Origin of the sequence: Geodermatophilus maliterrae, from assembly GCF_041018925.1 — a bacterium.
GTDB lineage: Bacteria > Actinomycetota > Actinomycetes > Mycobacteriales > Geodermatophilaceae > Geodermatophilus > Geodermatophilus maliterrae.
This window is the reverse complement of the sequence record NZ_JBFNXQ010000023.1, coordinates 1-53,420: the sequence shown is the minus strand read 5'-3', so window position 1 is coordinate 53,420 and position 53,420 is coordinate 1. Positions and strand designations below refer to the sequence as shown.

Sequence of the window (53,420 nt, the reverse complement as noted above, 5' to 3'; positions counted from 1 at the left end):
CCAGGGAGAGCCGCCGCCTCCGGTCACCCCTTTGGACGCAGCCGTTCCACCGGTCCGCCGGATCCGGGCTCACCCGGGAGCGGCCCCGTGTGTCCACGCCGCGGTCGGCCCCAACGACCTCGTGGCGTTCGCGGGGACGGACGGCGTCATCCGTGTCCTCTCCGCGCGCACCGGTCGCTTCGTCGCCCGGTGCTCCCTCCCGCACGGCGAGCGCCCGAAGCGTGTGGCCTGGGGCCGTGGCCGCGCCACGTCGCCAGCACCCACGACCAGGGGCTGGTCGTGGTGTGGGACCTCGAGAGGGAACTCCCCGTCCGGGTACTGCGCGCCGCCAGGCGCCGAGTCGACGCCGTCGCCTTCAGCCACGACGGCCGCTGGCTGATCACCGCCGGCGAGCGGGAACTCCGCGTCTTCGACGACCGCGGGGCGCAGGTGCGTGCCTTGGCGCTGCCGCCCGTCGAGGCGCGACTCGTCGGGGGGCGGGCGACGGGGACCGTCCACGCCGTGGCGTTCACGCCGGGGGACCGCCACGTCGTCGTCGCCGGTGACGACGGCTTGGTCCGTCAGTTCGACGCCGGCGGCCACCAGGTGCAGGTGTGGGAACACCCGGCCTCGATCCTGGCCCTCGCGGTGTACGCCGACGGGCTGGTGACCGGGTCGGCGGCGGGCAGGGTCAGCTCCTGGAGGTGGGACGGGCGCCCCCTGTGGCGCAGCGACCACGACGGGAGCGTCGCGCACGTCGCCGTCTCCACCGACGGCGGTCTGGTGGCGACCGCCGCTGCCGACTGCACGGTGCGGCTCTGGGACCGGACCGGCACGGCGACCGCCGAGAGCCCTCTCGCCCGGCGCTCCGTCGGTGTCGCGTTCCCGGCCGACGGCACCGGGCTCCTGACCGCCACACAGGTCGGAGCCCTCGAGGTGTGGGAGCCCGCGACCGGTGAGGCGAGGGATGACCGACCTGTCCGGGGACGTCCCGGGGAGTGATCGTCCTCGACCCGGGGTCTGCGAGGGAGCGGTCCCGGGCGAGGTCTGAGACGAGCCACAGCGCTCGAGGGAGGAGGGACACCATGACCCAACAGGGGAGGCCGGCCGATGAGTGGGGTGGGGCGACCGCCTGGCAGCAGCCGTCGTCCCAGGGCCCTTACGGGCCGCCGGGCGGTCCGGGAGGCCGTCCGCCGACGAACGAGCGGGGCACGGTGATCGCCCTCGCCGTGGCCGGCGGAGCGGTGCTCGTCGCCGTCGTCGTCGCCCTGGCGCTCACCGTCGGCGGAGGTGGTGGAGGTGCGCCCGGCTCCACCACGACGGGCGGGGACACCATCCCCGAGGCCACCGTGTCGCCTGTCGGGCTGGGGAACGACCCCGGCCGGGACGACCTCGCCGAAGGCTGCTTCCGCGGCGACATGGGAGCCTGCGACGACCTCTACCTCGCGGCCGGCCTGGGCTCGGTCTACGAGGCCTACGGGGACACCTGCGCCGGACGCCAGCCAGCGGGCACCGGGGTGCTGTGCACGGAGGCGTTCCCCGGCTGAGCAGGGCCGGAGGCGAAGGACGGCCCGGCACCCCCGGGGGAGGTGCCGGGCCGCTCGGCGGCCGCCGCGTCAGGTCGCCGGCGTCAGGACGGCCGGCAGATGCAGCCCCTCGTGATCGCACCCACGAGGGTGGCGCGGCAGAACCGCAGGCCGATCGCGTCGTGGTGGGACACCCCGTGCGGGCACACGTCGCACGACGGGTCGCCCAGCGACGGGCCGTCGGTGAGGGGGGCGGTCGAGGCGGGGGAGGTGGTGGGTGCCATGGGGACGACGGCCTGACTCCGCCGGCGGACGGCGGTGTTGACGAGCGTCGGATCCGGCGCCGCGTGGAGGCGGCGCACGAGGAGGACCGACCACCTCACGCTACGCCGGGCGCCGCGCCGTCCCCTCCGCTCGGCGCCGCCCGAGCCGGCGCGGGCGGTCACGGCCCCTCGGTGGGGTAGCCCTCCTCGTCCATGCGCCGGATCACCCGGGGGTCGAGCCGCCCCTCGCCCACGGCGGCGTCGACCTCCGCGTCCACCACCGCGCCGTGCTCGTGCATCCACCGGTCGGCCCGCTGCTCGGCGGCCACCCCTTCCTGCGTGAGGTGGGCGTCGCCGATCACCTTGCGCCGGACGACGTAGGCCACGACGACCAGCGCCCAGGCGAGCAGGCTGAGCAGGAGCTGCGACCGCGTGCTCTCCCGGACGAACATCGACACGAGGATCGCGACGATGGCGGCCGCCGTGAGCAGGGTCAGGACGGGGTAGAACCACATCTTCACCCGGAGCCGCTCCGGCGGGATCGTCGGCCGCATCCGCAGCTGCGAGAGGCTGATCAGCAGGTAGACGAACAGGATGATCGCGCCGGAGGAGTTGAGCAGGAACAGGAAGACCGTGTCCGGCGAGACGTAGGCGGCGATCACGCAGAGGAACCCGATGACGGACGACGACAGGATCGCCCACGCCGGGACGCCGCGCTTGCTGATCGTCAGCATCCGGCCGGGGGCCTCGTGCCGGGCGGCCAGCACGAACAGCATGCGCGAGGCCGTGTAGAGGCCGGAGTTCAGGCAGGACAGGACCGCGGTCAGCACCACCGCGTTCATGATGTCGGCCGCCGCCGGGATCCCCATCTCCTCCATGGCCGCCACGTACGGCGAACCCCCGAGCTCCGTGGAGTTCCAGGGGAGGATCGTCGCCAGCAGGAAGATGGAGCCCACGAAGAAGATCGAGATCCGGAAGACGACGGAGTTGGTCGCCTTGACGATGCCGCGCTCCGGCTCGTTGGACTCGGCGGCGGCGATGGTGGCGATCTCCGCGCCGACCATCGAGAAGATCACGATGACGATGCCCCCGAACAGCGCGCCGACGCCGTTGGGGAAGAAGCCGCCGTGCGCGGTGAGGTTCGAGAAGTCCAGGTCGCGGTTCGGCCACAGCCCCAGGACGAAGAGCGCGCCGAGGCCGATGAAGACCATGATCGTGACGACCTTGACGCCGGCGAACCAGTACTCGAACTCCCCGTAGGAGGCCACCGAGAACAGGTTGGTCGCCGTCATGAGCACCATCAGGACGAGCGCCATGAGCCACAGCGGGACGTCGGGCAGCCAGCGCTGCAGGATGCCCGCCCCGGCCACGGCCTCGAAGCCGACGACGATGACCCAGAAGTACCAGTACAGCCAGCCGACGCTGAACCCCGCCCAGCCGCCGAGGGACTGCCGCGCGTAGTCCGCGAAGGACCCGGTCGAGGGGTTGGCGACGGCCATCTCGCCGAGCATCCGCATGACCATGACGATCAGGACACCGGTGATGGCGTAGGTGATGAAGGCGGCCGGGCCGACCTCGCCGATGATCGCGCCGGAGCCGACGAACAGGCCGGCACCGATGACGCCCCCGATCGCGATCATCGTCAGATGACGCTGCTTGAGGCCTTTCTGCAGGTCGCCGCCTTCGGCAGCAGGACCGTGGGCCATGTCCGCTCCTCTCGTCCTGGACGTGCGTCCGTGGGAGGGGTCGGCTGGGCCTCAGCGCCGGTCTCGGCTGAGTGGTGAGGATCCTGCTGCGGCGACCGGGGTACCGCCAGCCGGAGCACGTCCCGTCACGCGGAGTTCACACGGACCGTCCCCCGTGGGACCCGCCGGCCGGGCCGGCTACGACCGGCGTCCCGCTCCGGGCATGCCCGACCGGCCGGCACCCGGCGCCGCGCCGTGCTCGAGCAGCGGCCGGGTCCGCCACGGCACCAGCTCCGAGAGCGCGACGACGCTGGTCGAGCGCACCACCGCCGGCGAGCGGTTGAGGTCGACGAGGACCTGCTGCAGCTCCTCGTGCGAGCCGGCGGCCACCCGGCACAGCACGTCGCCCTGACCGGTGGTGGCGTGCGCCTCCAGGACGGCGGGGATGGCCTCGAGGTCGCGCCGCACGTCGTCGATCGCCCCCTGCGCGATCTCCAGCGTCACGAAGGCCTGGACGCCCAAGCCGGCCGCCCCGACGTCGACCTGCGGCCCGTACCCGGTGACGACGCCGCTGTCGGCCAGGCGCTGCAGCCGCGCGGACACGGTGCCCCGGGCCACGCCGGTGACGCGGGACAGCTCGAGGTCCCCGGCACGGGGGTGGTCCTCGAGCGCGGCGAGCAGCGCCACGTCGAGCGCGTCGAGTCCCGTCCTGTCGGTCATCGGTCGTCCCTCTCCACCGGTCCTGGGGTGTGCAGCCTGCCCAGCTCGAGCGCCTGCCGCACCGTCCGGGTGCGCAGCTCGCCCATCCGTGGCGGTACCACTTGCCCAGCCACCGGCTCCGGGTGTGCGCTGCGGGCGGGCACCGCAGGGATCCCCGGAGGAGGAGACGGGCATGAGCCTCGAGCAGGTACTCAACGACGAGGAGCGCCTGGCGCAGCTGGACGTCGACCAGCTCCGGCAGCTGGTCGGGCTGGTCGAGTACGACGCCTCCGGCGATCCCTTCCCGGTCACCGGTTGGGACGCGCTGGTGTGGGTGGTCGGCAACGCCACCCAGACCGCCCACTTCCTCCAGTCGGCGCTCGGGATGGAGCTGGTCGCCTACTCCGGGCCGGAGACCGGCAACCGCGACTCCGTCTCCCACGTCCTGCGGTCGGGGGCGGCCCGCTTCGTCGTCACCGGCGCCTGCGACCCGGCCAGCCCGCTGGCCGACCACCACCGCGAGCACGGGGACGGCGTCGCCGACATCGCGCTGTCCGTGCCCGACGTCGACCGCTGCGTCGCGCACGCCCGGGCCATGGGCGCCACCGTGCTCGAGGAGCCGCACGACCTCACCGACGAGCACGGCACCGTCCGCCTCGCCGCGATCGCCACCTACGGCGACACCCGGCACACCCTCGTCGACCGTTCCCGCTACACCGGCCCCCACCTGCCCGGCTACGTCGCCCGGACGTCGTCCCACCAGCCGCGGCCGGGCCGGCCGCAGCGGCTGTTCCAGGCCATCGACCACGTCGTCGGCAACGTCGAGCTCGGCGCGATGGACCGGTGGGTGGACTTCTACAACCGGGTCATGGGCTTCACGAACATGGCCGAGTTCGTCGGCGAGGACATCGCCACCGACTACTCGGCGCTGATGAGCAAGGTCGTCGCGAACGGCAACCACCGGGTCAAGTTCCCGCTCAACGAGCCCGCGGTCGGGAAGAAGCGGTCGCAGATCGACGAGTTCCTCGACTTCCACCAGGGGCCGGGCGTCCAGCACGTGGCCCTGGCCACCAGCGACGTCATCGGCACGGTCGACGCCATGCGCGCCGAGGGCATCGAGTTCCTGGCCACCCCGGACTCCTACTACTCCGACCCCGAGCTGCGGGCCCGCATCGGCACGGTGCGGGTGCCGATCGAGGAGCTGCAGCGCCGCGGCATCCTGGTCGACCGCGACGAGGACGGCTACCTGCTGCAGATCTTCACCAAGCCGATCGGCGACCGGCCGACCGTCTTCTTCGAGCTCATCGAGCGGCACGGCTCGCTGGGGTTCGGCAAGGGCAACTTCAAGGCGCTGTTCGAGGCGATCGAGCGCGAGCAGGAGCGCCGCGGCAACTCCTGACCGGGCGGTTCAGGGCGCCGGCTCGGGGTGGCGCCGTCGGGCGGGTCGAGCAGGTCCTCAGGTGGACGGGCCCCGGCCCGACCACGTCCAGGCGTAGCGGCCGTCGTCGGCGGCGGTGCCGGCCTCGCCGAGGTCCAGCGGCCGGAAGGTGTCGACCATGACGGCCAGCTCGTCGAAGTAGTCGGCGCCCAGCGAGCGCTCGACCGCGCCGGGCTGCGGCCCGTGGCTGTGCCCGCCGGGGTGCAGGCTGATCGAGCCCTTGCCGATGCCCGAGCCCTTGCGGGCCTCGTAGTCGCCGTCGACGTAGAACATGACCTCGTCGGAGTCGACGTTGGAGTGGTAGTAGGGCACCGGCACCGCCAGCGGGTGGTAGTCGACCTTCCGCGGGACGAAGTTGCAGATCACGAAGCCGCCACCCTCGAACACCTGGTGCACCGGCGGTGGCTGGTGCACCCGGCCGGTGATCGGCTCGTAGTCGGCGACGTTGAACGCGTAGGGGTACAGGCACCCGTCCCAGCCGACGACGTCGAACGGGTGCTCCGGGACGACGTGCACCGTGCCGGTGAGTCCACCCGGGCCGTTGCCGCGGTGCTTGACGTGGACCTCGACGTCGGTGCCCTCGGCCAGCAACGGCTCGGCCGGCCCGCGCAGGTCGCGCTCGCAGTACGGGGCGTGCTCGAGGAACTGCCCGTACTTCGACAGGTACCGCTTGGGCGGGGCGACGTGGCTGTTCGCCTCGATCGCGTAGGTGCGCAGCGGCTCCTCGCCCGTGGGGACCCAGCGGTGCGTCGTGGCGCGGGGGAGGACCACGTAGTCGCCCCGGCCGACCTCGAGCGCGCCGAACACGGTCTCGACCGTCGCCGTCCCGCGCTCGACGTAGACACACTCGTCGCCGACGGCGTTGCGGTAGTACGGCGAGGCCAGCGACGAGACGGCGTAGGAGATGCGCACGTCGGCGTTGCCCAGCACCAGGCGCCGGCCGGTGACGGCGTCGACGCCCTTGTGCTCCTCGCCGGGGAACAGGTCGTGCAGCTTGAGGTGCCGGGGCACCAGCGGCGCGTTCGGCGTGAGCGTCTGATCGGGCAGCTCCCACGGGCGCGCGTCGACGATCGCCGACGGGATCCCCCGGTGGTAGAGCAGCGCGGAGTCCGAGGAGAAGCCCTCCTCGCCCACGAGCTCCTCGGAGTACAGGCCGCCGTCGGGCCGGCGGTGCTGGGTGTGCCGCTTCGGCGGGACGCTGCCCACCTGCCGGTAGAACGCCATGGCTGCCTCCTCGGACGAGGAGGGATCATCCCGCGCCCGGCCCGGTGCGGGCGAGCGGTCACTCCGCGGGTGGCGGCACCGGTTCCTCGATCCAGTCCCAGCTGTGGTGGCCGTACAGCACCTTGTTGCCCGCGGCGTCGTAGACGACGAGGTGGCCGGTGGAGGTAAAGCTGTACCGGGCGTCGTCGTCGTAGCGGATCACTTCGCCGTCCGTGCGGTGCAGGTCGAAGGCCATGTCCGGAGCTTGGCACGACCGGCCGTGCGCAGCCCGCCGTCGGCGGCAGAGGGCCGGCCACCCCGTCGGAGCCGTCGTCAGGTGGTGGGCAGAGGCCGCGGCGTCGTCCGTCGCCGCCGGTCGACGATGAGGAAGTGGTCCCGTGAGGTCCCGTCGCGGGCTCGTCCTGTTCTTCTCGCGCCGCCGTGGCCGACCTGTCCAGCGAGGGCGACGACGGGATCTCCGAGCGCACCCGGCGGCTGCTCGATCGACCGGCCGTGCGGAACCTGCTGCGGGGGTACCGGCTGGCGACCCCGACCGGCCAGGCGGTCGCCCGCTCCCCGGGATCCCACCGCTCACCCGCACGCAGCCGCTCAGCGCCCTTGGTCCCGACGGTCCGACGGGCGGCCGGTCGAGACCACCGGACCTTCCTCGAGTTCGGGCGGTCACACGGCCCGCCGTCCGGGGCGGGTCAGCCCAGCGCGGCCCGCAGCACGTCGGCGTGGTCCAGGTACCACTGGCGGGTCTCCTGGGCCCGCGCCATCGTGCCGCTGGTCCAGTAGCGCGAGAAGGCGGCGTGGCCGTTGGCGACGGCGGTGCCGATGACGTCGTAGCACCACTCGTGGTTGGCCAGGACCGCCGAGGCCATCCGGTCCCGGTCGGCGTCGGTCAGCCCGTAGCCGTCGGCGAACAGCCGGAGGCGGTCCAGCGCCCGGCCGCGCCGCGCGTCGCCGATGTGCCGGTCGGGTCGCAGCGGTGCCCACAGGCGGGCGGCGCAGGCGACGTCCCACACGCGGGAGCCCGGGCTGGCCAGGTCGAAGTCGATGAGGGCGACCGCCCGTCCGTCGCGGAAGACGACGTTGTCCAGGTTGACGTCGTTGTGGCTGACCAGCTCGCCGGTGAAGGCGGGCGGTGCTGACGGCGGCCAGTCGTGCGGCGCGGGGTCGAAGGAGGCCGCCGCCCGGTGGTAGTCGCGCAGCAGTCGCGCCACGCTGAGCAGGGCTTCGTCGGTCAGCGCCCACACCGGGTACGGCGGGGTGACGGCAGAGCCGGGGACGTAGGTGAGGACCTCGCGACCCTGCTCGTCGACCCCGAGGAAGCGCGGCGCCCCGGCGAACCCGGCGCCGGCGAGGTGGTCCAGCAGCGCCCGGGTCGCCGGGCTCGTGGGCCGCAGCGGCCGCCGGACGGTGTCGCCGACCCGCACCACCCGTCCCCGGTTGGCGATGCCCCCCTCGAGCATGACCTCGCGCTCGTCGTTCCCGCGCATCGGCCCCCTTCCGTCTCCGTCCGGTCCCTCACCCCTCGAGGACGGCGTGTGCCAGTGCCGTGTGGGTCACGATGCCACCGACCAGGCCGCTGCGGAGGGCGGCGCGGACGGCGCACGCCTTGGCCGTGCCGTAGGGGATGACGACGACCTCGGGGATCTCGCGCATCTGGTCCGCGCTGATCCCGATCATGCGCTCGGACAGCTCGGCGTGGACCGGCTCGCCGTCGGCGGACAGGAAGACGCCGGAGACGTCGGCGCAGACCCCGAGCCGGTGCAGGGCCGCGCGGTCCTCGTCGGACACGACGTCGTACAGCGTGGACTGGCCGGGCGCCCACTGGCCCACCCCGGCGACCGCCTTGGTCACCAGCGGCAGCTGGGCGAAGGCGCTGGCGACCTCGGGCTGCTGCCGCAGCGCCCGCGCGGTCGCCGCGTCGGGGACGGTGAACGGCGCGTAGAAGACGTGCGCCGCGCCGCCCGACGCCCGGGCCACCCCGCGGACGACGTCCACCGAGGTGTCGGGCCCGCCGGGCAGCGACAGGACCCCGGTGAGCTGGACGACCGGCGTCCCGGGCAGCGGGGGCAGCGCCTCGGCCATCGCGCTCACCGCGCGCGCCCAGGCCAGGCCGAGCACGTCGTCGGGGGTGATGACCTCGGCCAGCAGCTGCGCGGCGGCGCGGCCGAGGTGGCCGCGCAGGGACGCGACGTCGTCGTCCGGGGTGTCGACGACGACGGCGTGCTGCAGGCCGTAGCGGTCGCGCAGCCGCACCGACGACTCGACGTCGATCTCGCCCTCGTGCCGGATCTCGATGCGGACCAGCCCGCTCTCCCGCGCGGCGTCGAGGAGGCGAGCGACCTTGAACCGGCTCAGCCCGAACTCGTCGGCGATCTCGACCTTGGAGCGTCCGTCCAGGTAGAAGCGGCGCGCGACGGACGCGCTCAGCACGATCCCGGCAGGTCCGGTGCGGTCGTCGGCCATGGCCTCTCCTGCTCGTCTGAGCACCCCGTTGCTCACTGTGGCACAGCGTCTTGACGGATCGTCCACCCAGGAAGGAGACTCACGCCACACACAAATGAGTGACAGTGTGCTCATCTGAGCGGCCCTGTCATGTCCTCGGCAGATGTGAGAGGACCGTTCCCTTGCGTAGACACGGACGACCCGCCCGCGCCGCCACGGCGGCCGTGCCCCTGACCCTGGTGCTGACGGTGGGACTGAGCGGGTGCGCCGGCTGGGGCGGCGGTCCCGCCGGCGGCGGCCCGGACACGATCAACGTGCTGATGGTCAACAACCCGCAGATGGTGGACCTGCAGCAGCTCACCGCCGAGCACTTCACCGCGGAGACCGGCATCACGGTCAACTACACGGTGCTGCCGGAGAACGACGTCCGGGACAAGATCAGCCAGGAGTTCTCCAGCCAGGCGGGGCAGTACGACGTCGCCACCCTGAGCAACTTCGAGATCCCCATCTACGCCCGCAGCGAGTGGATCGCCCCGCTGGACGAGTACGTCGAGGCCGACACGGAGTTCGACCAGGACGACGTCCTCGGGCCGCTGACGGCGTCGCTGTCCGGCGACGACGGCCGGCTCTACGGCGAGCCGTTCTACGGCGAGTCGTCGTTCCTGATGTACCGCGCCGACGTGCTGGAGGCCGCGGGCATCGAGATGCCGGCGAACCCGACGTGGCAGGAGGTCGCCGACATCGCGGCCGAGGTCGACGGCGTCGAGCCCGGGATGGCCGGGATCTGCCTGCGCGGCCAGCCCGGGTGGGGGCAGGTCTTCGCGCCGCTGACCACGGTGGTCAACACCTTCGGCGGCACCTGGTTCACCGAGGACTGGGAGCCGCAGGTCGACAGCGAGGAGTTCCGGACGGCCGTGCAGTTCTACGTGGACCTGGTCCGCGAGCACGGCGAGGTCGGGGCACCACAGGCCGGCTTCACCGAGTGCCTCAACAACGTGGTCCAGGGCAACGCGGCCATGTGGTACGACGCCACCTCCGCGGCCGGGTCGCTGGAGGCCGAGGACTCCCCGGTCCGGGGGCTGATGGGCTACGCCCCCGCCCCGGTGGTCGAGACCGACAGCTCGGGGTGGCTGTACGCCTGGTCGTGGAGCATCCAGCAGGCCAGTGCCAAGAAGGACGCGGCGTGGGAGTTCATCTCCTGGGCGTCCAGCAGTGAGTACGAGGAGCTCGTCGGCGAGGAGCTCGGCTGGTCGCGGGTCCCGGCCGGCAAGCGGGCCTCGACGTACGAGAACCCCGACTACCTCGCCGAGGCCTCCGCGTTCGCCGAGCCCACGCTGCAGGCCATCCAGACCGCCGACCCCAACGACGCCGGCGTGCAGCCCCGCCCGGCGCCGGGGATCCAGTTCATCGGGATCCCGGAGTTCCCGGACCTGGCCACCCAGGTGTCGCAGGACGTCAGCTCCGCGATCGCCGGCCAGATGACGGTGGACGACGCCCTGCAACGGGGGCAGCAGGTGGCCGAGGACGTCGCCGAGCGCTACCGCGAGCGGGAGTCCGGATGACCGGCCACCGGATCACCCCGATCCGCAGCACCCAGACCTGCGGCACCCGGACCTGCAGCACCCGGACCTGCGCGCCCGCGGGCACCGGACCGGCCCTCGAAGGGGAGGAGCGGCCATGAGCACGACCATCGAGCGCAGGCGCGACGACGTCGGGACACCGCCGCCGCCGCCTCCGAGCGGCGGGGCGCTGCGGCGCACGTCCGACTGGGCCCGGCGGGCACCGCTCCTGCCGGCGCTGATCTTCACGATCGTGGTGACGCAGCTGCCGTTCGTCGTCACGCTGATCGTGTCGTTCATGGACTGGAACGCCTACTACCCCGACGAGCGGGGGTTCACGGGGTTCAGCAACTACGCGAGCGTGCTGACCGACGTCAACATGCGCCAGGCGATCCTCACCACGGTGATCCTCACCGCGGTCGTCGTCCTGGTCAGCCTGCTGCTGGGGATGGGCATCGCGCTGCTCCTGGACCGCCAGTTCCGCGGCCGGGGCGTGGTGCGCACCATGATGATCACGCCGTTCCTGATCGTGCCGGTGGCCGCGGCACTGCTGTGGAAGCACGCGCTGTTCAACCCCGAGTACGGCCTGCTCAACGGGACGCTCACCGCGATCTGGCGGCTGTTCGGTTCGGACAACGCGCCGCAGCCGGACTGGATCTCCACGGCGCCGCTGATCTCGGTGGAGATCGCCCTGATCTGGCAGTGGACGCCGTTCATGATGCTGATCCTGCTGGCCGGGCTGCAGAGCCGGCCGCTGGACGTCATCGAGGCGGCCCGCATCGACGGCGCCAGCAGCTGGCAGATCTTCCGCTACATGACCTTCCCGCACCTGCGCCGCTACCTGGAGCTGGGCGGGCTGCTGGGGTCGATCTACATCGTGCAGAACTTCGACGCCGTCTTCACGATCACCTCGGGCGGCCTGGGCACGGCGAACCTGCCGTACGTGATCTACCAGACCTTCTACCAGGCCCACGACTACGGCCGGGCGTCCGCTGCGGGCGTCGTCGTCGTCATCGGCACGATCCTCATCGCCACACTGGCGCTGCGGACGGTGTCGACGCTGTTCCAGGAGGAGAACGCGCGATGAGCTCGGTCACCAACGTGGCGCCGGTCGCCGCGACCCGCACGCCCGAGGGCGAGCCCCGCCGGCCGCGCAAGCCGCGGTCCGGTGCCCTGCTGGGGCTGGCCGCCTGGCTGATCGGCTTCCTGTTCGTCGTGCCGGTGCTGTGGATGGTGCTGACGTCGTTCCACAGCGAGGAGGACGCGGCGACCAACCCGCCGTCGCTGCTCGCGCCGCTGACCGTCGCCGGCTACCGGGAGTTCTTCGGCGTCGGGACCGGCGCCAACCCGTGGCCCTCGCTGGCCAACTCGCTGACCGCCAGCGTGGTCTCGACGGTCATCGTGCTGCTGCTGGCCATCCCGGCGGCCTACGCGCTGTCGATCAAGCCGGTGCGCAAGTGGACCGACGTGATGTTCTTCTTCCTGTCCACCCGCATGCTGCCGATCGTGGCCGGGCTGCTGCCCATCTACCTGTTCGCCCAGTGGAGCGGCCTGCTGGACAACATCTGGCTGCTGATCGTCCTGTACACGGCGATGAACCTGCCGATCGCGGTCTGGATGATGCGCTCGTTCCTCGCCGAGGTGCCGGTCGAGATCCTCGAGGCGGCCTCGATGGACGGCGCGGGACTGCTGCTGACGCTGCGCTCGGTGGTGGCGCCCATCGTCCTGCCGGGGATCGCGGCGACCTCGCTGATCTGCTTCATCTTCAGCTGGAACGAGCTGCTGCTGGCCCGGACCCTCACCGGCACCGTCGCGCAGACCGCGCCGGTGTACCTGACCGGGTTCGTCACCAGCCAGGGGCTCTTCCTCGCCCAGGTGTGTGCCGCGGCCTTCGTGGTGTCGCTGCCGGTGCTCATCGCCGGCTTCGCCGCCCAGGACAAGCTGGTGCAGGGCCTCTCGCTCGGCGCGGTCAAGTGACCGCGACCGGGACGGTGCCGGGGACGGCGGACCTCCGCCCGGCGTCGACGATGCGGGTCGCGGTGCTGCGCCGCGCCGGCGACGTCGTCGTCGAGGAGCGCCCGGTGCCGCAGCCGGGGCCGGGCGAGGTCGTCGTCCGGGTCTCCTCGGTCGGGGTGTGCGGTTCGGACACCCACTACTACGAGCACGGCCGCATCGGCCGGTTCGTCGTCGAGGAGCCGCTGGTCCTGGGGCACGAGGCCGCGGGCGAGGTGGCTGCCGTCGGCCCGGGGGTGTCCGCGGTGCGCGTCGGCCAGCGGGTCTCGGTCGAGCCCGGCGTCCCCGACCTGACCTGCCCGCAGTGCCTGGCCGGCCGGTACAACCTCTGCCCGGACGTGCGGTTCTTCGCGACCCCGCCGATCGACGGCGCCTTCGCCGAGTACGTCGTCGTGCACGCCGCCTTCGCCCACCCGGTGCCCGACGGCATCAGCGACGACGCCGCGGCGCTGCTCGAACCGCTCTCGGTCGGGATCTGGGCGTGCCGCAAGGGCGGGGTGACCGCCGGCTCCCGGGTGCTCGTCGTCGGCGCCGGCCCGATCGGCCTGGTCAGCGTGCAGGCGGCCCTGGCGTTCGGGGCCACCGAGGTCGTCGTGTCCGACGTCAACCCCGCCCGGCTCGCCCTCGCCCGGGACCTCGGCGCCACCGACGTGGTCGACGCCCGCACGGCGAGCGTCACCGACCTCGACCCCCCGCCCGGCGTGCTGCTCGAGTGCTCGGGCCACCCGGCGGCCATCGCCCAGGGCATCCGCGCGCTCGACCGGGCCGGCCGCGCCGTCCTCGTCGGCATGGGCGGTGACGAGGTGCCGCTCCCGCTGTCGGTCGTGCAGGAGCGCGAGCTGGAGGTGACCGGCACCTTCCGCTACGCCGGCACCTGGCCGACGGCGATCGCGCTGGTCGCCGCCGGCCGCGTCGACCTCGACCGCCTCGTCACCGGCACCTACGGCCTGGACCGGGCCGAGGACGCCCTCACCGCCGGCCGCCGCGACCCCGACTCGGTGAAGGTCGTCGTCCACCCCCGGTCCTGACGTCCGCCTCAGCAACCACCAAGGAGAGACCCATGGCCTCCGTCACCTACGACTCCGCGAGCCGCATCTACCCCGGCTCCGACCGTCCCGCCGTCGACTCGCTGAACCTGGAGATCGCCGACGGTGAGTTCCTCGTCCTGGTCGGGCCCTCCGGCTGCGGCAAGTCCACGAGCCTGCGGATGCTCGCCGGCCTGGAGGACGTCGACCGCGGGGCCATCCGCATCGGCGACCGCGACGTCACGCACCTGAAGTCGAAGGACCGCGACATCGCGATGGTCTTCCAGAGCTACGCGCTCTACCCGCACATGACCGTCGCGGACAACATGGGCTTCGCCCTGAAGATCGCCGGTCGCGACAAGGACGACATCCGCAAGCGGGTGGCCGAGGCCGCGAAGATCCTCGACCTGGAGGAGTTCCTCGACCGCAAGCCCAAGGCCCTCTCCGGCGGCCAGCGCCAGCGGGTGGCCATGGGCCGGGCCATCGTGCGCGACCCGCAGGTCTTCCTCATGGACGAGCCGCTGTCCAACCTCGACGCCAAGCTGCGCGTGCAGACCCGCACCCAGATCGCCGCCCTGCAGCGCCGCCTGGGGACGACGACCGTCTACGTCACCCACGACCAGGTCGAGGCCATGACGATGGGCGACCGGGTGGCGGTGCTGCGGGCCGGGATCCTGGAGCAGTGCGACACCCCCCTGCGGCTCTACCAGGAGCCGGCCAACGTCTTCGTGGCCGGGTTCATCGGCTCGCCGGGGATGAACCTCGCGCAGTTCCGGCTGGAGAACGGGCACGCGGTGCTCGGCAGCGCGCGCATCCCCGTGCCGACGACGGCGCTGAGCGCCCTGTCCGCGGAGGGCGCCGACTCGGTGGTCGCCGGCTTCCGCCCGGAGTCCGTGGACCTGGTGTCGGCGGCCGAGCCCGGCGCCTTCCCGGTCGACGTCGGCGTGGTCGAGGAGCTGGGCTCGGACGCCTTCCTGCACGGGACGCTGCCGGACCTGCCCCAGGGCTCCTCCGGCGCCTTCAACGAGAACGTCATCGCCCGCGTGGACCCCAACCGGCCGCCGGCGAAGGGTGAGCGGGTGCACCTGCGGATCCAGCCCGGCCGCGAGCACCTCTTCTCGCCGTCGACCGGCCGGCGCCTGTCCGTCTGAGACCCCAGGAGACCGCCGTGCCCGCCCTCACCACCGCGACCCTGCCCTCCCTCGCCGGCTCGCTGCCGGTGCCGACGTACGACCGGTCAGGGGTGCGGGCCGGGATCGTGCACCTGGGGGTGGGGGCGTTCCACCGGTCGCACCAGGCGCTCTACGTCGACCGGCTGCTCGAGCAGGGGACGGCGCAGGAGTGGGGTTTCTGCGGCGTCGGGGTGCTGCCGTCGGACCGCCGCATGGCCGAGGTGATGGCGGCCCAGGACTGCCTGTACACCCTCGTCGTCCGGCACCCGGACGGGAGTGCCGAGGCGCGGGTCGTCGGGTCGATCGTGGAGTACCTCCTCGCGCCCGACGACCCCGAGGCGGTGGTCGAGAAGATGGCCTCGGAGACGACGCGGATCGTGTCGCTGACGGTCACCGAGGGCGGCTACAACATCGCCGCGACCACCGGCGAGTTCGACGCGACCGACCCCGACGTGGTGGCCGACCTCCGGCCCGGGGCCGCGCTGCGGACGTCCTTCGGCCTGGTCACCGAGGCGCTGGTCCGCCGGCGCGACCGGGGGCTCCCGCCGTTCACCGTCGTGTCCTGCGACAACATCCAGCACAACGGCGACGTCGCCCGGGGCAGCTTCGCCGCCTTCGCCACGCTGCGCGACCCCTCGCTGGGGGAGTGGGTGCAGCGGGAGGTGGCCTTCCCGAACTCGATGGTCGACCGGATCACCCCCGCGACCACCGACGAGGACCGGGCCGACGTCGCCGCGCGTTTCGGCGTCGAGGACGGCTGGCCGGTGGTGTGCGAGCCGTTCACCCAGTGGGTGCTCGAGGACCGGTTCCCGCTGGGCCGGCCGCCGCTGGAGGAGGCGGGGGTGCAGGTCGTCGCCGACGTCGACCCCTACGAGCGCATGAAGCTGCGGCTGCTCAACGCCGGCCACCAGGCGCTGGCCTACCTCGGCACGCTCGCCGGGTACCGGCTCGTCCACGACGCGGCGCAGGACCCGCTGTTCCAGCGGCTGCTGCTCGGCTACATGGAGGAGGAGGCCACGCCCACCCTCCTGCCGGTGCCCGGCATCGACCTCGACGCCTACCGCCGGCAGCTGCTCGAGCGCTTCGCCAACCCGGCCATCCGCGACACCCTGGCGCGGCTGGCCTTCGACGGCTCCGAGCGGCTGACCAAGTGGCTGCTCCCGGTGGTGCGGGACAACCTGGCCCGCGACGGTGAGGTCCGGCGGTCGGCCGCGGTGGTGGCGGGCTGGGCGCGCTACTCCGAGGGCGTGGACGAGCAGGGCGCACCGATCGAGATCGCCGACCGCCGGCGGGAGCGGCTCACCGCCAACGCGAGGCGGCAGCGGGAGGAGCCGCTGGCGTTCCTGGCCGACCGCGAGGTCTTCGGCGACCTGGTGGACGACGAGCGGTTCACCGGCCCCTACCTGGAGACGCTGGCGTCGCTGCACGAGCGCGGTGCCCGGGCCACCCTGGAGGCGCTGGTCGGCGACCCCGTGCGCTGACGGCCTGTCGTTCCACTGATCGACGGGTCGGTCAGCGGCTCGTGTCGGTCAGGCTGGCGAAGACGACCACGTTGTCCCCGTAGTCGCCGGTGCGCTCGTCGAAGGAGCCACCGCAGGTGATCAGCCGCAGTCCCGCGTGGTCGATGTCCCCGTGGACCGCGGCGGTCGGGAAGTCGTCCTTCGGGTGCTCCTCGACGCGGTCGACGGTGAAGACGGCGGACGTGCCGTCGGCCCGGTCGACGACGACCTCGTCACCGGGGAGGAGCTCGTCGACGCCCGAGAACGCCGCGGGCTCACCGGCCCGGTCGACGTGGGCGGCCAGCACGGAGGGGCCGAGCTCACCCGGGCTCGGTGACCGGTCGAACCAGCCCGCCGGGTAAGCGCCCTGCGGGACCTCCATCGCGCCGTCGCGCTGGAGGCCGAGGTCCATGAGCGAGGACGTCATGTCCAGGGCCGGGATCGAGACGCGGGTCGGCTCGGAGGCCGGCAGGACGAGCGTCCGCGCGGCGTCGGGGACCGGTCGCACCGGCAGGTCGAGGTCGAGGACGCGCGGCCCCGTGTCGTCGCGGGAGGCCGACGACACCGTGACGGGTGCCGCGGAGATGCGGTGGGTGCCGCCGACGTCCTGCTGTGCCGACAGTCCCATCGTCAGGGTGCCGACCACGAGCAGCGCAGCGGCCGCCCCCGCCCAGGCCTCGGAGGCCTCGGAGCGGGGGACGGCCGCTGCGTGCTGCGGCACGGCCGGACGTCAGGCCCGCGCGGTGCTGGCCGGGGCCGGGGTGGTGGCGGTGCCGGACGACGCGGCGGCGTAGTCGAAGCTCTCGCAGGCCTCGTTGTCGTCGTCGAGGTTGTTCGGGTCGCTCGGGTCGGCCGTGAAGGCGGCCTGGGCGGCAGCCCGGCTGGGGAAGTCGTCACAGTCGAGGTCGGCAGCGGAGGCGGGTGCCGGTCAGGACGACGGAGAAGCCGGCCGCGAGGGCGGCGGTGGCAACGACGCTGCGGATGCGCATGATCACTCTTGGTTACGGGTTGGTCACGCGGAACCGTGACGAAACCAGGCAGTCCCATCGGTCACCTCCTGCCCGCGTGTCGCGACGTGTCCGACCGTGATCCCGTGCGCCGGCCACGGGCGGAGGGCACTCCTGGTCGGGACCTCCGACCCGGTCGGGGACCGCCGGGTTCGGGGCAGCCTGGACCGACCCACCCGGACGCCCAGGAGACGCCCCATGAGCGAGTCCCGACCCGCCAGCGACCGCCGCCCGCCCGAGGTCCTCGCCTTCGCGCCGCCCTACGAGCGGGACGGCGCGAGCGTCATCACCGCGACGGCGGCGCGTTCCCACGCCGCCACCCGCGCCGACGGCGCAGGTCCGGAGGGCCGCGGCCTCGACGCGCGGATGTCGGGGAGCCGTCCGATGGGGGCGTTCGTGGTCCGCGACGGGCGGGTGCGCTGGCACCCCGTCGTCGACGTCACGAGGGTCGTCACCACCGCGGAGCTCGTGGTCGGCGCGGTGCTGGTCGCCCGGCACCTCGCGGCCCGGCCCAGCGGGGCCAGGGCGATGGTGACCATGGGCCCCGGCGGCTGGGTCAGCATGAAGGGCGGCGCCATGGCCGTGCGCCCCGCGAACCGGCTGTGGCGGCGCGACCGGGCGCACCCGGCGGCGCCCGTGGCGCGGACCCGCCGTCCCCTGTGGGCGCGCCTGCTCTCCACGACGGCGCTGGAGGCGGTCCTCGGCTGATCCACCGGGCAGGACGGCCCGGTCGTCGGGACCTCCGGCTCTGCCCGGCAGGGGCCCTGCGCCCCCTAGCCTCGGGCCAGCGACCGGGTCAGGAGCCCGGCTCGGGCCGACGGGAGGACAGATGGCCGTGGACGACCGGGACGGCGTCATCCGGGTGTTCCTGCTGGACGACCACGAGATCGTCCGGCGCGGCGTCGCCGACGTCCTCGGGACCGACCCGGGGATCGCCGTCGTCGGGGAGGCGAAGAACGCCGCGGAGGCCGTCGCGCGCATCCCCGCGCTGCGCCCGGACGTCGCGGTCCTCGACGTGCGGCTGCCCGACGGCGACGGGGTCTCCGTCTGCCGCGAGGTCCGCTCCCTCGTGCCCGAGCTCAAGGTGATCATGCTGACGAGCTACAGCGACGACGACGCGCTGTTCGAGGCGATCGTGGCCGGGGCCTCGGGCTACCTGCTCAAGCAGATCCTCGGCCAGGACCTGGTCAGCGGTGTCCGCACGGTCGCCGCCGGCGGGTCGCTGCTCGACCCGCGGGCCACCACGGCGGTGCTGGAGCGCATGCGGCGGGCGGCCGAGCCCGCCGGGCCGCTGGCCGGGCTCAGCGCGCAGGAGCGCACCGTCCTGCAGCTGATCGGGGAGGGGCTGACCAACCGCCAGATCGGCGAGCGCATGTTCCTGGCCGAGAAGACGATCAAGAACTACGTCTCGCACCTGCTGGCGAAGCTGGGCCTGGAGCGCCGCACGCAGGTCGCGGTCCTCGCCACGGAGCTGCGCAGCGGGTCGCCGGCGTCCCGGCCGAACTGAGCGGGGCGGCCGCCCTCAGCGCAGCGGCGCCCACCAGCGCAGCCGCGTGCCGCCGTCGGGCCGCGGCTCGACCAACGCCCCGCCGCCGCGCCGGGCCGCGCGCTCGTGCAGGTTGCGCAGCCCGCTGCGCGCGGCGCGCGGGTCGATGCCCCGGCCGTCGTCCACGACCTCCAGGACCACCTCGTCACCGACGTCCAGGGTCACCGTCACCGACGACGCGCCCGAGTGCCGGGCGGCGTTGCTCACCGCCTCGCGGGTGACCGCCTCGAGGTCGGCGGCCAGCTCTCCGGTGACCAGGCTGTCCAGCGCCCCCGACATGCGCACCGTCGGGCGCAGGGCGCTGCCGGCGGTCTCGGTGACGACGTCGAGCACCCGCCGGCGCAGGCTCGTCCCGCGCGCGGCCTCGCCGGTGGTGTGCAGGTCGAAGATCGTCGTCCGGATGTCGCGCACCGTCTCGTCGAGCTGGCCGACGACCGCCTCGATCCGCCGCCGCGCCTCGCCGTCGGGGATCCGGGGGAGGACGGACTGCAGGCCCAGTCCCGCGGCGAACACCCGCTGGATGACGTGGTCGTGCAGGTCGCGGGCGATGCGGTCGCGGTCCTCGTAGACGTCGACCCGCCGCGCGAGGCGCTGCTGCGCGGCGAGGTCGAGCGCGACGGCCGCCTGGTCGGCGAAGGACCCGATGAGCGAGGCGAGGGCGGCGTCGAAGGGTGCCGCTCCGGCCCGGCGGGCGGCGATGAGCACGAGGTCCTCGGCGTGCGCGCTGCGCAGCGGGACGGCGGTGCACGGCCCCCAGCCGACGTGGGCGTTGGGCCCCTCGTACGACAGCCCGCTCATGTCCAGGGTGACGACCCCGTCGGTCGCGGCGGCCGCCTCGAGGACCGGGCTCTCCGCGGTGGTGAGCCGCCGGCCGGTGAGGTCGTCGAGCCCGTCCCCGACCTGGACCCGCACCGCGTAGGTGTGGTCGGCCGGGTCGGGGACGGCCATGATCCACGTCCCGTCGGCCTCGGCGAGCGCGGCCACCCGCTCGGCGATCAGCCGCAGCGCCTCGTCCGGCGTCGAGGCGTTCAGCAGGCTCGCCCGCACGTCGGAGACCGCGGTCATCCACCGCCGGCGGGTCTCGCCCTCCTCGTAGAGGCGTGCGTTGTCGATGGCGATGCCGGCGGCACCGGCGAGGGCGGTCAGCACCGCCTCGTCCTCCACGGTGAACTCACCCTGCCGCTTCTCGGTCATGTAGAGGTTGCCGAAGACCTCGCCGCGCACCAGCACGGGGACGCCGAGGAAGGTCCGCATCTCCGGGTGCTGCGGCGGGAAGCCCACCGAGGAGGGGTGCCGGCCCAGGTCGGGGATGCGCAGCGGCCGCGGCTCGGTGATCAGCTGGCCCAGGACGCCCTTGCCCTCGGGCAGCGACCCCATGCGGGCGGCGTGCTCGTCGTCGATCCCGACGTGGATGAAGGCGGCCAGCCCGCCGCCGGAGGCGAGGACGCCGAGCGCCCCGTACCGGGCGTCGACCAGGTCGGCGGCGGCCTCCACGATGCGCCGCAGGGTGGTCTCGAGGTCCAGCCCCGTGGACACGGTCAGGAACGCGTCGAGCAGGTGCTGGACGCGGCCCTGGTTGCGGGCGAGGACGGCGAGCCGTTCCTGCACCTCGTCGAGGAGCTCGGTCAGCCGCATCCCGGCCAGCGGGGACACCACGGCCGCGGGAGCTCCGGATGGCGAAGACGGCATGGTGGGACCTCCGTCGTCGAGCCTGGCACGGGCCCCCGGGAGGCGGAACCCCTCCGTTCCTCCGCCGGGCCGGCCGTCGTGACGGGACCTGGGACCCCGGTCGGCGCCGCCCTTGGTCCGTACCGCCCCGGGACGCCGGCCGCCAGTCTCGGGACAGGCCACCGGCGCCCCGGGGGCGACTGCCCCCGGACCCCGCCGGTGGGGTGGGGAGGACGTCGTGTCCGACAACCGTTCGCCGTATCCCGTGCGGGTCGACGCGTCGCTCGACGCCTCGCTCTCCCGCGGGCTGTGGCTGGTCAAGTGGCTGTTGCTGATCCCGCACTACGTCGTGCTGTTCTTCCTGTGGATCGCCTTCACGGTGGTGGGCGTGGTGGCGTTCTTCGCGATCCTGTTCACCGGGCGCTACCCGCGGGCGCTGTTCGACTTCAACGTCGGCGTCCTGCGCTGGTCCTGGCGGGTCCACCACTACGGCTACGGGGCCCTGGGCACCGATCGCTACCCGCCGTTCACCCTCGCCGACGTGCCGGACCACCCGGCGCACCTCGATGTGACCTATCCCGAGCGGCTGTCCCGGGGCCTGATCTTCGTGAAGTGGCTGCTCGCCCTCCCGCACTACCTCGTCCTGGCCCTGTTCGTCGGCGGGGGCGTGTGGTTCGGCGCCGGCTGGGGGTCCGGGGACGACGCCTGGGACGACGGCTGGGCCTTCGGTGGCCTGGTGGCGCTGCTGGTGCTCGTCGCCGGTGTGGTGCTGCTGTTCACCGGCCGCTACCCGAAGCCGCTCTACGACTTCGTGCTCGGCATGGACCGCTGGGCCCTGCGGGTGGCCGCCTACACGGGGCTGATGACCGACCGCTACCCGCCGTTCCGCCTCGACATGGGCGGCACGGACCCCGGCTCGGTCCCGGCCGGCCCGCTGCCGACCGCGCCGGCCGGCGGGGTGGCCGCACGGCCGGTCACCGCTCCCGCCGCGTCGCCGTCGGGCGGCTGGACGGCGGGACGTGTGGTCGCGGTCGTGGTCGGTGCGCTGCTGCTGCTCGCCTCCACCGGTCCGCTGGCCGCCGGCGGCGCGCTGCTGTGGGCCGACCAGGTCGAGCGCGACGACGCCGGCTTCGTGTGGACCCCGGACGCCACCGTGAGCACGGCGGAGTACGCGCTCGTCAGCGAGGGCGTCGTGCTGGAGGGCGAGGGGCTCGACTGGGTCGTCGACGACCTGCTGGGCACCGCCCTGCTCGAGGTGACGCCCGCGGACCCTGATGACGAGCTGTTCGTCGCGGTCGGGCGCACCGCCGAGGTCGACGAGTACCTGAGCGGCGTGGGCCGCGGGGTGCTCGGCTCGCTCGGCTCGCGCGACGACGCGACGGACGACCTGCGGCCGGTTCCCGTCCCCGGCGGCCCACCGGCCGTGCCCCCGGGCGAGACCGACGTCTGGGCGGCGTCGGCGACCGGGAGCGGGACGCAGGTGCTCGACTGGCGTCCCGCCGAGGGGAACTGGACGGTCGTGGTGATGCGGGCCGACGGCAGCGCGGACGTGTCCGCCGACATCCGGGCGGCGGCCACGGTGCCGGGGCTGACCTGGCTGGCCGTGGGCCTGCTGGTCCTCGGGCTCGTCCTCGCCGGTCTCGGGGTCCTGCTGATCGCGAACGCGGTGCGCCGGGCCGGCCAGTACCCGCCGTCCGGTGGTGTCCCGGCCCAGTGGACCCCGCCTCCGCCGGTGGCCGTCCCGGGCGGCGGGCCCGCCCGCAGCTCCCCGCCGGCACACGCCCGCTGAGGACCCGCGGGCCCCTGACCGTGAGCACGCCGGTCAGGGGCCCGCGCGTGCGCCTCGGGCGGTCGGCCGGGCAGGCCCCGTGTCGATCATCGGGTCGTTGCCGTTCCCCGCGGCGTGTCCGCGCGTGTCGGCGGCAACGAGTCGATGGTCAACTGCTGATGACCAGCTCCAGCCCCTCCTCGGTCTCGGCGGCCAGCGCCCGGCCGACGGCGACCGCGTGGGTCATCCGCAGGCTGCCGGCCAGCCACAGCAGGACGTCGTGCAGCCGCAGCCGGGTGATCGGCCTTCCGAGGAGCGTCGCCGCCGCCGACTCCAGCCGGGTGAACGCCCCGGTGTTGGCGCGCAGCTCGCGGGAGACGACGGCCTCGGGCCCGCTGTCGCCCTCGACGACGTGCCCGGAGAGCTGGCGGCGGGTGACACCGTCGAGCAGCGGCACGAGCGACGGGTGCCGGTGGTGCAGCGCGGCGACGACGTGGCGGGCGCCGGGCCGGTCGCCGAGCCCGCGCAGCAGCGCGCCGACGGTGCCGGGCTCGGCGAGCACGGAGAACTCGTCGTCCGGGAGCTCCCAGAAGGCCCGCCCGGCGGCGCGGTCCTCGAGGGCCTGCGCGAGCGGCCGGACGTCGTCCAGCGCGCTGCGGACCTGGCGCCAGCCGGCCGGGTCGAGCCGGCCGTGCAGGCCCTCGGCGAGCAGGACGTCGCGGTCGGTGGGCGCCGGCCCGGTCTCGCGGCGCTGGCCGTCGAAGCGGTCGAACCCGTAGGCGAGCACCTGGAACCACCGGCCCTGCGGCGCGCTGGGGGAGCGGAAGAAGAGCGGACGGCGTCCGCGCGCGTAGCCGAGGACGGCGGCCAGTGCGGTGGGCAGCGGGATCGGGTCGGGCCCGGCGCTGGGGAGGACGAGGGCGGCGTCGTCCCGTCGTCCCCCTGTCACGGCCTCATTGTCTCCGGCGGACGGGCTGCCGCGGGGACCGATGAGTCGTGGCGGGGCGGACGGTCTTCCCTCGTATGACGATCGACCTGGGCCCGGCCGCGGCCGCGGTGACGACGGTGGTGGCCGGGGTGCGCGACGACCAGCTCTCCGCGCCCACCCCGTGCACGGGCACGCCGGTGGCCGGCATCCTCGACCACCTCGCCGGGCTGACGCTGGCCTTCCGGATGGCCGCGGAGAAGACGCCGATGGACGGCGCCCCGCGGGCCTCGGCCGACCACCTGCCGGCCGACTGGCGCACCCGCATCCCCGGGCAACTGGACGCGCTGGCGGCGGCCTGGCGGGAGCCGTCGGCGTGGGAGGGCACGGCGTCGGCCGGGGGAGTGGAGATGCCGGCCGAGGTCTGCGCGCAGGTGGCGCTCGACGAGGTCGTCGTCCACGGCTGGGACGTCGCCGTCGCCACCGGCCAGCCCTACGCCGTCGACGACGCCTCGGCCGAGGCCGCCCTGGGCTTCGTGGCGTCCTTCGGCGACGACCGGCCGCCGGACCTCTTCGGCCCGCGCGTGCCGGTGCCCGACGACGCCCCGGCGCTCGACCGGCTGCTCGGCGCCACCGGCCGCGACCCGTCCTGGCGGCCGCCCGGCTGAGGGCCGAGGCTCGGTCGGAACACCTACGCCGACCCGAGCTCGCCCGTGCTGGTGTCGATGACGTCGAGGCCCGTCGCCCGCCACGCGCGCAGCAACGCCGCGTCGCCGGCCAGTGCGACAGTCGTCGGTCCGGCCAGGCTCAGTGCCGCGGCGTAGTGGAGGGCGTCGAAGCCGCGCAGGGACTGGTCCCGCGCGAGCTGCGCCGCCCGGCGCACCAGGGTGTCGGTGACCTCGACGACGTCGACCTGCGCCCAGATCACGTCGAGGCCGGCGCGCGCGGCCTGGTGTGCAGGAGCGGTCAGGCGTCCGAGCCGCTCGGCGCGTGCGAGGGCGGCCGCGACCTCCACGTACAGGACGCGACTGGCCACGACCGCGTCAGCGGTGGCCCATACCCGGCGGCACGCCGACGCGCCCGGCTCGTCCTCGACGAGCAGCGGGACAGCGGCCGAGGAGTCGAAGTAGGCGATCACCCACGCTCGTCGATCACGAGCTCGCTGACCGAGCCCGTGGCGCGCACCGGCTCGGGCAGGGAGCGCCGGCGCTCTCCGGCAGGCTGGACGACGCCTTCGGCGATCAGCCGTTCCAGCGCGGTGGGTTGCCCCACCGGGACGATCCGCGCGACCGGCCGCCCATGGTCGGTGACCGTGATCGTCCGGCCGGATCGCACGTCGGCCAGGTAGCGGCTGAGGCCGTCACGCAGTTCGCGGACCCCGACCGACCGCATGCGGCCTCCCTTGTGGCTACCTTCAGTGGTGTCAATGTAGCCATCGCGGGCGGCCCCGTCCACGGGCGTCGTGTGGCTGATGGACTGCCCGTGTCCAGCAGGCGGCCGAGTCAGGAGACGGTGCACGGTGCCACCGGCCGCGACCCGTCCTGGCGGCCGCCCGGCTGAGGGCCGAGGCTGGGGGCGTGCGTCCCCTCGACGGGCGGACCGTGCTGATCACCGGTGCCACCGCCGGCCTCGGTCGGGCGCTGGCCCGCGACCTCGCCGGCCGCGGGATGACCGTGCTGGTGCACGGCCGCGACGAGGCGCGCGGGCGGTCGGTGGTGGACGAGCTGGGCTCGCGGGCGCGGCTGTACCTCGCCGACCTGGCCTCGCTGGCGCAGGTGCGGGCGATGGCCGAGGCGGTCCGGGCCGACGTCGACCGCCTCGACGTGCTGGTGAGCAACGCCGGCATCGGCCGGGACGTGCCCGGCGGCCCGGATCCTGTCGACGGTCGACCTGGCCGAGGAGCTCGCCGGGACCGGGGTGACGGTCAACGCGCTGCACCCGGCGACGTTCATGCCGACGAAGATCGTCGCCACGCCGACGTCGACCACCGCGGAGGGTGTCGAGGCGACGGCGCGGCTGGTGGTCGACCCGGCGCTGGCGGGCCTGAGCGGGCGCTACTTCGACGGGCTGCGCGAGACTCGGGCGCACGAGCAGGCCTACGACGCGGCCGCCCGGGCGCGGCTGCGGGCGGTGTCGGAGGAGCTGACCGCAGCCGGGTGACGGCGTCGTCCGCCACCCGGCGCGGCCGTCGTCAGCTCTGGCCGGCCTTCTCCTTCTCGTACCGCTCGGTCATGGTGGCCACCGCCTGCATCTGCTGGGCGGCGTAGTCCTCGCGCTTGCCCATGGCGTGCTCCTTGGCGTCCAGGGTCGACTGCGCGTGGCTGATCTCCCCGCCCTGGAAGTGCGGCATGACGTGCTGGGCGATGAGCTCCCACGAGCGCTTGGTGGCCTGCGGGTCGGCCCACTCGTGGCCGAGCAGCAGCATGGCGCCGAACCCGCCGGACTGGTCCCACAGCCGCTGCACCTGGGCGCGGGCGTCCTCGACGGTGCCGATGGCGCCGACGCCGGCCTCGTTGATGAAGTCGATCATCTCCTTGGCGTCGCCGCCCTCGACCGCCATCTGCGGGAACGCCGCCGTCTTCTGGAAGTAGCGGAACCAGGTCTCGATGCCGAACTGGACGTCGGCGTACGCCTGCTCCCGGGTCTCGGCGATGTGCATCAGACCGACCAGCCGCCAGTCGCGCCGGGAGACGGTCTGGCCGAAGTGCTGCGCGCGCTCCTCGACGACGCTCCAGTGGTGGGCCAGGGCGTCGAAGCCGTCCTTGCTGAGGGTCGCGCCGATCGACAGCAGCCCGATGCCGTGCCGGCCGGCCATGCGCGGCCCGGTGGGGGAGGCGACGGCGGCGACGGCGACCTCGAAGCACGGCTGGGTGTAGGGCCGCAGGTGCAGCCGGGCGTTGACCAGGTTGTGCGTCTTGGTCTGCTCGGTGACCGTCTCGCCGCGCAGCAGCCGCATGATGATGTCGAGGTCGACCTCGAGCAGCTCGCGGGTGTCGGTGGGGTTGAGCCCCAGCATCATCGAGTCGGTGGGCAGCGAGCCGGGGCCGCAGCCGAGCATCGCCCGCCCGCGGGTGAGGTGGTCGAGCAGCACCATGCGCTCGGCCACCCAGAGCGGGTTGTGGTAGGCGATCGAGGTGACGCCGGTGCCCAGCTTGATGTGCCGTGTGCGCTCGGCGGCCGCGGCGATGAAGATCTCCGGCGAGGCGATGATCTCCGTGCCGGCCGAGTGGTGCTCGCCGATCCAGGCCTCGTCGTAGCCGAGCCGGTCGAGGTGCTCGACGAGCTCGAGGTCGCGCTGCAGGGCGAGCGTCGGGTTCTCCCCGGCGGGGTGGAACGGGGCCAGGAAGGTGCCGAAGCGCAGCCGGTCCATGGGTTCTCCTCGGGTTGGCGGTTCCCGGAACGTAATCCAGGTCACACTCCCGTGGCGATGCCCCCGGGCGAGTCAGCCGACGACGAAGGCGGTGGACGACGGGGCGTCGCTGGTGATGCAGGAGCCGATGACGGTGAGCCGGTCGCCGGCCAGCGCCACCCGGCCGAAGGTGGCCTGGCCGTCGCACAGCCGCACGTCGCCGACCTGCTCGCCGCTGGCCAGGTCGAGCGTGATCACGCCGGACTCGACCTCGAAGCCGGCCACGGGCAGGTGGGCCGCCCGCCCGTCGGGGGTGACGGCGAAGTCGGCCGGGACGCGGTCGGTGCCGGGGACGGCGTGCGAGGCCGTCACCTCGCCGTCCGCCACGGTCACGATGCGGAACGGGTCGTCGCCGGAGCCCGCCGTCAGGGTGGCGACGGCGGTGCCGTCGTCGGCGAGCCGGAGGGCGGACGGGATGCTGGCCGGGCGGTCGGGGGCCAGCTCCACCGGGCCGTCCACCGGCTCGAGCTCCTCGTCCCAGGTGGCCAGGACGGCGACGTCGGCCAGGTCGGGGGCGCGGGCGTCGCTCAGCAGCGCGGTCGGCCCGCCGTCCTGCCGGACGGCGAGGGCGTGGACGGTGAGCCCCTCCTCGAGGTCCGTCTCGGCGAGGACGTCCCCGTTGGCGACGTCGACGGCCGCGAGCGTGCCCGGCTCGGTGGCCGCGTACAGGCGGCGGCCGTCAGGGGAGAGGGCGGCCGTGGTGACGGGCCCCTTGAGGTCGAGCTCGGTGACCGTGGGCGCGGACCCGTCGGCCGGGACGGCGGTGAGCCGGTCCGGGCCGGTGATCAACGCGGTGCCGTCGGGGGTGACGAGCAGCTGGGTGCCGACGTCGTCGATGCGCCGGACGTCGCCGATTCCCTCCGCGCTGAGGAGGGCGAGGTAGCCGACGGCCGGGTCGGCGGTGTCGCCGAGCAGCGCGAGCGCGCCGCCGTCGTCGGTGGGTGCGAGGTCGAGGACGTCGACGCCGCCGGGCGCGACGGCGTCGAGGTCGACGGTGCCGAGGGCCTCGGTGAACGGCCGGGGTGGCGCGGGCTCCTCGGACCCGCTGGTGCAGCTCGTGGCCATCAGCGCGACGAGGGCCAGGACGGCGCGGCGGGCGGGCGGCATGGGGGCTCCGGGAGTCGGTGCCCGAGTGTGCGTATGCGCAGACCGGGGCGGCAACCGCGGGGCTCGCTGACGCCGTCGTCCGGCGCCGTGGTCTGATGCCGTGGCGGGCCGGCGGCAGTGCCGAGTCCCCCTGATCCGGAGGTGCGCTCGTGGCTGACGCTGAGGTCCTGCTCGAGGTCGACGGCGGCGTGGCGGTGGTGACGCTCAACGCGCCCGACCGGCGGAACGCGCTGACGCCGCAGATGGCCGAGGAGCTCATCTCGGTGTTCGACGAGGTGGACGCCCAGCCGGAGGTCGGCGCGCTGGTGGTGCGCGCGGCGGGCAGGTCGTTCTGCGCCGGCGGGGACATCGCGACGCTGACCAACGCCGGCAAGGACCCGGCCGCGCCGGACGCCTACGAGGGTATGAGCCGGATCTACGACTCCTTCTACCGGCTGGGGCAGGTGAAGGTGCCGACGATCGCGGCGGTGCGCGGGTCGGCGGTGGGCGCCGGGATGAACATGCTGCTGGCGGCCGACCTGCGGATCGTGGCGTCCGACGCCCGTCTCATCGCCGGCTTCCTCAAGCGGGGGATGCACCCCGGCGGCGGGCACTTCGTCATCCTGTCGCGGCTGATCGGCCGCGAGGCCGCCGCGGCGATGGCGCTGTTCGGCGAGGAGGTCGACGGGACCAAGGCCGTGGAGCTGGGCCTGGCGTGGGAGGCGGTGGACGACGCCGCCGTCGAGGACCGCGCCCTGGAGCTGGCCCGTCGCGTTGCCGCCGACCCCGAGCTCGCGCGGGTGGCCGTGGGCAACTTCCGCAAGGAGGTCGTCAACGGCGCGGTGAGCTGGGAGGTGGCCACCCAGTTCGAGCGCCCCGCGCAGATGTGGTCCATGCGCCGCTCGGCCGGCTGACGTCCGCACGGTGGCGTGACCCGGACGGTGCGCACGACAGCGCCCGGCCCGGCGGAGGCCGGGACGCTCCCGTACCGAGCCGACGTTCACCGCTGGCCGCAGGCGCGGAAGCCGCCGTCCTCCTCCATGACGAGCACCTCCAGGCGGTGCCTCTCGTCGGCCCGGGCGAGCTGCACGTCGACGACGTAGGACTGCGGCGAGGAGCGCCCGTCGGGACGTGCCTCCCCGACGGTGATGGTCAGGCCGTCGTCGAGCGGCCCGACGACGGCGACCGCCGCCTCCTGCGTCCAGATCCAGTCGGCGAGTGCCCCGAAGCGGAGTCGCTCGCTGTGGCACAGCAGCTCCCAGGACGCTTCCCGGTCGTGGCGCTGGTTGGCGGCCAGGAAGGCCTCGGCAACCTCCTCCGGCGAGTCCGGCCACGAGGTGAGGGCGCGGTGCGTGACGATGCCGGTGACCACCGCGACCACCGCGACCACCGCGAGGACCGTCCCGCCGATCAGCAGGAGTCGGCTGCGTCGCCTGCGCGGACCGCGGACGGCAGGTGGCGGGAGGACGACCGCGCCGGGGTCGGCCGGCCAGCCTCAGGGGCCGGCCACCCACGGATGGGCGTCGCGGCCGTCCGGCGACCAGCCCTGCTGCGGCGTCACCGGAGGTGGCCCCCGGCTCGGCGGACCGTCGCCCGACCGACCCGCACGAAGAAGCCCGGCGACTCCACCAGTGGCTCGATCCGGCCGCCGGCGGCGAGGTGCAGGCTCCACGTGCCGTCGAGCGCATCGTCGAGGACCTCGTGGAGGGCGCCCGCCCACTCCGCGTCGTCCTCGGTCTCGACCGGCTCGCCGGGACGGCGGAGCGCCATGGCCAGGTGGACGTCGTCCCCTCCGAGCTGGGGTCGCCACCTCGGGGTGGACGTCGAGGAGGACGGGGACCGATCGCCGGTCGGGCCGGGCGGGGACGTCCTCGACGGGGACCAGGACGGGGGACTGCCGGCCGTCGGCGCCGAGCCAGGTCAGCCAGAGACTGCGGGCTTCGAAGTGCAGAGGCGTCAGCAGGCCGACCCAGCGTCGGGTCAGCGCGAGGGACGAGCGGATCGGGACGTCGGCGAGAGATGGTGTCGTCACGCGGGACACCGTGACAGCGCGCAGAGGCACGACCGGGGTTTTCCACAGGTCGCGGAGGGCGGAGCCCGACCGAGGGGGCGACCGCGGAGCCGCGCGGGTCAGACGGTGACCTCGTCCGGCAGGGCCGCGATGTCCAACCCCGCCCCTCCTGGGCGATGGAGACGCTGGTGTCCGGGAGTCCGCGACTCAGCAGATGGGCCCGAGCTCGTCGGTGTCTCCGGTCGGGGCACGCAGCTCCTCCCGCGGTGCCGGGTCGGCCTGAGTCCTCGTCAGCCGCGCGGCGAGCACCTCCATCGGCGTCCAGCGCGAGCGCTGCTCGTGGATCGGGCCCAGTTCGGCAACGGGCTCGCCGTCCACCGTGATCTGCACGACCCTGCCGACACTCCTGATGGGAGACGCGGCAGGCCGACGGTGCGGTGGTCGGCTCGCGTTCGCCGTCCGGACCGGGCGAGCGACCACAGAGTGGCCGGGCGGGGCCCGGTACGGGTCAGTCCGCGTCGTCCTCGTCCAGCCCGCGCACCGCCGCGAGGAAGGCGCCGGCGGATGCGTCGACGGCGGCCAGGGCGTCGTCCGTGAGCTCCTGCCGGAGGCCGCGCTCGGCGTGCCCGAAGCGGATCAGGTCGCGGAGCAGGTCCGGTGCGCGGTCGAGGTGCGGCGTCCCGGAGGAGAGGAACAGCAGGTCGGGTCCGAGCACGCGGCGGACGTTGCGCCGGCTCCAGAGGAGCGGGTCCCCGATGCCGTTGGCGCTGCCGGCCGCCAGCACCTCGTCGAGCAGCGGACGCAGCTCGACGTCCGACCACGGTGCACCCCCGGCGAGGAAGCGGTCGGCGATCTCGTCGAGCTCGTCCTCCGACAGGTCCTGCAGCACGTCGCCCCGGCCGCCCCCGGGCAGCAGCGACAGCATCCACTCGACGAGCGGGCGCGACTGGGCCCAGGTCTCGGACCCGAGCCGACCGGGACCGAGGTCGAGTTCCTGCAGGGCCGCGGTGATGCGGGCGCGGGCGTCCGCGGGAGCGATGTCGCGCACGCGGACGTCCGGCTCGTCGTCCTCGACCAGCAGCGGGACCACCGAGGCGAGCGGGGACTGCACGACGTACCCGTCGGTCGCGACGGCGCCGAGGTCGTTGTCGATGCGGACGACGGCGGTGAGGGGGTGGCCGCCGGGCACAGTGACACCGACGAGCAGCTCGTCGGCGTCCCGGAACACCGTGCTGATCTCGACCGCCCGGTCGACCGGCGTGGAACGGTCCAGCTCCGCGAGCCAACGGGGGAGCACGTGCCCGCGTTCGGCGATCTCGCGGCGCACCCGTCGCCGGAGGTCGGGATCGGCGGTCAGCGTGGCGATCGCCAGCAGGGCGGCCGACGTCTCGACCCGGTCGACGCCGGAGAGGCTGCGGACCAGGTCGTCCATCGTGCCGGCGGGGTCGTCGGCGCCGGCGGCGACGCCGAGCACGACGCCGATGCTGCCGAGGAGAGAGCCGGGCGTGGGGGAGTCGACCCCGTCGCGCAGGGCGTCCATCAGCTCCGCCTCGGGTGAGGGTCGTCGCGGCCCCGGACGGCGTGGCCTGGCTCGCTTCCTGCTCTTCGGCATCGCCGGCAGACGCTACTGCCGTCCTCCGACGCGACCAGCCGGTCACTTCCCCGGCCGTGTGGACACCGCCGAGGACTGTCGCCCTCCCGCGATCGCGAGTACTCTGAGTAAGCAAGGAGGAACAGTGAGTACTGCGGTCTGGGCGTTCGTCGGCGTGGTGGTCGGCGGGCTGCTCACGGTCGCGGCCCAGGCCACGGCCGAGTCCCTCAAGGCCCGTGCCGCGGTACGGGCGCGGCAGGACCAGCGGGAGCGCGCGTCGCGCGAGTTCCAGCGCGACACCCTGATCGAGCTGCAGGCCGCGATGGCCGACTACCGGGCGGCGCTGGTCCGGGACAGGAGCCAGATCCTGCCCCTGCGCAGCACGGAGACCCAGCTCTCGGCTGCCCGGTCGAGGTACCAGATGCTCGTGCACCGCGTCTCGTCGCCCCCTGCTCGGGAGGCCGCCCTGCAGTGGGAGGTGGCGGCACTGCCCTGGTTCCAGGGCGACGACGCCGGCACCGCCGCGGCGGAGGCCGAGGCGTGGGAGACGGCGATGCGGATCACGGGTGAGGCCGTCCGCGCCACCGACTGAGTGCCGTCAGGCGGTCTGCAGGCGCTCCGCCACGCCGTGGTCCCGGGCCGCCTCGAGGAGGTACTGCCAGAACTCCCGGCTGACGTGCACCGCGCGGAGCGCCGCGGCGCCGCCGTCGACCAGTACGCGGGTGACGAGCTCGTCGGCGAAGGACGGGGTGCCGGCGACCATGCGCCGGAAGTCGACCACGATGACGGCGCCGGCCATGCGGTGACCGAGGCCCTCGACCAGCGCCCGGGCACGCTCACGTCCGCCGCTCAGCTGCGGGACCTCGATCGGGGGAAGGACAGAAGTCACGATCGCGGACCTCCTCACAGGCTCAGTCGCACGTGCGCGAGCGTACCGGGATAGGACGCGGGGAGATCGGTCAGTTCGGGGTCCGGTCGGCCGCGTCGGAAGGTGCCGCTGGCCTGCCCGCTGACCAGCGTCACGCTGCCGCGGTGCTCGCCCGTGATGCCGATGACCCGGCTGATGCCGCGCCCGCGCCCCGGGCGGTCGATGGAGGACACGTGCACCTGCGCCGCGCGCACGATCGCCGTCCGGTCGTCGGGCACGGGGACCGCCTCGGCGAGCCGCTCGCGCAGGCCGATGCCGCTGTCGCCGACGGCGAACGAGATGTCCCCCCGGTTGTCGTAGCGCTGCAGCGCCACGTAGCCGTGCATCCGGGTGCTGTGCTCCAGGACGTTCCGGGCCATCTCGTCGAGCGCCGCGTACAGCGGCTGGATGAGCTCCGGGTGGTCGTCGACGTAGGTCTGCACGAGAGCGGCGGCGACGGTGTCCAGTCCGGCCTCTCCGTCGAACCGGCGCAGCTCGACGAGCCGGTGGCCCAGCCGGCGCTCCCGGACCTGGGGGAGGTCGTGGACCACGTCGAGCACCCCGAGCTCCTCACCGAGCCGCATCCGGGTGAGGTAGTTGGCGACGTCGCCGCCCTCGGGCTTGGTGAAGAGGATCGGACGGTGCAGCAGCGCCGCCCGCTCGGCGACGACGGCGAGGCTGACCAGGCCCGCCGGGTCGATGAACCGGAGCCGGGTCAGGTCGATCCGGACGGGCCCGGTGCCGCACGCGGGACGCAGGTGTCCGCCGATCTCGTCGTACGTCAACACGCCGTTCGTGGTGACCGCGATGTCGACGCAATCGGCCCTGGTCATCTCCGTTACATCATCGACCAGGTTCCCACAGTTGAGTAACGGCCCGGTCCTCGTGCGTGAGGGAAGGTGCGGACGGTCGCGGGGTGGGCGCTCCGCGTCAGGCCCGGGCGTCCGTGTGCCGGGGGTCGTCGTAGCCGGGCAGCCACCGGCGGACCTCGCCGTCGACGGCCACGGTGGCGCCGAGGGAGCAGAGGACGCCGGTCATCCCGACGGCCACGCGCTGGAGCAGCAGGTGGCGCGGCGGGATGGTCAGCCGGCGCTGGGTGCGGGAGGTGGCGCTGAACGGATCGGAGGCGAGCCGGGTCTGCTCCTGGATCCAGGCCCGGCTGAAGCCGTAGGTGGGGCTGCGCAGCGGTTGCAGGTAGCGGTCGAGCAGCGCCATCAGGGCGTCCGGGGTCACGGCGCTCGGCTGCAGGAGTCCCGCGGAGGCGGCGATGCGGTGCAGGGTCACGGCGTCGCCGTCCCGGCCCGCGGCGAGCAGCGGTCCGAGTCGCGGAGGCCAGCCGTCCGGCATGGCCTCGGTGGCCCCGAAGTCGAGGACGCCGAGCCGGCCGTCGGGCAGCAGCCGGAAGTTGCCGGGATGGGGATCGCCGTGCAGCCGGCGGGCGCGCGCGGGGGCGGAGGCGAACAGCCGGACCAGCAGCAGGCCGGCGCGGTCCCGGTCGCCCTGGCTGCCGTCGGCGATCACCCGGGACAGCGGCGTGCCGTCGATCCACCGGGTCACCAGCACGCGGTCGGCGACGGCGAGCACGTCGGGGACGGCGATGTCCGGATCGTCGCGGTAGGCGTCGGCGAACGCTGTCTGGGTGTCGGCCTCGTGGCCGTAGTCGACCTCCTCGACCAGCCGCGCGCGCAGCTCGGCGAGCAGCTGCCGGGCGTCCAGGCCGGGCACGGCGGCCTGCACGACCGGTGCCACTGTCTGCATCACCCCGAGGTCCGCGACGAGCGCCTCGCCGGCGCCCGGGTACTGGATCTTCACCGCCACGGGCGTGCCGTCGGACCAGGTGGCGCGGTGCACCTGCCCCACACTGGCCGCCGCGACCGGCCGGTCGTCGAAGTCGCGGAGCAGCTGCCGCCAGCTCGTCCCGAGAGCCGTGTCGAGCTGCTGGTGCACCATCGCCGCCGGCATGGCGGGTGCCGCCTCCTGCAGCCGGACGAGCGCCTCGCGGTAGGGGCCGGCCAGCTGCTCGGGCAGGGCGGCCTCCATCGCCGACATCGCCTGGCCGACCTTCATGGCCCCGCCCTTGAGCTGCCCGAGGGTGGCGAACAGCTGCTCGGCGGTGCGCTGCTGCACCTGCGCGGCGACCGCTTCCGCGGGGCGGCCGCCGATCCGCTTGCCGATCCCGACGGCGGTGCGACCGGCGTACGCGGCCGGCAGCGCGGCGAGCCGGGCGGTGCGGGCGAGGCGGCTGCGCGTCGGCCGGCCGTTCCCGGACTGGTCCACCGGCGGACGGTAGCGCCGACCAGGTCGGTCAGTGGACGCCGCGCTCCTGTCCGGCCCAGTAGGGCTCGCGCAGTGTCCGCTTGAGCACCTTGCCGGCGGCGGAGAGCGGCAGCGCGTCGACGACGTCCATCGACCTCGGCGTCTTGTACCCGGCGAGCCGGTCGGCGCAGAAGGCCCGCAGCTCCTCGAGGGTGACGGTGGCGCCGGACGCCGGGACGACGACGGCGTGCACGCGCTCGCCCCAGGTCTCGTCGGGGACGCCGATGACCGCGCACGTGGCCACGGCCGGGTGCTGGGCGAGGACGTTCTCCACCTCGACCGAGTACACGTTCTCACCGCCGGAGATGATCATGTCCTTGAGGCGGTCGGTGAGGTACAGGTAGCCGTCGTCGTCCATCCAGCCGGCGTCGCCGGTGTGCATCCAACCGCCGCGCAGCGCCTCGGCGGTCTCCTCCGGACGGTCCCAGTAGCCGAGCATCACGTTGCCGCCGCGGACGACGACCTCGCCGACCTCGCGGCGGGGCAGCTCGACGTCGTCCGGGCCGACGACGCGGACCTCCGCGTGCGGGGCGGCGCGGCCGACGGAGCGCCGGTGCCTGGGGTCCTCGTGGTCCTCGGGGGTGAGCACGGTGGCCGCCGGGGCGAGCTCGGTCATGCCGTAGGCCTGCATGAACCGCGCGTTGGGCAGGGCCTTCATCGCCCGGCCGAGCAGGGCGTCGGACATCGGGGAGGCGCCGTACAGGACCAGGCGGACGCTGGTCAGGTCGAACTCGTCCACCCGCGGGTGGTCCACCACCAGCTGGATCATCGTGGGTACCAGCAGCACGTCGGTGACGCCGTGCGCCTGGACGGCGGTCAGCACGGCGACCGGGTCGAACACCGGGATCATCACCTGCGTGCCGCCGACGACGGTGGCACCGACCCAGTTGGAGAACGCGGCGAGGTGGAACATCGGCGCCGAGTGCAGGCCGACCAGGCCGGGCGGGAAGTGGACGGCGGCCAGCCCGCCCATGGACGACGTCAGCAGGTTGTCGTGGCTGAGCTTGACGCCCTTGGACCGGCCGGTGGTGCCACCGGTGTAGAAGACGCCGGCGAGCTCGCTGCCACCGCGGCGGACGTCCTCGACCGGCTCGGAGTCCGCGATCAGCTGCTCGAAGGCGAGCATGCCGTCGGGAGTCGGGCCGTCACCCGCGTGGACGACGTGCTGCACCCCGCTGTGAGCTGCCCTGATGCCGTCGACGCACCCAGCGAAGACGTCGTCGACGACGAGGACCCGGGCATCGACCTCGGCGAGGGAGTCGGCGATCTCGGGGACGCTCCACCGGATGTTGACCGGGACGAGGACGCCGCCGGCCCAGAGCGTCGCGCCGAGGAACTCGGAGAAGCGGTCGGAGTTCAGCGACAGGATGGCCGCGCGCTCGCCGTCCCGGATGCCGAGCCGTTGGAGCGCGGCCGCCAGGCGGGCGATCCGGTCGACCGACTCGGCGTGCGTCCGGCTGCGACCGGCGCAGACGGTGGCGATCTCGTCCGGCCGCTGCTGGACGTGGCGGTGCAGACCCTGGGTGACGTACACGGCGACCTCCCGATCCGGTGGGTCCGGATCGTGGTTCCGACGGAGCCCGCGTCGCCAGGGGCGGACGGCCCGGGGCCGCCCACCCTCGTGCCGGCGGTCCCCCTCGGCGGGCGACCGGCCGTGCCCCGCACCGTGCGTAGCAGCTGGTTGCTGCGGACGGAGGATCGCCGGATGCCGCCGATCCCGGCGCACGGCCGCCTTGAACGGCACCGGCTCCGCTGGCAGCCTGCCGGTGCTCGCCGCCACCGCTCCGGCCCCGCCGTGGGTTCCGCGGGACACCGGGCCTCGAGCGGTGCCCGAGCCGAACCGGACAGAGGGGAGGCCGACGTGAAGTACGTGCTCCAGTGGACCACCCGGTCCCGAGGGTCGGGCCAGGAGAACCTGGCGACCATGAAGCGCTCGCTCGAGGTGTTCAGCAAGTGGACGCCGAGCGCGACCATGCTCCAGTTCGTCGGCCGGGTCGACGGGCGAGGTGGTTTCGCCGTCGCCGAGACCGACGACCCGACCGCCCTGGCGAAGGACTGCGCGATCTTCAGCCCGTTCCTCGACTTCGAGGTGTACCCGGTCCTGGACATCGAGCAAGGGGCCGCCGTCCTGCAGGACGCGGTGGACTACAACGAGGCCCGGTGATCTCCCGGTGAGGGACGCCGAGGTCCGTCGTATCCGGCACTGCTGACCGGAGCGCAGTCCCGGGTGCCGTGCGGCGCCCGGGACTGCGCCCGTGTCGCGGCCTCAGCGGACGGCGCCGTCCACACGGAGCTGTGTGCCGACACGGTGTCGAACCGGCCGCCGGGAGCCTGCTGCACCACTGCTCCAGTGAACCGGCCGCCGAGCGCCGGCTCGCTCAGCTCCCGGGCCCATCCCTCGGTGCAGATCCGGTGCTGGCGCTGATCACCGCCGCGGCGGGCGTTCCCGACCGGCTGGTGCGTACCGATCGGCTGCCCGACGGCGAACATGCCGTCGCAGGGGGCGTCACCGGAGGGGGACGGCTCTGCGGCCGCGCTGGTCCGCCGACTCACCCGATGACGAAGGCGGTGGTCGAGGGGCCGCCATCGTCGATGCACGAGCCGGCGACGGTGAGGGTGCTGCCGTCGGCGGAGGGCGCGATCGCGCCGAAGGCGCCGGCTCCGCCGCACAGCGCGACGGTCGCGGTGCGCTCGCCGGTGGCCAGGTCGATCGCCGTCAGCTCGGCCGGGTGGTACGAGGCGGACAGCACCACGTAGGCGACGCGACCGGGAGGGTCGACGGCGAGGTCGAGGGCGGTGTCGTCGGTGCCCTCCAGGTCGGCCACGGTCCGCACCCGGCCGTCGACGACGGTGACCAGCCGACCGGCGTCGAGCGCCTCGTTGACGTACATGGCGGCGACGACGGTGCCGTCGGCGGTCACCCGCAGGGCGGTCGGCGTGCCGCTGCCGTCGGGGTCGAGCTCGACCGGGTCGCCGTGCGGGCGGAGGTCGGGGGTGAGGCGGAGGAGGACGACGCCGTCCTGGTCCACCAGCGCGGTCAGGCCGCCGTCCGGTGCCCGGGCGAGGTGGGTGACCGGGCCAGGTGCGGCGGCGGTGGTCCGGACGGCGCCGGTGCCGGCGTCGACGGCGGCCAGCCGGGTGTCGCGGGCGAGGTAGAGGGTGTCGCCGGCGAGGAGGACGGCGGCCGGGGGTCCGCCGAGGGGGAGCGGGAGGACGGCTCCGCCGACCGGGGTCAGCGCGGTGCCGACGATCAACGGCGTGCCGTCATCGGTGATGACGAGCTCGCTGTCCGGCTCGACGGCGGGGATGGCGGTCGTAGCACCGCTCGGTAGGCGGACCAGCCAGCTCTGGTCGGCGCCGGCTGCGCCGACGAGGGCCACGGGTGGGCCGTCGGGGGCGGTCGCGAGGTCGTAGAAGACGACGTCCGTGCCGACGGCGTCGTCGACGTCCACGGTGTCCAGGACGGTGTCGATCCGGGGACCGGCGGTTCTGTCCCCGCCGGTGCAGGCGGTCACGAGCAGGACCGCCAGTGCTGCCGCGGCGGCGCGGGACATGCCGTGTCCCCGGGCTGAGGATCAGGTACGGCCGTGGGCGGGTTGTCGTCGCTCGAGCTCCGCCATCAGCTCGGCGACGACCTCGGCGGCCGGCCGGATGTCGGTCACCGAGCCGACGCCGGCTCCCGCGTACATGGCCATCGCGTCGAGGTGACCCTCGGCGCCGGCCACAGGTGGGAGGCCGGACCCCCGCCCCACGGGGACCCGGGCGCCGCCCATGATCACCGTCCCGACGACGTCGTCGTCCAGCTCGGCGAGCCGCTCCACCGCGTCGCGCAGCACCCGGGCCCGTGGGCTGGTGGCGCAGAGGGGGCAGTCGGCGAAAGCGTCGGTGATGACGGTGCAGTCGCCGACGGCGTCGACGACGGCCCACTTGTACGCCGGGTGGGCGCCGGACTCGCTGGTCGCTAGGAAGCGCGTGCCGATCCGGGCACCGGCCGCGCCGGCCGCCATGACCTCGGCGAAGGCCAGTCCGTCGCTGATACCTCCGGCCGCGAGGACGGGGACCTCGACCGCGTCGAGCACCTCGTGCAGGAGGGGGAGGAGTGGCTCGGAGCCCCGGACGTGCCCGCCGGCTTCGACCCCCTGGACCGTGACGACGTCGCAGCCGGCGTCCACCGCGGCGCACGCCTCCGCGACCGACCCGACCTGCCAGTTGACGAGTGCCCCGGACCGGTGGGCGAGCTCCACCCGCCGCGGCGAGGGCTCGGACCAGAAGAAGTCGACGAGCCGCACCCGCTCGGCGGCGGCTCCGATCACCTGGTCGTCGACGTCCTCGCTGGTGAAGTTGGCGCACAGCACGCCGGAGGTGCGTCGGCGCATCCCGTCCAGGCGCCGGAGCAGGACCTCCGGAGGGAGGCCGAGCGCGTTGACCGTGCCGACGCCGCCAGCCTCGGCGACCGCCACCACCAGGTCCGGCGGGGAGATCGCCCCCATCGGGGCCTGCTGGATGGGAACGGAGCAGCCGACCAGCTCGGTGAAGGGCGTCTCCATGGCCGGCCTCCCTTCGGCGCGGTGGCCGAACGGTCCCGCCGGCCGCGGGCTCCGTCAAGGCGCTCGACGGGACCGGGGCCGGCCAGGGCCGGGAGTGCGGCCACTCGGCAGTCCCGGCGAGGCGGCTGTGCCTCGGGCGGGCCGCTGTCCTCCGAGGTCTCCGGCGGGCCGTGGGGCCCCGGTGTCCGCAGTGCGGTGGCCCTCGCGTGGTCGCGGTCCTTGCACTCGTCCCTGCGCGGCGGGACGCTCGCCGCCGCATGACGGAGGTGGACATGGACCAGCGGGCGCTCGTGGCGGGTGTGTTCGACCGGGCGGCGGAGACCTACGACCGGGTCGGGGTCGAGATGTTCGGCCCGATCGCGGAGCGGCTCGTCGACGAGTTGCGGCTGCGGCCGGGGGAGCGGGTGCTGGACGTCGGGTGCGGCCGGGGCGCCGTCCTCTTCCGGGCCGCGGAGCGGGTGGGGCCCACCGGTGGCGTGGACGGAGTGGACCTCGCTCCGCGGATGGTCGAGGCCGTCCGGGAGGAGGCGCGAGCGGCCGGGCTCGAGGTCGAGGTGTGGGTCGGCGACGCGCAGGACCCGGCTCCGGGATCGGGCCCCTACGACGTCGTCGCGTCGTCCCTGGTGCTGTTCTTCCTGCCCGACCCGGCCGCCGCCCTGCGCTCCTGGCGCGAGCTCCTGGTGGACGGCGGCCGGCTGGGAGTGACGACCTTCGGCGGCTACAGCGACTCCTGGAAGGCCGTCGACGGTCTGCTGGCGTCGTACCTGCCGCCGGGCGTGCGCGATCCCCGCAGCACCGGCGGGGCCGGACCGTTCGGCTCCGACGAGGGCGTCGAGGAGCTGGTGCGCGGCGCCGGGTTCACCGACGTCCGGACGGCGCACCTGACCGTGCCGGTGCGCTTCGCCGACCAGGACCACTGGCACACCTGGTCCTGGTCGGTCGGCCAGCGGGCGATGTGGGAGGCGGTGCCCGAGGCCGAGCGGGAGGACGTGCGTGCCGAGATCTACCGCCGGCTGCAGCGGTGCCGCGACGCCGAGGGCCGGATCGGGTTCGACCAGGACGTCCGGGTCACCCTGGCCCGGCGCGGGGAGCCGTAGTCGCTCAGCCCATCCCCGGCGGGGGCGGCAGCACGCCGGTCCCGACCAGCCACCCCAGCCAGTCACCGAGGTGCCACGCCTCGGACACCCTGTCCCCGGACCAGTGCAGGACGTGGGCGCCGTCGGAGGACGCGTGCCTGCCGGTGGGTTGCGCTCCGGGCAGGAGCGGCGTCTTCCCGGTGAAGGTCCCCTCGGCCGTCCAGCGGTGCACCGAGGTGGTCCCGTCGACGAGGTCCTCGTGCACCTGGACGTGCGCGTCCGGGAAGGCGGCCCGGAAGCCGGCGATGAAGTCCCGCAGCTCGGCCCGGCCCATGTCGGGGAAGGGAGGAGCGTGGTAGACGAGGTCCTCGGTGAAGACCTCGTCCACGGCCGCCAGGTCGCCCTGCTCCCAGGCGGCGGCGATGCGGGTCATCACCTCGTGCGCCCGCTCCTCGGCGACCGGTCCATGGGTGGTCCGGGTCATGGCACGACTCCTCCCTCGGGCGTCCGTGACGGTCCCGATGCTCCTCGGGCCGCGGCGGCGGACCAGGGTCGTCCGGCCCTCGGGTGAGTGCCGACGGCCGGTAGGAGAGGGCCAGTCATGCAATGGCGCTACGACGCGCTCCGTCTACAGGTCTCCCGTTCGCGCGGTCGCCGATCCCCTGTGGCCGGACGCCGGGCTCCCGGTCGTCCTATCAGGTCCGTGATCAGACGCGTCGGCCTCCCGTGAGCGGACGGCAGCGAGGAACCGGTCGGCGTAGCGGTCGACCGCGGCCAGGGCCTCGTCGGTGAGTCCGGCACGCAGACCGCGCTCGGTGTGGCCGTAGCGGATCAGGTCGCGGAGCAACTCGGGCGTGCGGTGGAGGTGCGGGTGTCGACGTCGAGCTGCGCACCGTCCGTGTCGAGCAGCCGGACGACGTGGTGCGGAGCCCACACGAGCGGGTCGCCGACGCCGTTGCCGAGGCCGTTCCCGAGCACGGACTCGAGCAGGAGCGGCAGCCCGGAGCGCGTCCACGGGCGCCCCCACGAGCTGGCGAGGAAGCCCGCGGCGAAGTCGTCGATGTCGACGTCGTCCATCGTGTCCGGCACGGTGGCGTCGCCGCCGTCGGGCAGCTGCGAGAGCATCTAGGCGACGAGTGGGCGGAGCTGCCGCCAGGGCGTGGTCTCACCTCGCAGCAGATCGAGGTCCGGTCCGCGCAGGGCGTCGGCCAGTCGGACGCGCGCATCGGCGAGTGCGATGTCGCGGACCCGCACATCCGGGTCGCCGTCGTCCACGACCTGCTGGACGACGGCGTCGAGGGACTGGCCGGAGACGGCGCCTCCGATCGCGCGGACGCCCATCTCGTTGTCGACGCGGACGACGGCCGTGAGGGCATGGCCGCCGGGCACGGTGACCCCGATGGCGAGTTCATCGATGTCACGGAAGACCGTGCTCAGCTCGACGGCCCGGGGAGCCGGCGTGGACCGGTGGAGCTGCGCGAGCCAACGAGCGAGCGGATGGCCGCCGTCGGCGGCGTCGCGGCGCACTTCCCGCCGCAGGCCGTCATCGCCGGTCAGGGTGGCCATGGCCAGTGCGCCGGCAGAGAACTCCGGCCGGCCCCAGGCGGTCAGGCCCCTGATCACGGTGCGGGTCGCAGCAGGGTCCGATCCGCCCTCGGCGATGGCCAGCAGCATCGATGCCGTGACGAGCAGCGGGCCGGGCGTCGGGGAATCCACAGCCGAGCGCAGCGCGCTCGCCAAGGTAGCTCCCCACTCGGCTCGGTCCTGCTCGCTGAGGTTAGGGGTGGTCGGCGCCCGGTCGTGGTCATGTCGGCGGACGCTAGGACGCATCACCGACGGAACGAGCCGCGTCGTGCTCGTCGCGCCTCCGGGTGTGGACGACGCGCTCGTCGACCGCGTCGGCGATCCGCGCGACGACGTCCTCGGGTGCCTCGTGCTCCCAGAAGCGGAGCACCGTCCAGCCCAGACCTATCAGCTGCTCGGTAGCTGAGGCATCCCGGGCACGGTTGCCGGCGAGCTTGCGCTCCCACCACTCGGTGTTCGCGTGCGGGAGGTGCAGGTGCTCGGGGCAGCCGTGCCAGAAGCAGCCGTCGATGTAGACGGCGATGCGGTTGCGGGGGAACGCGATGTCGATGGTCCGTCGGCGCTGTCCGGGGATCCGGTAGGCGACGCGGTAGCGGTAGCCGGCCGCGTGCAGGAGCCGGCGCACCGCCATCTCCGGTCCGTTGTCCCGTTTGCGCACCCGCCGCATGCGCTCGGCGATCCCTGCGCTGGAGGCACCGGGGTGTGGTCCCGGATCGGTAGCGGCCCAGGGCCGCGTCGTCCGCATGACGACGACCCTGTCGTGAGGGTGCGACAGGTCTCCGCCGTTCAGCCGACCAGGCTATCCAGGAACGCTTGTGTCTCCGGGTCGGTCGAGTGCAGCCGAACGCCGCGCAGCCCGCGCGTCAGCAGCACCCTAAAGACGTTGCGCACCAGCACGTCGAAGTCGGCATCGCTGACCCGCGTGGTGGTGCGGAAGTCGGGGTCGCGGTCGGCGCTCCGGACGGCGACCCAGCGGTCGGTGCCGACAGGACCTCCGGGATCACCCTCCGCGTCGCCAGCGCTCGATGTCGACGGCGTCGAGCACGCCGTCGACGTGCAGGGGCGCGATCGGGACACTCCACGGGTCAGTCCCCGGGCACGACGACGGCGCGGCCGCGGACCGCTCCCTCGTGCAGCCGGCGGTAGGCCTCCGGCGTCTCGTCCAGCGAGTACTTCTCGACCCCGACGTACACCGCCCCGGCCCGGGCGAGGTCGAGCACCTCCAGCAGCTCGGTGCGGGTGCCCCAGTACGGCGCACGCACCGACGCCCCATCGGCGTGGAGAAGAAGCCGGTCGGGAGCAGGCCGCCGCCGATACCGACGATTCGGATCACGCCGTCCAGGGCCACCGATTCCGCGCGATGTCCACGGTCGGCGCGGCGCCGACGAAGTCGAACACCGCCTGCGCACCGACCCCGCCGATCAGCGAGCGGATCGCCTCTACCGCGGACTCGTCCGACCGCAGCACGTGGTGCGCCCCGACCTCCGAGGCCAGTGCGAGTTTCCCCTCACTGATGTCGAGCGCGACGACGGTGGCCCCGGTGACCGCGCGCAGGATCTGGATGCCGACGTGCCCCAGACCACCGGCGCCGATCACCACCGCGGTGCTCCCGGCGGGCAGCGCGTCGAGGCTGGCGGCGATCGCCTGGTACGGCGTCAGCCCGGCGTCGGTGAGCGAGACGCTCTCCACCGGGTCGAGCCCGTCGAGCAGGACCAGGTGCCGGACGTCGTCCACGATCACGTACTCGGCCAGCGCACCCGCGGAGCCCAGCCCGGGAGGCTGGATGCCGAGCGAGGCCGCCCGCGGGCAGTAGTTCTCCGCACCCGCGCGCACGCGTGGCACAGCCCGCAGCCCCAGGGGCCGTAGACGGCGACCGCGTCGCCCACCGCCACACCGGTGACGCCGTCCCCGAGCGCGTCGACGACCCCCGCGCCCTCGTGCCCGAGCGTCAGCGGCAGCCCGTAGGCGTAGTTCTCGGCGGGCAGGTCCATGACGAACCAGTCGGAGTGGCACAGCCCGGCGGCGGTCACCTGCAGCCGGATCTGCCCGGTTCCGGGGTCGGGACCTCCACCACCTCGGGTCCGCCGCCGATGGTCCGGTACTGCACTACGCGCACGGGAGGTCCTCTCGTCGGGAGGCGGGTCCACGTCCACAAGAGATCAGGGACCGCCCGCCGGCGCAGCAGCGGCGACCCTCTCCGGCTGGAGAAGCCCTGCCACCACGAGCCGTTCGGGTTCTCCCGGCGGCATCTCCCAGGCACCGGTATCTGCGAGGCCTGCGACGTCCTCTGTCCCGTAGTGGGTACCGCGGTGCACGCCCGTTGCGCCGAGAGGCGCGGCGCGCGCCGCGGCCACAGGTGGACCGGTGACCTGGGGGAGGCGCGACGTGGTGCGGATCGGTACGTGGAACCTGGAGAACCTGTTCCGGCCCGGGGACGAGGGCGGTCCCCGGGACCCGGCCGTCTACGAGGCCAAGCTGGCAGCCCTGGCCGCGGTGATCACGCGGATCGAGCCCGACGTGCTGGCGGTCCAGGAGGTCGGCAACCCCGCCGCCCTCGCCGACCTGGCCGAACGGGTCGGCGGCGAGTGGCACTGCGCCACCGCCGGGGTGGAGGAGGGCCAGCGACCCATCCGGGTCGGCTACCTCTCCCGGCTGCCGCTGACCGACGTCGCAGAGATCACCGCCTTCCCGGAGAAGCTGGACCCCATCCAGGTCGACGACGCCGGCACCCGCCTGGCGGTGATGGGACGGGCGGCGCTGCGCGCCCGGGTCGCCGTCGACGGGACGCCGATCGATCTGATCACCTGCCACCTGAAGTCCAAGTTGCTGACCTTCTCGCCCGGCCCCGACGGGCGTCCCCGGTTCGACACCCGTGACGAGGGCGAGCGGGCCCGCGCCGCGGTCCACGCGCTGAGCCGGCGCGCCGCCGAGGCCGCCACCGTGCGCGCTGCCGCCACCCGTCTGCTCGACGGCCGGGGCCGGGACCGTCGCCTGGTGGTCCTCGGCGACCTCAACGACGTCCCAGAGGCGGCGACCACCCAGATCCTGCAGGGCCCGCCCGGCTCGGAGATCGGCACCGCCGGCTTCCCCCAGCCGGACCGCGGCGACGGCCAGCGTCTGTGGAACCTGGCCGCCCGCATCCCCGCAGAGCAGCGATTCAGCCGCCGCTACCGCGGCCGCGACGAGCTGATCGACCACATCCTGGTCAGCCACGCCCTGGTGCACCACGTGGCCGACGGCGACGTGCGGACCGACGGAGCCGGCCCCACCCCCTCGATCGACGACGACCCGAGCCCACGGCAGAGCGCGGCAGGCTCGGACCACCGCCCGGTCGTCGCCCGGATCGACGTCTGACTCTCGGCCCGCGGACCTACACCGTTCACACCGGCGAGAGGAGGACAGCATGGCCAGGCAGCCGGACACCACCAGGGTGCACAGAGCGAGCACGGCTCTCGACCAGTGGGGTCGGCAGTGGTGGTCCCGCGCGCGGAAGCGCGTGAGGTTGCCGCAGGGCAATGCCGTCGTGCTGGCCGTGTTGCGGTCGCGCGCGCACCGTCTGCTGAGCGCCTCGGCGATCGAGCTGCGCTACACCGGGCGGCGGAGTGGGCGGCAGTACGTGCTGCCGGTGCAGTACGCCGGCGCCGGTGACCACCTCGTGGTGCGGCCTCAGCACTGGCAGCACTCCACGTGGTGGCGCAACTTCCGGACGCCGCAGCCGGTGACCGTGCGCCTCGCCGGTCGACTGCACGAGGGCACGGCGCGGGTGGTGGATCCCGGCGATCCGCAGTGGCGATCGGCCCGGCAGACCTACGCGACGCGCTGGCCTCGTTCCGGGCGGCGCGGAACCGGACCGCTGGTGGTGATCGACCTGCGGCCGTGACCACGGACGACGCCGGCCTCCCGTGTGGCCACCCGCGTGGTCCCGAGGTACGTGCTGCCCTCGGATCGGAGGAGCCCCGCATGCCGCCTGCCGCCTCTCCGTGCCCACGCGGGCTGAGCTGGCCGGATCCACCCGTGAGGCTGCGCCGGGCGATCACCGACTCCGTCGGCGCGTCCGTCGTCTCCGCCGAGTCGCCGCCGGGCGGCTTCACCCCCGGCGTCGCCGCCCGGCTGCTGCTGGCCGACGGACGGCGGTGTTTCGTGACTGTCGCCTCCGCCGCGTACGGGGACTGGGTGGCGACGGCCTACCGGCACGAGGCCGCGGTCAACGTCCATCTGCCGCCCTCGGTCCCCGCCCCGCGGATGTGGACGCACCTCGACGACGGGGACTGGTTCTGACTGGTCTTCGACGACGTGGCCGGTCGCGCGGTGGAGGGCACCCCGGCCGGTCGCCCGGGCGACGGCGGGGTGATCCGCTCGCACGGCTGAGGCCGTTGACCGTCGCGGGTGAGGCGAGCACAGTCGACGGCACCGGACACCTGCGCCCGACGCGGCGAGAACCTCCCGTTCGGTTGCGCTGCGGGGGACGCGGCCCGGTCATCCCCACTCCTCGAAGTCGGCAGGAGGCGACCAGCGATGGCCAGCATCGAGACGAAGAGCATGGACCACCCCGACGAGTCGCGGACCCCGGACAAGACGAGCATGAGCGTCGTCCACCTGGGCGGCGCCACCGTGGGTCGCTTCACCCTCCAGCCGGGTTGGCGGTGGTCGGACTGCATCAAGCCGGTGGCCGGCACGGACACCTGTCAGGCGGCGCACCTCGGGTACGTCGTCTCCGGCCGGATCCACATCGCCGCGACCGACGGCGCCGAAGCCGACGTCAGTGCGGGTGACGCCTACCGTCTCGAACCGGGCCACGACGCCTGGGTCGTGGGCGACGAACCGTTCGTGGCGTTGGAGTTCGAGAGCAAGACGGCCGACACGTACGCCAAGGGCTGATCGCCGTCGCGGATCCGCGGACGACGGACGCCACGTCGCGGCGCGGTCACAGCCACGCCTCGATCTCGTCCAGTTGCGCGTGGGTGAGCCCGACGGCCCGGTCCGGGGCGACCACGAGCACGTGCGGGTGAGCGGCCAGCCAGTCCCCGGTGTCGGCGGCCTGCTCGGCCAGGTCGTCGTCGATCCACACGATCCGCCGGTCGGGCTCCGACTCGGCCACCTCGCGGGCCAGGGCGAGCTTCCACCATCCCGACGCACCGTCGAGGGACGCGAGGAACCCGGTCGGTGCGGTGTCGGCGCGGGCATGGGTCTTCAACCCGCGCGGCAGCCCCATCGGTGCAGCGAGCAGCCGGTCGGCGTCCGTGGTCCAGGTGGTGAGCCACTGGATCTCCACCCGGCCCGACTCGTGCAGCTCCCGCAGGCGAGCGGTGACGGTCGGGTCCCAGGACAGCACGAAGCCGTTGAACACACCCCGCTCCCAGCCCTCGCGCAGCTCCCGGCGGGCCGCGTTGAGCACGCCATCGACGTCCAGCAGCAGGATCGGACGGTCCCGGGTCGAGCTCATGGTCGGTCCTCCGCCTCTGCCCGGATGCGCGATCGAGCGTGCCCTACCCCGGGCGCCGACGACGGTGAACTCGGCAGCCGCACGCCGTGTCGGCGGACTCGGTCGTCGCTGTGTCACCCAGGCACGCACGAGAGGCCGTCTCGGCGCATCCGCACACGCTGCTACCGGCCGTCCGCCGAGTCCAGCCCCGACCCTGCACGGGTGTCGACGGAGTGCTGGAGCCCGTGTCAGGCAGCCAGCCGATCGCGACCGGTGACGGTGCGGGCTGCGGCGAACAGCCGAGCCGAGGGTCCGCAACTAAACCGCTCCCGAGAACGCCTGGAAGCACCCCCCGTCCCCCTATCCTCGCGCAGGTGCGGCAACCCGATCGCGCGGTCACTGCCTCACGGCGCCGGCGACGCCGATGGGAGGTGGCCATAGCCACCACCGCCGCGGCCCTGGGAGTGAGCAGCCTGGTGGCCCTGGCGACGGCGGACGGCGAGCGTCCGACGAGCGCGGCCTCGACCGCTGCGACGACGACCAGCAGTTCGCCCTCGACGTCGCCGCCGGGTCCACCCCCCGCTGAGGAGTCGGCCGCCGCCGCGCCGGAGACCATCGCAGGCCTGATCGCGGACCTGACGGCGCGACCGGACGCGGCCGGACCGGCCGGCCCACTGCTGCGGGACGGGCTGCGGGGTCTCGTGTCCGAGGACGAGGGCGTGCGCCAGGTGTCGGCCCTGCAGGTGCTGTCGGTCGTGATCAGTGGCGAGGCGCTCGACCCCCGGTACGCCACCGCCACCCGGCTGGCCCTGTTCCGCACGATGACCGGCCGGGCACCGGCGCCCTCGGCGCCGGCCGGACCCCCGTCGTGCCTCGAGGTCCGGCAGGGGACGCCGCCCGCCGTGGTGCAGGGCTACGCGCGTCAGATCGTCGACGAGTTGCCGGCCTGGCAGGCCGACGGGTTCCCGGCCGACGAGACCGCACGCCTGCAGGAACTCATCACACCGGTGGTGGCGGGCCAGGCGACCCTCGACCTCGGTCCGTGCCCGGGCCAGTGACGCCTCCGGGCACGGAGGGACCGCGTCGCACGCGGTCCAGGTCCGCTTGGGATCGCCCAGCCACGTCGGCCCCGGACCAGAGACGGCTCGTCCGTGCGGTCGTCCGTCCCGTCAGCTGGAGGCGGATGGGTCCTCCAGGTCGAAGGCGGCGTGCGGAGCGGCGGTGAGGGAGACCTCCTGCTCCGGCCGCGGTCGGCCGATCTGCCGCCCCGGCACCGACGACGGCACGGTGACGACGTCGTCGCCGCTGACCACGCTCGGATGGTCGAGGCCGTTGTCGGTTCCGACCGGTCCCTCGGTCGAGAACCCGCGGATCCTGCTGGTGACCGGGGCGACGGTGACCCGGGACGAGTGTGGGCGCACCACCTCACGAGTCAGCACGAGCACGGGACGGGTCTCGTCGAGCCGGGCCAGGTGGTCGGGCGCGTCAGTCGAGGTCGTCGAGCGGCGTCCGGGCGGCGTGCTCGGCGAGCGCGTCCAGGTCGTCGGGGCCGGGATCCGCGGCCAGGATGGCCGCGTCCCGGGCTGCGATCCGGCGACGCCGTTCCCGTCGGAGCGCCTGGCTGACCACGGCGGCCCGGGACGACGCGCGGCCGTCGGACACCAGTTGGTCGATGAACTCGACCAGTTCCTCGGGAAGGCGGACGGCGATCCGCGTACCCACCTGGCCAACGGTAGTGGCGTGGGATGCACCGCGGGATCACGTCGCCTTGCCGTCATCGTCGCCGCCGTCGTCCCGGAAGTGGCGGTCACGTCCCTCGCTCCGCAGGGCCGTCGCAGTGCGCGGCCCCGATGTCGTTACAGGGAGCAGCGTGCGGGTCTCGTTGCCACCATCCACGCGTGCCCGTGTCGATGACCATCCCCGACGTGCGGGATGACACGCATGACGAACTCGCCGCTCGAGCCGCCCGGGCGGGTCTGTCGCTGCAGGAGTACGTGCGCGGGCGGCTGATCGAGCTGGCCCGGCGTTCGAACCCCGTGGACCTGTGGGACCGGGTCGAGCACCGGATGAGGGTCACCGGGAGCAGGGTGGAGGCCGAGGAGATCCTCGAGCTCCGCGACACCGACCACCGGTGACGATCGCCGTCGACTTCCCCACGGGGTCGCTCCAACCGCTCGGCGATCGACGGGTGCGCCAGTCACTCCTGCTCGGCGAGGGCGGCGAGCCGGTCGAGCGAGGCCTGCAGCCGGTCGGCCGTGGTCGCCCGGGCGCGCGGGAGGCGCCCCTCGTCGGTCAGCCGGGACCAGTCGTAGGTGTGGGTGACGCGCGTCCGCGACGGGCCGATCGGCTCGAGCTCCCACCGCCACAGGTGCCCCGGCAGCTCCTGACCCGGCTCGGCGGGCTGCCACGCGATGAGCCGGCCCTCGTCGAACTCGACGACGTGGTTCTCCCGGACGCTGCCCATGGTGAGCGTCGTGCCGAACACCGCGCCGACGGCCCGCACCCGCTGACCGTCGGCGGCCGCGGCCAGGTTGTCGTTGCCGTCCCGCCGTGGTTGCTGGGCCGGATCGGCGATGAGCTCGAAGACGCGCCCGGCGCCGGCCGCGATCTCGCGGCTGGCGCTCACGACGCGCGGGACCTCCTCGTTGCCGCTCATGGCGACATGGAAGCAGTCGCCCTCGCTGTCGGCGACGTCGTGCGCTCCGTCAGCTCCACGGGGCCGTGCCGTCGCGCAGGAGTCCGGCGATCGACGCGACGTCGTCGAGCTGCCCCGAGGCGATCGCCATGACCAGCTCGTAGGCCTCGTCGTTCGACAGGGTCAGCTGCACGCCGTTGAGGCCGTGGAAGGCGATGGTCGCGGCGAGCGAGAGTCGCTCGTTGCCGTCGACCAGCGGGTGGTTGCGGGCGACCGAGTGCAGCAGGGCTGCCGCCTTGTCCTGGATGGACGGGTAGGCGTCCTCCCCGAAGGCCGTCGCCTGCGGTCTGGCCGCCGCGGACTCCAGCAGACCGATGTCGCGCACCTCGAAGGCGCCCAGCGTCCGCCGGGCGACGTGCAGCAGGTCCTCGAGGTCGAGGTGGATCACTGGCCGAGCCGCTCCAGGGCCTCGGCATAGCGGGGGAGCTCCCGGTCGAGGACCCGGTCGAGCAGCTCGCGCTTGCTGTTCCGCTCGATGTAGTCGCGGACCGCCTGCCGGGCGACGTCCTGCATGGACCGGCCCTCGAGCTCGGCCCTGCGGCGCAGGGCCTCGGTCTCGCGCTCGTCGAGGCGCAGTGTCATGGCCATGGCGTCGTATGATACCGGCTCTGATACCGCGAGGGCCTGGACCTGCAGCAGCTGTGTCGCAGGCTGCGTCGCCAGTCGTGCCCCCGCGGCACGGTCGGTCAGGTCAGCCCGGGCAGGTTGACCACGATCGCCTCCTGGCTGCTGCGGGCGATGACGACCACGGCCTCCTCGTCGGTCGGGTTCTCCTCTCGGTGCGGGGTGCGCGGCGGCACGAACACGTAGTCACCTGGCCCCGTGGTCAGCCGCACCTCCTCGCCGTCCTGCGCGAAGACGAACACCGGGTGGCCGCGCAGCACGTGGATGGCGGTCTCGGAATCGCCGTGGTGGTGGTCGCCGGACGACGTCCGCGGCGCGACGTGGGTCTGTCCCATCCACACCCGCTGGGAGCCGACGGTCTTGGCCGAGATCGCCTCCCGCCGCGTCATACCGCTGGTCTGGCCGGTGTCCCCGCTGAGGTCATCGGCCCGGACGTGCCGCAGCGGCTGGTGCCAGCCGTCGGTGTGCTGCTCGGTCATGGCCTCAGCCGACCGCGCGGCCGGGCCGCGGTCAAGCGCGGACGGTTCCGGCCGGGACGAGGCCATCGTGGGGCGGGTGTGACGACGGCGACCCGGGCGGAGGTGCCGACCGGCGCCGCGACTGCCGATGAGTCGGGGGAGCGGCGGAACGATCCTCGACCCCCGTCGCCGTGGGGAGTGCACTGCGCATGGCTGGACGACGACGACTCGGGGACGGCATGGCGGTCCTCGGTGGCGCTCGCCCCGACCTGCTCGCGGCGGCGCCCGGTGCGCGCTCGCGGTTCGTCGCGCTCGGGGGAGTCCTGCTCAGCACCGGCGGCCTCGCCGTCGCCTCGGCGGCGTTCGCGCTGCACATGGCCCTCGGCGTGTGGTGGCCGTTCGCGCTGCTGCTCGGCCTGGGCTGGGGCGCCGTCGTGGTCAACCTCGACCGGATGCTGCTGGTCGGCATGGCGCACGACTCCTCGCTCAAGCGCAACCTCGCCCTTGCCGTGCCGCGCGTGGGCCTGGCGCTGGTGCTCGGCGTCGTCGTCGCCACGCCGCTGACGCTGCAGGTGTTCCACAAGGAGATCGACGCCGAGATCACCGTCATGCAGGCCGAGGCCGCCGACGCCTACCGGCAGTCGCTGGAGGCCGACGCGCGCTTCGCCGGGCTGGCCGAGCTGGAGGAGCGGGTCGCCGCCGAGCAGGACGTCGTCGCCAGCGGTGGCGCCACCGACGTCGCGCTCGCCGCCGTGCAGGCCGAGGTGACGGCGAAGCAGGCCGCCTACGACGCCGCGCTGGCCACCCAGCGCGACCTCGAGGCCCGCGCCCAGTGCGAGCTCGACGGCACCTGCGGCACCGGCGACGCCGGCACCGGCGCCGCCTACGTGCAGGCCCGGGCGGCCGCCGACGCGCAGGCCGCCGTCGTCGCCGGTGCGCGCTCGGAGCTGGACGCCGCCCTGTCGACGGCGGACGACGCCGAGTCGCGCAGCGCCGACCTGGCCGCCGCCGCGCTGGCCACCGACTCCGCCGAGCTGGCGCGGCTGAACGCCGAGCTCGACCGGCTGCAGTCGGCGTTCGACGCCACGAACGAGGGCTCCGGCGGCATCCTGCTGCGGCTCGAGGCGCTCGACCGGCTCAGCGACCGCAACGCCACGCTCGCCATGGCCAAGTTCATGCTGTCGCTGCTGTTCATGTGCGTCGAGATCCTCCCGGTGTTCATGAAGGTGCTGCTCAACTTCGGCCCGCCCACCGCCTACGACCAGCTCGCCGCGATGCGTGACTCCGGCGACCTCGACATCGAGGAGCTGCAGCAGCAGTCGCGGCGCACCGTGGCCGAGGCCAAGGAGGAGCTCCTGGTGATGGCCGAGCAGGAGCGCCTCGACCGGCAGAAGGCCGTCATCCTCGCCCGGCAGCAGGCCGCGGTCGCGGCTCTCGCGACGACCCAGGCTGCGCCCGCGGCGCCCCAGCCGGCTCCCGCCCAGGTGGAGGACGAGCCCGGCCGGCAGCTCTGGGACACCGGCCCGATCCGCCTGGCCCGTACGGCCGCGCGGACGCTGCGGACCTCCCGCCGTCCGTCCGACCGCGTCCCGACGGCGGTCTGACCGGTGGACCAGGACGTTCGCGCCCTTCGGAACTACGTCGCCGAGCACCTCGGTGACGAGCTGATCGAGTGGCCGGGTGGACGACCCGGCGAGGTCGAGGTCGCGCTCGTCGACGCGGTCATGTCCATCCGGGCGCGCTATGGCCGGCCCGAGCGCACGGAGGACGAGGTGGTGCTGAAGCCCACCGGGGTCCACCGTGCGGTGGCCGCCTTTCGCCGACTGCGTGGCGAAGGCCCACTCGACGACCTCCGCGCTCTGGCCGACGTCGATCCTGTCGACCTGACGCGGGCACTGGGCTCCCAGAGGACCGGCGGCATCCTCAAGGCGGAGGCGATCGTCCGGGCAGCCGCCGCGCTCGTCGACGTCGGCGTGACCCGCGCCGATCACGTCGAGCCCGAGGACGAGATCCAGAAGCGGGCGTACACGTCGGTCCGCGGCCTCGGCTGGGTGACGTGGGATTACCTGGGCATGCTGCTCGGCCGCCCCGGGGTCAAGGCCGACCGGTGGGTCATCCAGGCGGTCTGCAACGCCGTCCGTCGTCCGGTGACGGCCGTCGAGGCCCGCGACGTCGTCCTCGCGACGGCGGACGCCATGGCGGAGAGCCCAAGCCGCCTCGAGCACGCGCTGTGGGCGTACGAGCGGACGGCCGCGCAGTCTG

General features: G+C 74.0%; 65 protein-coding genes and 1 pseudogene. 27 read left to right on the top strand and 39 right to left on the bottom strand.

The features are described from left to right. The first annotated feature begins 279 nt into the window (after nucleotides 1-279). The gene (locus ABQ292_RS09655; RefSeq protein ID WP_369205669.1) at nucleotides 280-981 is read left to right on the top strand and encodes a WD40 repeat domain-containing protein; all 702 of its coding nucleotides are present in this window, start codon (nucleotides 280-282) and stop codon (nucleotides 979-981) included. 212 nt (nucleotides 982-1,193) lie between these two features. Continuing rightward, nucleotides 1,194-1,526 carry a hypothetical protein gene (locus tag ABQ292_RS09650; protein ID WP_369205667.1) on the top strand — a complete coding sequence of 111 codons (333 nt, stop codon included), beginning with the start codon at nucleotides 1,194-1,196 and terminating at the stop codon, nucleotides 1,524-1,526. Nucleotides 1,527-1,609: 83 nt separating this feature from the next. Here the strand turns inward: ABQ292_RS09650 and ABQ292_RS09645 are convergent, their stop codons facing one another. The 3 genes from ABQ292_RS09645 to ABQ292_RS09635 form a co-directional block, all read right to left on the bottom strand. Beyond that, entirely contained in the window at nucleotides 1,610-1,789 is a 180-nt protein-coding gene (locus ABQ292_RS09645; protein ID WP_369205665.1) for an RGCVC family protein, read from the bottom strand. A 158-nt stretch (nucleotides 1,790-1,947) separates the two neighbouring features. Then, nucleotides 1,948-3,474: an amino acid permease gene (locus ABQ292_RS09640; RefSeq protein WP_369205663.1), complete on the bottom strand. Its 1,527-nt coding sequence runs from the start codon at nucleotides 3,472-3,474 to the stop codon at nucleotides 1,948-1,950. 177 nt (nucleotides 3,475-3,651) lie between these two features. Beyond that, nucleotides 3,652-4,173 (bottom strand): Lrp/AsnC family transcriptional regulator, encoded by a 522-nt coding sequence (locus tag ABQ292_RS09635; protein ID WP_369205661.1) that lies wholly within the window; start codon nucleotides 4,171-4,173, stop codon nucleotides 3,652-3,654. Nucleotides 4,174-4,345: 172 nt separating this feature from the next. Here ABQ292_RS09635 and hppD point away from each other — a divergent pair, with 172 nt between their 5' ends. Then, a complete protein-coding gene (gene hppD, locus ABQ292_RS09630) occupies nucleotides 4,346-5,551 on the top strand; it encodes a 4-hydroxyphenylpyruvate dioxygenase (RefSeq protein WP_369205659.1) in 1,206 nt (401 codons plus the stop codon). A gap of 57 nt (nucleotides 5,552-5,608) precedes the next feature. Here the strand turns inward: hppD and ABQ292_RS09625 are convergent, their stop codons facing one another. From ABQ292_RS09625 to ABQ292_RS09610, 4 genes are all read right to left on the bottom strand, one after another. Continuing rightward, on the bottom strand, nucleotides 5,609-6,814 hold the full coding sequence (locus ABQ292_RS09625) for a homogentisate 1,2-dioxygenase (protein ID WP_369205658.1): 1,206 nt from the start codon (nucleotides 6,812-6,814) through the stop codon (nucleotides 5,609-5,611). A 58-nt stretch (nucleotides 6,815-6,872) separates the two neighbouring features. Continuing rightward, a complete protein-coding gene (locus ABQ292_RS09620; RefSeq protein WP_369205656.1) occupies nucleotides 6,873-7,049 on the bottom strand; it encodes a hypothetical protein in 177 nt (58 codons plus the stop codon). A 451-nt stretch (nucleotides 7,050-7,500) separates the two neighbouring features. Further along, entirely contained in the window at nucleotides 7,501-8,295 is a 795-nt protein-coding gene (locus ABQ292_RS09615; protein WP_369205654.1) for a phosphotransferase, read from the bottom strand. A 28-nt stretch (nucleotides 8,296-8,323) separates the two neighbouring features. Then, the gene (locus ABQ292_RS09610) at nucleotides 8,324-9,271 is read right to left on the bottom strand and encodes a sugar-binding transcriptional regulator (protein WP_369205652.1); all 948 of its coding nucleotides are present in this window, start codon (nucleotides 9,269-9,271) and stop codon (nucleotides 8,324-8,326) included. A gap of 203 nt (nucleotides 9,272-9,474) precedes the next feature. Here ABQ292_RS09610 and ABQ292_RS09605 point away from each other — a divergent pair, with 203 nt between their 5' ends. The 6 genes from ABQ292_RS09605 (at nucleotide 9,475) to ABQ292_RS09580 (ending at nucleotide 16,500) form a co-directional block, all read left to right on the top strand. Next, nucleotides 9,475-10,812, top strand: coding sequence for an ABC transporter substrate-binding protein (locus tag ABQ292_RS09605; RefSeq protein ID WP_369205650.1), 1,338 nt, complete (start codon nucleotides 9,475-9,477; stop codon nucleotides 10,810-10,812). 115 nt (nucleotides 10,813-10,927) lie between these two features. Continuing rightward, a complete protein-coding gene (locus ABQ292_RS09600) occupies nucleotides 10,928-11,896 on the top strand; it encodes a carbohydrate ABC transporter permease (protein WP_369205648.1) in 969 nt (322 codons plus the stop codon). After that, entirely contained in the window at nucleotides 11,893-12,786 is an 894-nt protein-coding gene (locus ABQ292_RS09595) for a carbohydrate ABC transporter permease (protein ID WP_369205646.1), read from the top strand. The genes ABQ292_RS09600 and ABQ292_RS09595 overlap by 4 nt, the downstream gene beginning before the upstream one ends. Further along, nucleotides 12,783-13,850, top strand: a complete 1,068-nt coding sequence (locus tag ABQ292_RS09590) for an NAD(P)-dependent alcohol dehydrogenase (protein ID WP_369205644.1) — start codon at nucleotides 12,783-12,785, stop codon at nucleotides 13,848-13,850. The genes ABQ292_RS09595 and ABQ292_RS09590 overlap by 4 nt, the downstream gene beginning before the upstream one ends. A gap of 32 nt (nucleotides 13,851-13,882) precedes the next feature. Next, entirely contained in the window at nucleotides 13,883-14,998 is a 1,116-nt protein-coding gene (locus tag ABQ292_RS09585) for an ABC transporter ATP-binding protein (protein WP_369205642.1), read from the top strand. A gap of 17 nt (nucleotides 14,999-15,015) precedes the next feature. Beyond that, nucleotides 15,016-16,500, top strand: coding sequence for a mannitol dehydrogenase family protein (locus ABQ292_RS09580; RefSeq protein WP_369205640.1), 1,485 nt, complete (start codon nucleotides 15,016-15,018; stop codon nucleotides 16,498-16,500). A 31-nt stretch (nucleotides 16,501-16,531) separates the two neighbouring features. On the opposite strand, the gene ABQ292_RS09575 is transcribed toward ABQ292_RS09580, so the two are convergent. Then, nucleotides 16,532-17,239, bottom strand: coding sequence for a class F sortase (locus ABQ292_RS09575; protein ID WP_369205638.1), 708 nt, complete (start codon nucleotides 17,237-17,239; stop codon nucleotides 16,532-16,534). A gap of 484 nt (nucleotides 17,240-17,723) precedes the next feature. Between ABQ292_RS09575 and ABQ292_RS09570 the strand changes: the two genes are divergently transcribed. Together ABQ292_RS09570 and ABQ292_RS09565 are read left to right on the top strand one after the other, a co-directional pair. Next, complete coding sequence (locus ABQ292_RS09570) at nucleotides 17,724-18,233, top strand: hypothetical protein (RefSeq protein WP_369205636.1); 510 nt, start codon at nucleotides 17,724-17,726, stop codon at nucleotides 18,231-18,233. Between the two features lie 127 nt (nucleotides 18,234-18,360). After that, on the top strand, nucleotides 18,361-19,032 hold the full coding sequence (locus ABQ292_RS09565; protein ID WP_369205634.1) for a response regulator: 672 nt from the start codon (nucleotides 18,361-18,363) through the stop codon (nucleotides 19,030-19,032). Between the two features lie 15 nt (nucleotides 19,033-19,047). Here the strand turns inward: ABQ292_RS09565 and ABQ292_RS09560 are convergent, their stop codons facing one another. Further along, nucleotides 19,048-20,760, bottom strand: coding sequence for a GAF domain-containing sensor histidine kinase (locus tag ABQ292_RS09560; RefSeq protein ID WP_369205632.1), 1,713 nt, complete (start codon nucleotides 20,758-20,760; stop codon nucleotides 19,048-19,050). 217 nt (nucleotides 20,761-20,977) lie between these two features. On the opposite strand from ABQ292_RS09560, the gene ABQ292_RS09555 reads away from it, so the two are divergent. Next, the gene (locus ABQ292_RS09555) at nucleotides 20,978-22,528 is read left to right on the top strand and encodes a DUF4389 domain-containing protein (protein WP_369205630.1); all 1,551 of its coding nucleotides are present in this window, start codon (nucleotides 20,978-20,980) and stop codon (nucleotides 22,526-22,528) included. A 148-nt stretch (nucleotides 22,529-22,676) separates the two neighbouring features. On the opposite strand, the gene ABQ292_RS09550 is transcribed toward ABQ292_RS09555, so the two are convergent. Then, on the bottom strand, nucleotides 22,677-23,456 hold the full coding sequence (locus tag ABQ292_RS09550) for a DUF6308 family protein (protein ID WP_369205628.1): 780 nt from the start codon (nucleotides 23,454-23,456) through the stop codon (nucleotides 22,677-22,679). Between the two features lie 74 nt (nucleotides 23,457-23,530). On the opposite strand from ABQ292_RS09550, the gene ABQ292_RS09545 reads away from it, so the two are divergent. Beyond that, a complete protein-coding gene (locus ABQ292_RS09545) occupies nucleotides 23,531-24,100 on the top strand; it encodes a TIGR03086 family metal-binding protein (RefSeq protein WP_369205626.1) in 570 nt (189 codons plus the stop codon). A gap of 23 nt (nucleotides 24,101-24,123) precedes the next feature. On the opposite strand, the gene ABQ292_RS09540 is transcribed toward ABQ292_RS09545, so the two are convergent. Both ABQ292_RS09540 and ABQ292_RS09535 read right to left on the bottom strand, forming a co-directional pair. Continuing rightward, nucleotides 24,124-24,570, bottom strand: coding sequence for a type II toxin-antitoxin system VapC family toxin (locus ABQ292_RS09540; RefSeq protein ID WP_369205624.1), 447 nt, complete (start codon nucleotides 24,568-24,570; stop codon nucleotides 24,124-24,126). Next, nucleotides 24,567-24,887 (bottom strand): type II toxin-antitoxin system Phd/YefM family antitoxin, encoded by a 321-nt coding sequence (locus tag ABQ292_RS09535; protein WP_369205622.1) that lies wholly within the window; start codon nucleotides 24,885-24,887, stop codon nucleotides 24,567-24,569. Before ABQ292_RS09535 ends, ABQ292_RS09540 begins: the two co-directional genes overlap by 4 nt. Before the next feature lie 122 nt (nucleotides 24,888-25,009). Between ABQ292_RS09535 and ABQ292_RS09530 the strand changes: the two are divergent. After that, nucleotides 25,010-25,279 (top strand): annotated as a pseudogene (locus ABQ292_RS09530) (SDR family NAD(P)-dependent oxidoreductase); the annotation flags it as partial. A 70-nt stretch (nucleotides 25,280-25,349) separates the two neighbouring features. Next, nucleotides 25,350-25,592: a Rossmann-fold NAD(P)-binding domain-containing protein gene (locus tag ABQ292_RS09525; protein ID WP_369205675.1), complete on the top strand. Its 243-nt coding sequence runs from the start codon at nucleotides 25,350-25,352 to the stop codon at nucleotides 25,590-25,592. Between the two features lie 31 nt (nucleotides 25,593-25,623). Here the strand turns inward: ABQ292_RS09525 and ABQ292_RS09520 are convergent, their stop codons facing one another. Beyond that, nucleotides 25,624-26,802: an LLM class flavin-dependent oxidoreductase gene (locus ABQ292_RS09520; RefSeq protein WP_369205620.1), complete on the bottom strand. Its 1,179-nt coding sequence runs from the start codon at nucleotides 26,800-26,802 to the stop codon at nucleotides 25,624-25,626. Nucleotides 26,803-26,874: 72 nt separating this feature from the next. Then, nucleotides 26,875-27,948 carry a WD40 repeat domain-containing protein gene (locus ABQ292_RS09515; protein ID WP_369205618.1) on the bottom strand — a complete coding sequence of 358 codons (1,074 nt, stop codon included), beginning with the start codon at nucleotides 27,946-27,948 and terminating at the stop codon, nucleotides 26,875-26,877. A gap of 149 nt (nucleotides 27,949-28,097) precedes the next feature. On the opposite strand from ABQ292_RS09515, the gene ABQ292_RS09510 reads away from it, so the two are divergent. Further along, nucleotides 28,098-28,841, top strand: coding sequence for an enoyl-CoA hydratase/isomerase family protein (locus ABQ292_RS09510; RefSeq protein ID WP_369205616.1), 744 nt, complete (start codon nucleotides 28,098-28,100; stop codon nucleotides 28,839-28,841). Between the two features lie 86 nt (nucleotides 28,842-28,927). On the opposite strand, the gene ABQ292_RS09505 is transcribed toward ABQ292_RS09510, so the two are convergent. From ABQ292_RS09505 to ABQ292_RS09490, 4 genes are all read right to left on the bottom strand, one after another. After that, nucleotides 28,928-29,317 carry a hypothetical protein gene (locus tag ABQ292_RS09505; protein WP_369205614.1) on the bottom strand — a complete coding sequence of 130 codons (390 nt, stop codon included), beginning with the start codon at nucleotides 29,315-29,317 and terminating at the stop codon, nucleotides 28,928-28,930. A gap of 167 nt (nucleotides 29,318-29,484) precedes the next feature. Then, the gene (locus ABQ292_RS09500; protein ID WP_369205612.1) at nucleotides 29,485-29,697 is read right to left on the bottom strand and encodes a hypothetical protein; all 213 of its coding nucleotides are present in this window, start codon (nucleotides 29,695-29,697) and stop codon (nucleotides 29,485-29,487) included. A gap of 448 nt (nucleotides 29,698-30,145) precedes the next feature. Beyond that, entirely contained in the window at nucleotides 30,146-30,328 is a 183-nt protein-coding gene (locus ABQ292_RS09495) for a hypothetical protein (protein ID WP_369205610.1), read from the bottom strand. 118 nt (nucleotides 30,329-30,446) lie between these two features. Further along, nucleotides 30,447-31,478, bottom strand: a complete 1,032-nt coding sequence (locus ABQ292_RS09490; RefSeq protein ID WP_369205608.1) for a hypothetical protein — start codon at nucleotides 31,476-31,478, stop codon at nucleotides 30,447-30,449. A gap of 196 nt (nucleotides 31,479-31,674) precedes the next feature. On the opposite strand from ABQ292_RS09490, the gene ABQ292_RS09485 reads away from it, so the two are divergent. Continuing rightward, complete coding sequence (locus ABQ292_RS09485; protein ID WP_369205606.1) at nucleotides 31,675-32,121, top strand: hypothetical protein; 447 nt, start codon at nucleotides 31,675-31,677, stop codon at nucleotides 32,119-32,121. Nucleotides 32,122-32,127: 6 nt separating this feature from the next. On the opposite strand, the gene ABQ292_RS09480 is transcribed toward ABQ292_RS09485, so the two are convergent. The 4 genes from ABQ292_RS09480 to ABQ292_RS09465 all read right to left on the bottom strand — a co-directional run bounded on the left by ABQ292_RS09480 (nucleotide 32,128) and on the right by ABQ292_RS09465 (nucleotide 36,286). Beyond that, nucleotides 32,128-32,418: a hypothetical protein gene (locus tag ABQ292_RS09480; protein WP_369205604.1), complete on the bottom strand. Its 291-nt coding sequence runs from the start codon at nucleotides 32,416-32,418 to the stop codon at nucleotides 32,128-32,130. A 14-nt stretch (nucleotides 32,419-32,432) separates the two neighbouring features. Further along, on the bottom strand, nucleotides 32,433-33,269 hold the full coding sequence (locus tag ABQ292_RS09475) for an ATP-binding protein (RefSeq protein ID WP_369205602.1): 837 nt from the start codon (nucleotides 33,267-33,269) through the stop codon (nucleotides 32,433-32,435). 97 nt (nucleotides 33,270-33,366) lie between these two features. Then, nucleotides 33,367-34,713 (bottom strand): ABC1 kinase family protein, encoded by a 1,347-nt coding sequence (locus tag ABQ292_RS09470; RefSeq protein WP_369205600.1) that lies wholly within the window; start codon nucleotides 34,711-34,713, stop codon nucleotides 33,367-33,369. A 28-nt stretch (nucleotides 34,714-34,741) separates the two neighbouring features. Beyond that, nucleotides 34,742-36,286: an acyl-CoA synthetase gene (locus tag ABQ292_RS09465; RefSeq protein ID WP_369205598.1), complete on the bottom strand. Its 1,545-nt coding sequence runs from the start codon at nucleotides 36,284-36,286 to the stop codon at nucleotides 34,742-34,744. A 327-nt stretch (nucleotides 36,287-36,613) separates the two neighbouring features. Here ABQ292_RS09465 and ABQ292_RS09460 point away from each other — a divergent pair, with 327 nt between their 5' ends. Further along, entirely contained in the window at nucleotides 36,614-36,916 is a 303-nt protein-coding gene (locus ABQ292_RS09460) for a DUF3303 domain-containing protein (protein ID WP_369205596.1), read from the top strand. 385 nt (nucleotides 36,917-37,301) lie between these two features. Here ABQ292_RS09460 and ABQ292_RS09455 read toward each other — a convergent pair whose 3' ends face one another. Continuing rightward, nucleotides 37,302-38,306 carry a WD40 repeat domain-containing protein gene (locus ABQ292_RS09455; protein WP_369205594.1) on the bottom strand — a complete coding sequence of 335 codons (1,005 nt, stop codon included), beginning with the start codon at nucleotides 38,304-38,306 and terminating at the stop codon, nucleotides 37,302-37,304. A gap of 21 nt (nucleotides 38,307-38,327) precedes the next feature. Then, nucleotides 38,328-39,299, bottom strand: coding sequence for an NAD(P)H-dependent flavin oxidoreductase (locus ABQ292_RS09450; RefSeq protein ID WP_369205592.1), 972 nt, complete (start codon nucleotides 39,297-39,299; stop codon nucleotides 38,328-38,330). A 257-nt stretch (nucleotides 39,300-39,556) separates the two neighbouring features. On the opposite strand from ABQ292_RS09450, the gene ABQ292_RS09445 reads away from it, so the two are divergent. After that, the gene (locus ABQ292_RS09445; RefSeq protein ID WP_369205590.1) at nucleotides 39,557-40,396 is read left to right on the top strand and encodes a class I SAM-dependent methyltransferase; all 840 of its coding nucleotides are present in this window, start codon (nucleotides 39,557-39,559) and stop codon (nucleotides 40,394-40,396) included. A 4-nt stretch (nucleotides 40,397-40,400) separates the two neighbouring features. On the opposite strand, the gene ABQ292_RS09440 is transcribed toward ABQ292_RS09445, so the two are convergent. The 8 genes from ABQ292_RS09440 to ABQ292_RS09405 form a co-directional block, all read right to left on the bottom strand. Then, on the bottom strand, nucleotides 40,401-40,859 hold the full coding sequence (locus ABQ292_RS09440) for an ester cyclase (protein WP_369205588.1): 459 nt from the start codon (nucleotides 40,857-40,859) through the stop codon (nucleotides 40,401-40,403). A gap of 347 nt (nucleotides 40,860-41,206) precedes the next feature. Next, a complete protein-coding gene (locus tag ABQ292_RS09435) occupies nucleotides 41,207-41,500 on the bottom strand; it encodes a hypothetical protein (RefSeq protein WP_369205586.1) in 294 nt (97 codons plus the stop codon). Beyond that, complete coding sequence (locus ABQ292_RS09430; protein ID WP_369205584.1) at nucleotides 41,501-42,115, bottom strand: hypothetical protein; 615 nt, start codon at nucleotides 42,113-42,115, stop codon at nucleotides 41,501-41,503. Between the two features lie 79 nt (nucleotides 42,116-42,194). Further along, nucleotides 42,195-42,626, bottom strand: coding sequence for a very short patch repair endonuclease (locus ABQ292_RS09425; RefSeq protein WP_369205582.1), 432 nt, complete (start codon nucleotides 42,624-42,626; stop codon nucleotides 42,195-42,197). A gap of 119 nt (nucleotides 42,627-42,745) precedes the next feature. After that, complete coding sequence (locus ABQ292_RS09420; RefSeq protein ID WP_369205580.1) at nucleotides 42,746-43,036, bottom strand: hypothetical protein; 291 nt, start codon at nucleotides 43,034-43,036, stop codon at nucleotides 42,746-42,748. Between the two features lie 8 nt (nucleotides 43,037-43,044). Further along, on the bottom strand, nucleotides 43,045-43,221 hold the full coding sequence (locus ABQ292_RS09415; protein ID WP_369205578.1) for a zinc-binding dehydrogenase: 177 nt from the start codon (nucleotides 43,219-43,221) through the stop codon (nucleotides 43,045-43,047). Between the two features lie 67 nt (nucleotides 43,222-43,288). Further along, the gene (locus ABQ292_RS09410; protein WP_369205576.1) at nucleotides 43,289-43,792 is read right to left on the bottom strand and encodes a zinc-binding dehydrogenase; all 504 of its coding nucleotides are present in this window, start codon (nucleotides 43,790-43,792) and stop codon (nucleotides 43,289-43,291) included. Further along, nucleotides 43,696-43,989, bottom strand: a complete 294-nt coding sequence (locus ABQ292_RS09405; protein WP_369205574.1) for an alcohol dehydrogenase catalytic domain-containing protein — start codon at nucleotides 43,987-43,989, stop codon at nucleotides 43,696-43,698. The genes ABQ292_RS09410 and ABQ292_RS09405 overlap by 97 nt, the downstream gene beginning before the upstream one ends. 334 nt (nucleotides 43,990-44,323) lie before the next feature. Between ABQ292_RS09405 and ABQ292_RS09400 the strand changes: the two genes are divergently transcribed. The 4 genes from ABQ292_RS09400 to ABQ292_RS09385 all read left to right on the top strand — a co-directional run bounded on the left by ABQ292_RS09400 (nucleotide 44,324) and on the right by ABQ292_RS09385 (nucleotide 46,837). Next, complete coding sequence (locus ABQ292_RS09400; protein ID WP_369205572.1) at nucleotides 44,324-45,313, top strand: endonuclease/exonuclease/phosphatase family protein; 990 nt, start codon at nucleotides 44,324-44,326, stop codon at nucleotides 45,311-45,313. Nucleotides 45,314-45,455: 142 nt separating this feature from the next. Beyond that, nucleotides 45,456-45,839, top strand: coding sequence for a nitroreductase/quinone reductase family protein (locus tag ABQ292_RS09395; RefSeq protein ID WP_369205570.1), 384 nt, complete (start codon nucleotides 45,456-45,458; stop codon nucleotides 45,837-45,839). Nucleotides 45,840-45,973: 134 nt separating this feature from the next. After that, nucleotides 45,974-46,237, top strand: a complete 264-nt coding sequence (locus ABQ292_RS09390; protein WP_369205568.1) for a hypothetical protein — start codon at nucleotides 45,974-45,976, stop codon at nucleotides 46,235-46,237. 237 nt (nucleotides 46,238-46,474) lie between these two features. Next, on the top strand, nucleotides 46,475-46,837 hold the full coding sequence (locus ABQ292_RS09385; protein ID WP_369205566.1) for a cupin domain-containing protein: 363 nt from the start codon (nucleotides 46,475-46,477) through the stop codon (nucleotides 46,835-46,837). A 46-nt stretch (nucleotides 46,838-46,883) separates the two neighbouring features. Here ABQ292_RS09385 and ABQ292_RS09380 read toward each other — a convergent pair whose 3' ends face one another. Then, entirely contained in the window at nucleotides 46,884-47,402 is a 519-nt protein-coding gene (locus ABQ292_RS09380) for an HAD domain-containing protein (protein ID WP_369205564.1), read from the bottom strand. 410 nt (nucleotides 47,403-47,812) lie between these two features. Here ABQ292_RS09380 and ABQ292_RS09375 point away from each other — a divergent pair, with 410 nt between their 5' ends. Then, complete coding sequence (locus ABQ292_RS09375; RefSeq protein ID WP_369205562.1) at nucleotides 47,813-48,439, top strand: hypothetical protein; 627 nt, start codon at nucleotides 47,813-47,815, stop codon at nucleotides 48,437-48,439. A gap of 111 nt (nucleotides 48,440-48,550) precedes the next feature. Here the strand turns inward: ABQ292_RS09375 and ABQ292_RS09370 are convergent, their stop codons facing one another. Together ABQ292_RS09370 and ABQ292_RS09365 are read right to left on the bottom strand one after the other, a co-directional pair. Further along, nucleotides 48,551-48,853, bottom strand: coding sequence for a type II toxin-antitoxin system PemK/MazF family toxin (locus ABQ292_RS09370; protein ID WP_369205673.1), 303 nt, complete (start codon nucleotides 48,851-48,853; stop codon nucleotides 48,551-48,553). Between the two features lie 13 nt (nucleotides 48,854-48,866). After that, a complete protein-coding gene (locus ABQ292_RS09365) occupies nucleotides 48,867-49,103 on the bottom strand; it encodes a ribbon-helix-helix domain-containing protein (RefSeq protein ID WP_369205560.1) in 237 nt (78 codons plus the stop codon). Nucleotides 49,104-49,279: 176 nt separating this feature from the next. On the opposite strand from ABQ292_RS09365, the gene ABQ292_RS09360 reads away from it, so the two are divergent. Continuing rightward, a complete protein-coding gene (locus ABQ292_RS09360; RefSeq protein ID WP_369205558.1) occupies nucleotides 49,280-49,516 on the top strand; it encodes a FitA-like ribbon-helix-helix domain-containing protein in 237 nt (78 codons plus the stop codon). A gap of 62 nt (nucleotides 49,517-49,578) precedes the next feature. Here ABQ292_RS09360 and ABQ292_RS09355 read toward each other — a convergent pair whose 3' ends face one another. The 4 genes from ABQ292_RS09355 to ABQ292_RS09340 form a co-directional block, all read right to left on the bottom strand. Beyond that, on the bottom strand, nucleotides 49,579-50,037 hold the full coding sequence (locus ABQ292_RS09355; RefSeq protein ID WP_369205556.1) for an SRPBCC family protein: 459 nt from the start codon (nucleotides 50,035-50,037) through the stop codon (nucleotides 49,579-49,581). Between the two features lie 49 nt (nucleotides 50,038-50,086). Next, nucleotides 50,087-50,464, bottom strand: a complete 378-nt coding sequence (locus ABQ292_RS09350) for a type II toxin-antitoxin system death-on-curing family toxin (RefSeq protein ID WP_369205554.1) — start codon at nucleotides 50,462-50,464, stop codon at nucleotides 50,087-50,089. Continuing rightward, nucleotides 50,461-50,664 carry a ribbon-helix-helix protein, CopG family gene (locus ABQ292_RS09345; protein ID WP_369205552.1) on the bottom strand — a complete coding sequence of 68 codons (204 nt, stop codon included), beginning with the start codon at nucleotides 50,662-50,664 and terminating at the stop codon, nucleotides 50,461-50,463. The genes ABQ292_RS09350 and ABQ292_RS09345 overlap by 4 nt, the downstream gene beginning before the upstream one ends. Nucleotides 50,665-50,762: 98 nt before the next feature. Next, nucleotides 50,763-51,179: a cupin domain-containing protein gene (locus tag ABQ292_RS09340; protein ID WP_369205550.1), complete on the bottom strand. Its 417-nt coding sequence runs from the start codon at nucleotides 51,177-51,179 to the stop codon at nucleotides 50,763-50,765. A gap of 188 nt (nucleotides 51,180-51,367) precedes the next feature. Here ABQ292_RS09340 and ABQ292_RS09335 point away from each other — a divergent pair, with 188 nt between their 5' ends. After that, nucleotides 51,368-52,762, top strand: a complete 1,395-nt coding sequence (locus ABQ292_RS09335; RefSeq protein ID WP_369205548.1) for a DUF4407 domain-containing protein — start codon at nucleotides 51,368-51,370, stop codon at nucleotides 52,760-52,762. A gap of 3 nt (nucleotides 52,763-52,765) precedes the next feature. Beyond that, the coding region (locus ABQ292_RS09330) for a DUF8548 family protein (protein ID WP_369205546.1) at nucleotides 52,766-53,420 on the top strand (655 nt) is incomplete at its 3' end.

Excerpts from the sequence above, each read along its gene's own strand:
- ABQ292_RS09645 (WP_369205665.1), bottom strand. The coding sequence starts at position 1,789 with ATGGCACCCACCACCTCCCCCGCCTCGACCGCCCCCCTCACCGACGGC.
- ABQ292_RS09640 (WP_369205663.1), bottom strand. The coding sequence starts at position 3,474 with ATGGCCCACGGTCCTGCTGCCGAAGGCGGCGACCTGCAGAAAGGCCTC.
- ABQ292_RS09635 (WP_369205661.1), bottom strand. The coding sequence starts at position 4,173 with ATGACCGACAGGACGGGACTCGACGCGCTCGACGTGGCGCTGCTCGCC.
- hppD (WP_369205659.1), top strand. The coding sequence starts at position 4,346 with ATGAGCCTCGAGCAGGTACTCAACGACGAGGAGCGCCTGGCGCAGCTG.
- ABQ292_RS09625 (WP_369205658.1), bottom strand. The coding sequence starts at position 6,814 with ATGGCGTTCTACCGGCAGGTGGGCAGCGTCCCGCCGAAGCGGCACACC.
- ABQ292_RS09620 (WP_369205656.1), bottom strand. The coding sequence starts at position 7,049 with ATGGCCTTCGACCTGCACCGCACGGACGGCGAAGTGATCCGCTACGAC.
- ABQ292_RS09615 (WP_369205654.1), bottom strand. The coding sequence starts at position 8,295 with ATGCGCGGGAACGACGAGCGCGAGGTCATGCTCGAGGGGGGCATCGCC.
- ABQ292_RS09610 (WP_369205652.1), bottom strand. The coding sequence starts at position 9,271 with ATGGCCGACGACCGCACCGGACCTGCCGGGATCGTGCTGAGCGCGTCC.
- ABQ292_RS09600 (WP_369205648.1), top strand. The coding sequence starts at position 10,928 with ATGAGCACGACCATCGAGCGCAGGCGCGACGACGTCGGGACACCGCCG.
- ABQ292_RS09595 (WP_369205646.1), top strand. The coding sequence starts at position 11,893 with ATGAGCTCGGTCACCAACGTGGCGCCGGTCGCCGCGACCCGCACGCCC.
- ABQ292_RS09585 (WP_369205642.1), top strand. The coding sequence starts at position 13,883 with ATGGCCTCCGTCACCTACGACTCCGCGAGCCGCATCTACCCCGGCTCC.
- ABQ292_RS09570 (WP_369205636.1), top strand. The coding sequence starts at position 17,724 with ATGAGCGAGTCCCGACCCGCCAGCGACCGCCGCCCGCCCGAGGTCCTC.
- ABQ292_RS09560 (WP_369205632.1), bottom strand. The coding sequence starts at position 20,760 with ATGCCGTCTTCGCCATCCGGAGCTCCCGCGGCCGTGGTGTCCCCGCTG.
- ABQ292_RS09545 (WP_369205626.1), top strand. The coding sequence starts at position 23,531 with ATGACGATCGACCTGGGCCCGGCCGCGGCCGCGGTGACGACGGTGGTG.
- ABQ292_RS09520 (WP_369205620.1), bottom strand. The coding sequence starts at position 26,802 with ATGGACCGGCTGCGCTTCGGCACCTTCCTGGCCCCGTTCCACCCCGCC.
- ABQ292_RS09515 (WP_369205618.1), bottom strand. The coding sequence starts at position 27,948 with ATGCCGCCCGCCCGCCGCGCCGTCCTGGCCCTCGTCGCGCTGATGGCC.
- ABQ292_RS09500 (WP_369205612.1), bottom strand. The coding sequence starts at position 29,697 with ATGGCGCTCCGCCGTCCCGGCGAGCCGGTCGAGACCGAGGACGACGCG.
- ABQ292_RS09490 (WP_369205608.1), bottom strand. The coding sequence starts at position 31,478 with ATGGACGCCCTGCGCGACGGGGTCGACTCCCCCACGCCCGGCTCTCTC.
- ABQ292_RS09475 (WP_369205602.1), bottom strand. The coding sequence starts at position 33,269 with ATGACCAGGGCCGATTGCGTCGACATCGCGGTCACCACGAACGGCGTG.
- ABQ292_RS09455 (WP_369205594.1), bottom strand. The coding sequence starts at position 38,306 with ATGTCCCGCGCCGCCGCGGCAGCACTGGCGGTCCTGCTCGTGACCGCC.
- ABQ292_RS09450 (WP_369205592.1), bottom strand. The coding sequence starts at position 39,299 with ATGGAGACGCCCTTCACCGAGCTGGTCGGCTGCTCCGTTCCCATCCAG.
- ABQ292_RS09445 (WP_369205590.1), top strand. The coding sequence starts at position 39,557 with ATGACGGAGGTGGACATGGACCAGCGGGCGCTCGTGGCGGGTGTGTTC.
- ABQ292_RS09440 (WP_369205588.1), bottom strand. The coding sequence starts at position 40,859 with ATGACCCGGACCACCCATGGACCGGTCGCCGAGGAGCGGGCGCACGAG.
- ABQ292_RS09435 (WP_369205586.1), bottom strand. The coding sequence starts at position 41,500 with ATGCTCTCGCAGCTGCCCGACGGCGGCGACGCCACCGTGCCGGACACG.
- ABQ292_RS09425 (WP_369205582.1), bottom strand. The coding sequence starts at position 42,626 with ATGCGGCGGGTGCGCAAACGGGACAACGGACCGGAGATGGCGGTGCGC.
- ABQ292_RS09385 (WP_369205566.1), top strand. The coding sequence starts at position 46,475 with ATGGCCAGCATCGAGACGAAGAGCATGGACCACCCCGACGAGTCGCGG.
- ABQ292_RS09380 (WP_369205564.1), bottom strand. The coding sequence starts at position 47,402 with ATGAGCTCGACCCGGGACCGTCCGATCCTGCTGCTGGACGTCGATGGC.
- ABQ292_RS09355 (WP_369205556.1), bottom strand. The coding sequence starts at position 50,037 with ATGAGCGGCAACGAGGAGGTCCCGCGCGTCGTGAGCGCCAGCCGCGAG.
- ABQ292_RS09345 (WP_369205552.1), bottom strand. The coding sequence starts at position 50,664 with ATGGCCATGACACTGCGCCTCGACGAGCGCGAGACCGAGGCCCTGCGC.
- ABQ292_RS09340 (WP_369205550.1), bottom strand. The coding sequence starts at position 51,179 with ATGACCGAGCAGCACACCGACGGCTGGCACCAGCCGCTGCGGCACGTC.
- ABQ292_RS09335 (WP_369205548.1), top strand. The coding sequence starts at position 51,368 with ATGGCTGGACGACGACGACTCGGGGACGGCATGGCGGTCCTCGGTGGC.